This is a genomic window from Prevotella sp. TCVGH, assembly GCF_023522295.1.
GTDB classification, from domain to species: domain Bacteria; phylum Bacteroidota; class Bacteroidia; order Bacteroidales; family Bacteroidaceae; genus Prevotella; species Prevotella timonensis.
This window is the reverse complement of sequence record NZ_QFFX01000010.1, coordinates 1-57,671: the sequence shown is the minus strand read 5'-3', so window position 1 is coordinate 57,671 and position 57,671 is coordinate 1. Positions and strand designations below refer to the sequence as shown.

Annotated in this window: 43 protein-coding genes and 3 tRNA genes; 20 read left to right on the top strand and 26 right to left on the bottom strand. The window is 40.8% G+C overall.

From position 1 onward, the window contains the following. Window positions 1-112: 112 nt before the first annotated feature. The 8 genes from DEM91_RS03275 to DEM91_RS03240 all read right to left on the bottom strand — a co-directional run bounded on the left by DEM91_RS03275 (window position 113) and on the right by DEM91_RS03240 (window position 9,868). The gene (locus DEM91_RS03275; RefSeq protein WP_249857977.1) at window positions 113-436 is read right to left on the bottom strand and encodes a hypothetical protein; all 324 of its coding nucleotides are present in this window, start codon (window positions 434-436) and stop codon (window positions 113-115) included. A gap of 53 nt (window positions 437-489) precedes the next feature. Then, window positions 490-1,926: a tRNA uridine-5-carboxymethylaminomethyl(34) synthesis GTPase MnmE gene (gene mnmE / locus DEM91_RS03270; protein ID WP_195253794.1), complete on the bottom strand. Its 1,437-nt coding sequence runs from the start codon at window positions 1,924-1,926 to the stop codon at window positions 490-492. Window positions 1,927-2,142: 216 nt separating this feature from the next. Continuing rightward, on the bottom strand, window positions 2,143-3,018 hold the full coding sequence (locus DEM91_RS03265; protein WP_195253792.1) for a nucleoside phosphorylase: 876 nt from the start codon (window positions 3,016-3,018) through the stop codon (window positions 2,143-2,145). Window positions 3,019-3,046: 28 nt separating this feature from the next. Continuing rightward, window positions 3,047-4,162 carry a hypothetical protein gene (locus tag DEM91_RS03260; RefSeq protein ID WP_195253791.1) on the bottom strand — a complete coding sequence of 372 codons (1,116 nt, stop codon included), beginning with the start codon at window positions 4,160-4,162 and terminating at the stop codon, window positions 3,047-3,049. A 783-nt stretch (window positions 4,163-4,945) separates the two neighbouring features. Continuing rightward, a complete protein-coding gene (locus DEM91_RS03255) occupies window positions 4,946-7,483 on the bottom strand; it encodes an ATP-dependent Clp protease ATP-binding subunit (RefSeq protein WP_195253790.1) in 2,538 nt (845 codons plus the stop codon). Window positions 7,484-7,542: 59 nt separating this feature from the next. Further along, entirely contained in the window at window positions 7,543-8,208 is a 666-nt protein-coding gene (locus DEM91_RS03250) for a tetratricopeptide repeat protein (protein WP_195253789.1), read from the bottom strand. A 16-nt stretch (window positions 8,209-8,224) separates the two neighbouring features. Next, complete coding sequence (locus tag DEM91_RS03245) at window positions 8,225-9,481, bottom strand: M64 family metallopeptidase (protein ID WP_195253788.1); 1,257 nt, start codon at window positions 9,479-9,481, stop codon at window positions 8,225-8,227. Window positions 9,482-9,490: 9 nt separating this feature from the next. Then, window positions 9,491-9,868, bottom strand: a complete 378-nt coding sequence (locus tag DEM91_RS03240; RefSeq protein ID WP_229039383.1) for a 2-amino-4-hydroxy-6-hydroxymethyldihydropteridine diphosphokinase — start codon at window positions 9,866-9,868, stop codon at window positions 9,491-9,493. Between the two features lie 90 nt (window positions 9,869-9,958). On the opposite strand from DEM91_RS03240, the gene DEM91_RS03235 reads away from it, so the two are divergent. The 4 genes from DEM91_RS03235 (at window position 9,959) to DEM91_RS03220 (ending at window position 14,981) form a co-directional block, all read left to right on the top strand. Next, window positions 9,959-10,876, top strand: coding sequence for a glucosaminidase domain-containing protein (locus DEM91_RS03235; protein WP_195253786.1), 918 nt, complete (start codon window positions 9,959-9,961; stop codon window positions 10,874-10,876). A 272-nt stretch (window positions 10,877-11,148) separates the two neighbouring features. Next, entirely contained in the window at window positions 11,149-12,114 is a 966-nt protein-coding gene (fmt, locus tag DEM91_RS03230) for a methionyl-tRNA formyltransferase (protein WP_195253785.1), read from the top strand. Between the two features lie 377 nt (window positions 12,115-12,491). Then, window positions 12,492-13,061: an L-threonylcarbamoyladenylate synthase gene (locus tag DEM91_RS03225; protein ID WP_195253784.1), complete on the top strand. Its 570-nt coding sequence runs from the start codon at window positions 12,492-12,494 to the stop codon at window positions 13,059-13,061. A gap of 144 nt (window positions 13,062-13,205) precedes the next feature. Further along, complete coding sequence (locus tag DEM91_RS03220) at window positions 13,206-14,981, top strand: chloride channel protein (protein ID WP_195253783.1); 1,776 nt, start codon at window positions 13,206-13,208, stop codon at window positions 14,979-14,981. A 78-nt stretch (window positions 14,982-15,059) separates the two neighbouring features. Here the strand turns inward: DEM91_RS03220 and DEM91_RS03215 are convergent. The 4 genes from DEM91_RS03215 to DEM91_RS03200 all read right to left on the bottom strand — a co-directional run bounded on the left by DEM91_RS03215 (window position 15,060) and on the right by DEM91_RS03200 (window position 20,184). Then, window positions 15,060-15,132, bottom strand: a tRNA-Phe gene (locus DEM91_RS03215). A 198-nt stretch (window positions 15,133-15,330) separates the two neighbouring features. Beyond that, on the bottom strand, window positions 15,331-15,933 hold the full coding sequence (locus DEM91_RS03210; protein WP_249857976.1) for an AbgT family transporter: 603 nt from the start codon (window positions 15,931-15,933) through the stop codon (window positions 15,331-15,333). Then, a complete protein-coding gene (locus DEM91_RS03205; RefSeq protein WP_008121916.1) occupies window positions 15,923-16,648 on the bottom strand; it encodes a DUF5932 domain-containing protein in 726 nt (241 codons plus the stop codon). Before DEM91_RS03205 ends, DEM91_RS03210 begins: the two co-directional genes overlap by 11 nt. Continuing rightward, a complete protein-coding gene (locus DEM91_RS03200; protein ID WP_249857975.1) occupies window positions 16,624-20,184 on the bottom strand; it encodes a DUF5112 domain-containing protein in 3,561 nt (1,186 codons plus the stop codon). The genes DEM91_RS03205 and DEM91_RS03200 overlap by 25 nt, the downstream gene beginning before the upstream one ends. 157 nt (window positions 20,185-20,341) lie before the next feature. Between DEM91_RS03200 and DEM91_RS03195 the strand changes: the two genes are divergently transcribed. The 11 genes from DEM91_RS03195 (at window position 20,342) to DEM91_RS03145 (ending at window position 33,133) form a co-directional block, all read left to right on the top strand. Beyond that, on the top strand, window positions 20,342-21,406 hold the full coding sequence (locus DEM91_RS03195; protein WP_249857974.1) for a LacI family DNA-binding transcriptional regulator: 1,065 nt from the start codon (window positions 20,342-20,344) through the stop codon (window positions 21,404-21,406). 33 nt (window positions 21,407-21,439) lie between these two features. Then, on the top strand, window positions 21,440-22,249 hold the full coding sequence (locus DEM91_RS03190) for a hypothetical protein (protein ID WP_249857973.1): 810 nt from the start codon (window positions 21,440-21,442) through the stop codon (window positions 22,247-22,249). 804 nt (window positions 22,250-23,053) lie between these two features. Next, window positions 23,054-23,248, top strand: coding sequence for a hypothetical protein (locus tag DEM91_RS03185; RefSeq protein ID WP_195252797.1), 195 nt, complete (start codon window positions 23,054-23,056; stop codon window positions 23,246-23,248). A gap of 114 nt (window positions 23,249-23,362) precedes the next feature. Beyond that, complete coding sequence (locus DEM91_RS03180) at window positions 23,363-24,205, top strand: GLPGLI family protein (RefSeq protein WP_195252798.1); 843 nt, start codon at window positions 23,363-23,365, stop codon at window positions 24,203-24,205. Window positions 24,206-24,246: 41 nt separating this feature from the next. Continuing rightward, on the top strand, window positions 24,247-26,760 hold the full coding sequence (locus DEM91_RS03175) for a carboxypeptidase regulatory-like domain-containing protein (protein ID WP_195252799.1): 2,514 nt from the start codon (window positions 24,247-24,249) through the stop codon (window positions 26,758-26,760). Window positions 26,761-26,965: 205 nt separating this feature from the next. Beyond that, window positions 26,966-27,679 (top strand): glycoside hydrolase family 25 protein, encoded by a 714-nt coding sequence (locus DEM91_RS03170; protein WP_195252800.1) that lies wholly within the window; start codon window positions 26,966-26,968, stop codon window positions 27,677-27,679. A 40-nt stretch (window positions 27,680-27,719) separates the two neighbouring features. Further along, window positions 27,720-28,865, top strand: a complete 1,146-nt coding sequence (locus DEM91_RS03165; RefSeq protein WP_195252801.1) for a zinc ribbon domain-containing protein — start codon at window positions 27,720-27,722, stop codon at window positions 28,863-28,865. A 277-nt stretch (window positions 28,866-29,142) separates the two neighbouring features. Next, window positions 29,143-31,521 carry a carboxypeptidase-like regulatory domain-containing protein gene (locus DEM91_RS03160; protein ID WP_229039213.1) on the top strand — a complete coding sequence of 793 codons (2,379 nt, stop codon included), beginning with the start codon at window positions 29,143-29,145 and terminating at the stop codon, window positions 31,519-31,521. A 24-nt stretch (window positions 31,522-31,545) separates the two neighbouring features. Further along, entirely contained in the window at window positions 31,546-32,838 is a 1,293-nt protein-coding gene (locus DEM91_RS03155; protein WP_249857972.1) for a DUF5103 domain-containing protein, read from the top strand. A 146-nt stretch (window positions 32,839-32,984) separates the two neighbouring features. Then, a tRNA-Thr gene (locus DEM91_RS03150) sits at window positions 32,985-33,057 on the top strand. A 5-nt stretch (window positions 33,058-33,062) separates the two neighbouring features. Then, a tRNA-Gly gene (locus tag DEM91_RS03145) sits at window positions 33,063-33,133 on the top strand. Window positions 33,134-33,341: 208 nt separating this feature from the next. Here DEM91_RS03145 and DEM91_RS03140 read toward each other — a convergent pair. Then, window positions 33,342-34,847: a glutamine synthetase family protein gene (locus DEM91_RS03140; protein WP_249857971.1), complete on the bottom strand. Its 1,506-nt coding sequence runs from the start codon at window positions 34,845-34,847 to the stop codon at window positions 33,342-33,344. 337 nt (window positions 34,848-35,184) lie between these two features. On the opposite strand from DEM91_RS03140, the gene DEM91_RS03135 reads away from it, so the two are divergent. From DEM91_RS03135 to DEM91_RS03125, 3 genes are read left to right on the top strand one after another with little or no spacing between them, the layout of a single operon-like run. After that, window positions 35,185-36,105, top strand: coding sequence for a glycosyltransferase family 2 protein (locus tag DEM91_RS03135; protein WP_249857970.1), 921 nt, complete (start codon window positions 35,185-35,187; stop codon window positions 36,103-36,105). Beyond that, complete coding sequence (locus DEM91_RS03130; protein WP_249857969.1) at window positions 36,057-37,034, top strand: glycosyltransferase family 2 protein; 978 nt, start codon at window positions 36,057-36,059, stop codon at window positions 37,032-37,034. The genes DEM91_RS03135 and DEM91_RS03130 overlap by 49 nt, the downstream gene beginning before the upstream one ends. Continuing rightward, window positions 37,031-38,155, top strand: coding sequence for a glycosyltransferase family 1 protein (locus DEM91_RS03125; protein ID WP_249857968.1), 1,125 nt, complete (start codon window positions 37,031-37,033; stop codon window positions 38,153-38,155). The genes DEM91_RS03130 and DEM91_RS03125 overlap by 4 nt, the downstream gene beginning before the upstream one ends. A gap of 84 nt (window positions 38,156-38,239) precedes the next feature. On the opposite strand, the gene DEM91_RS03120 is transcribed toward DEM91_RS03125, so the two are convergent. The 12 genes from DEM91_RS03120 to DEM91_RS03065 all read right to left on the bottom strand — a co-directional run bounded on the left by DEM91_RS03120 (window position 38,240) and on the right by DEM91_RS03065 (window position 54,605). After that, window positions 38,240-40,297: an NAD(+) synthase gene (locus DEM91_RS03120; RefSeq protein WP_249857985.1), complete on the bottom strand. Its 2,058-nt coding sequence runs from the start codon at window positions 40,295-40,297 to the stop codon at window positions 38,240-38,242. A gap of 43 nt (window positions 40,298-40,340) precedes the next feature. After that, entirely contained in the window at window positions 40,341-41,513 is a 1,173-nt protein-coding gene (locus DEM91_RS03115) for a DUF2027 domain-containing protein (RefSeq protein WP_249857967.1), read from the bottom strand. 50 nt (window positions 41,514-41,563) lie between these two features. Further along, window positions 41,564-42,862: an S-adenosylmethionine:tRNA ribosyltransferase-isomerase gene (locus DEM91_RS03110; RefSeq protein ID WP_249857966.1), complete on the bottom strand. Its 1,299-nt coding sequence runs from the start codon at window positions 42,860-42,862 to the stop codon at window positions 41,564-41,566. A gap of 21 nt (window positions 42,863-42,883) precedes the next feature. Beyond that, on the bottom strand, window positions 42,884-43,582 hold the full coding sequence (locus tag DEM91_RS03105) for a phosphatase PAP2 family protein (protein WP_249857965.1): 699 nt from the start codon (window positions 43,580-43,582) through the stop codon (window positions 42,884-42,886). A 24-nt stretch (window positions 43,583-43,606) separates the two neighbouring features. Continuing rightward, on the bottom strand, window positions 43,607-46,204 hold the full coding sequence (locus tag DEM91_RS03100; protein ID WP_249857964.1) for a BatD family protein: 2,598 nt from the start codon (window positions 46,202-46,204) through the stop codon (window positions 43,607-43,609). A gap of 31 nt (window positions 46,205-46,235) precedes the next feature. Beyond that, complete coding sequence (locus tag DEM91_RS03095; RefSeq protein WP_195252809.1) at window positions 46,236-46,925, bottom strand: tetratricopeptide repeat protein; 690 nt, start codon at window positions 46,923-46,925, stop codon at window positions 46,236-46,238. A gap of 7 nt (window positions 46,926-46,932) precedes the next feature. Beyond that, on the bottom strand, window positions 46,933-47,958 hold the full coding sequence (locus DEM91_RS03090) for a vWA domain-containing protein (protein WP_025072327.1): 1,026 nt from the start codon (window positions 47,956-47,958) through the stop codon (window positions 46,933-46,935). Between the two features lie 97 nt (window positions 47,959-48,055). Continuing rightward, window positions 48,056-49,054 (bottom strand): vWA domain-containing protein, encoded by a 999-nt coding sequence (locus tag DEM91_RS03085; RefSeq protein WP_008121875.1) that lies wholly within the window; start codon window positions 49,052-49,054, stop codon window positions 48,056-48,058. 35 nt (window positions 49,055-49,089) lie between these two features. Beyond that, window positions 49,090-50,172: a hypothetical protein gene (locus DEM91_RS03080; protein ID WP_249857963.1), complete on the bottom strand. Its 1,083-nt coding sequence runs from the start codon at window positions 50,170-50,172 to the stop codon at window positions 49,090-49,092. 55 nt (window positions 50,173-50,227) lie between these two features. Next, on the bottom strand, window positions 50,228-51,118 hold the full coding sequence (locus DEM91_RS03075) for a DUF58 domain-containing protein (RefSeq protein WP_025072329.1): 891 nt from the start codon (window positions 51,116-51,118) through the stop codon (window positions 50,228-50,230). An 80-nt stretch (window positions 51,119-51,198) separates the two neighbouring features. Then, the gene (locus DEM91_RS03070) at window positions 51,199-52,194 is read right to left on the bottom strand and encodes an AAA family ATPase (protein ID WP_025072330.1); all 996 of its coding nucleotides are present in this window, start codon (window positions 52,192-52,194) and stop codon (window positions 51,199-51,201) included. Window positions 52,195-53,087: 893 nt separating this feature from the next. Then, a complete protein-coding gene (locus tag DEM91_RS03065; protein WP_025072331.1) occupies window positions 53,088-54,605 on the bottom strand; it encodes a DUF4301 family protein in 1,518 nt (505 codons plus the stop codon). A gap of 140 nt (window positions 54,606-54,745) precedes the next feature. Between DEM91_RS03065 and DEM91_RS03060 the strand changes: the two genes are divergently transcribed. After that, window positions 54,746-56,956, top strand: a complete 2,211-nt coding sequence (locus tag DEM91_RS03060; protein WP_249857962.1) for a RelA/SpoT family protein — start codon at window positions 54,746-54,748, stop codon at window positions 56,954-56,956. Window positions 56,957-57,029: 73 nt separating this feature from the next. Beyond that, complete coding sequence (locus DEM91_RS03055) at window positions 57,030-57,191, top strand: hypothetical protein (RefSeq protein WP_169337615.1); 162 nt, start codon at window positions 57,030-57,032, stop codon at window positions 57,189-57,191. Window positions 57,192-57,246: 55 nt separating this feature from the next. Here the strand turns inward: DEM91_RS03055 and DEM91_RS03050 are convergent, their stop codons facing one another. Next, window positions 57,247-57,564, bottom strand: a complete 318-nt coding sequence (locus tag DEM91_RS03050; protein ID WP_249857961.1) for a hypothetical protein — start codon at window positions 57,562-57,564, stop codon at window positions 57,247-57,249. Window positions 57,565-57,671: the final 107 nt, after the last annotated feature.

The window sequence follows — 57,671 nt, the reverse complement described above, 5'->3', positions numbered from 1 at the left end:
AAGGATATTCTTTAGTTTGATTATTCTTAAAATCCTTGAAATCACTCTTTTGGAAATGTGTAGCCTACAGAGTTTGGTAGTATATTTTAAGGGATTAGCTAAAATCCCTTTGTTAAGTGACAATAAATAAAAGAACCATCAGGAACATTACCAAGAAAAAATAAAAGAATAGTCCCAATCGATATTCTTTCTTTGTGAGTAACGCCTCATGTTCTTTCATTTTTCGTTCAGGGAATAAAAACCACGCCATAAAATATAGGGGTACTGCTAAAATTGCACCTATTAGATAATCTCCTCCTTTTGAGCCTGTATGCCAAAAACTTAATATATCTTTGGCATCTATAAAAACTATTATTAGAAAGAAAATAAACGTAAGAAGTATGAGGATATTAGTTAATGTAGCAAAGTAGGGTATACCCTTATTAAATCCCCTCATGTTATAACGATATAAACTTGCTATAATTTTATACATAGGTAAATTCTGCTAATTTACTTTCCGATGCAGAAGTGTTGAAAGATATTATTCAGTACCTCGTGTGTTGTGATAAGGCCGCCAGTAATTTCTGCTAAATGCTCAAGACATAATCGAAGATCCTCGCTCAACAAGTCTCCAGATAGCTCAAGCTCAAGTCCCTCAATCACGCGTGAAATGCTTTCTTCTGACCTTAACAAGGCGTTGTAATGGCGTGTGCTGGTTACAATGACATCATTTTCGGTTACTTCAGGCACTTCCGCTACTTGACATAAAGTACTTCTTAATAAATCCATATTCGTACCGAGCTTTGCAGACAGTTGTAATGAAAACCATTTTTTTGCATTTCTCTCATTACTTTTTTGGTTGGTTATATTCTCAAAAACGGATAAGGTAGGTGTTGGTAATAGGTCCATTTTGTTTTGAATACAAATCAAACTCTTGTCCTTTATTCTCTTTAGCAAATCATCTACTTCTTGTTTCGTTGGTGCTTCGTCCATCAGCCACAAAACGATTTTTGCTTCTTCTATCTTTTGATAAGTTCGTTCAATGCCTAAGTTTTCGATTTCATCTGTTGTTTTCCGAATACCCGCCGTATCAATAAATCTAAAAGTAATGCCATGAATCTCGGTTGTGTCTTCAATCACGTCACGCGTTGTGCCATGAATATTGCTAACAATGGCTTTATCTTCCTCTAATAATTGATTTAATAGTGTGCTTTTCCCCACATTGGTTTTTCCAATAATAGCTACGGGAACCCCTTGTTTTATAGCATTTCCTGTTTCAAAAGAATGTGCCAAAGTGGTAATTCGATTTTTAATTTTATGCGCTAACGCAAGTAATTCGTCTCGATTTGCAAACTCTAAATCCTCATGGTCGCTGAAATCTAATTCCAATTCGATGAGTGAAGTCATCTTCAGAAGTTCGTTTCTGAGTGTAGCCAACTCGTTGGAGAAGTTTCCTTTCAGCTGACTCATAGCTGCATGATGCGAAGCACGATTGGTAGAAGCAATCAAGTCGGCAACAGCTTCTGCCTGACTTAAATCCAATTTTCCATTAAAGAAGGCGCGTTGTGTGTATTCACCAGGTGCAGCCTGTCGACAGCCTTCTTTGATAAATGTTTCTAAAATGGTTTTGATGATGTAACGAGAGCCATGACATGATATTTCAACAGAATCTTCACCCGTGTAAGAATGAGGCGAACGAAAAACCGACACCAAAACGTCGTCTATTGTTTCTTGCTGGCTATCAATGATACGCCCATAGAGAATAGTGTGCGATTTTGCATCATGAAGTTTTTTATGTTTTGAGGTTACGAAAACCTTATCAGCTATCTGAATGGCATCTTTGCCCGATATTCTAATGATTCCTATGGCTCCTCCTGCTGGAGTTGCTAAGGCACAAATGGTGTCTTCTGCTTGTAAATGCTGTTGGTTATCCAAATCTTTTACCATGTTCAATGCTCAATTTCTTTTGTCTACGTTCAATATCTATATTCCAGCATTTGTACTTCAAAATGCTGAAGGGGGCATAAAATCAATTAAAAACGTTCTTTGACACAAAGTGTTCTTTGATGGTTGGGCTGTTTTTTGTACACACTATTTTCAACCATTACACTTTGTGTCTAAGAACAAACTTCGATCTGCAATGATTAAAGCTGACAATTAAGCCTAAATTCTATCAAGAACTGTTTCTATCAATCCATCAATCGAATTCTTATACTCTACATTTGCCTTTAATGCTCGGCGGTTAGCAATTACCATACAACAAGTTACAGCCTTATGGCCCATTAACTTTGAAAGTCCATGTAAGGCACTGCTTTCCATTTCAAAGTTTGTAATCCGATGCCCATTATATTCAAAATTCTCGATTTTCTCATTTTGATGCGGGTCTGCCAAAGGCACACGAAGCACTCTACCTTGTGGACCGAAAAAGCCTCCGCATGAGATTGTTACGCCACGAACCATGTCATTGCCAGCAATACGGTTCAATGTTTCCTCATCAGCATCAATGACATAAGGGGCTCCTTTTTGTGGACTCCAATTCATGTGCTTGACAAATGCTTCCTCGAACGCTAAGTCACACACCTCATTCCTTCCTGCGTAGTAGTTCAAAAGCCCATCAAACCCAATGCTCTTCTCGCTGGCAATATAGGTTCCTTCTGGCGTATATTCCTGAAGTCCTCCACAAGTTCCGATACGAACTAAGGTTAGCGATTTGAGAGGTGATTTCTCATACCTCGTCTTAAAATCTATATTTGCCAAGGCATCAAGTTCATTCACAACAATATCAATGTTGTCACAACCGATACCTGTGCTTAGTACGGTGATACGTTTGTTTTTATAGAGACCTGTGATGGTGTGAAATTCGCGATTATGAATATCACACTCTTTTTCGTCAAAGTGCGATGCTACGAGCGAAACTCGCCCAGGGTCACCTACTAAAATAACTTTGTCTGCCAACTGTTCTGGTTTAACATGCAAATGGAAGACACTACCATCTTTATTGATAATTAACTCAGATTCTGCAAAATATTTTTTCTCCATCTTGTTTAAGCTTTTATTGAGTGAGTAATCAGTTTTCTTCGTTTCGAAGTTTTTTAGCAAAATCCATCATTTCAATGCGTTGTGACTGTATCGCTTTTTCTGCTTTTAATAGGTTTGGGCGCATCTGCAATTTTCCCGACATGTTAGATGACTGATATTGTGAACGCAACTGCGATAAAGTTTCTTCATTTGCTGATAGTTGCTTCTTTAACTCTAACAACTGCTGATACAGTTTTTTTGTTTTTTCACTTCTAAAATCGTTGATGCTTTGATACACCGTATGGTCATTGATAGGGAAGTAAAATTCTTGCTTTTCTGTGGTTCGTTGCCTTTCGTTCGTTAGCAATTTAAGCCGCTGCAACGCTGCTTCACGATTGCCAAACTTCCATGTTTCTTGAATACTTGTTAGCTTTGCATAAGCTTCAAGTTGCTTGTCAGTAATGTTGTCAGCAGTAAAATTCTGCCGTGGCATGGTAGGAACGAAGGTATAAATACAAACTTTCCCTTTGGGTTGATATCTATCCGATACCAACCAACCTAAGCTGTGTACATCATCAATAGCTAACAAATAATCGTTTGCTGTAGAATTAAATGGGAGTCCGTAGTTCTCTGGTTTATAATAAGTTCCACTTTCATCGTTAAAGAGAGTCATGAAGATGTCGTAACCTCCAATACTCTTGTCGCCTTTTGCAGCAAAAAAGAGGGTGACTCCATCTGATAACAAAAAAGGAAATTGCGCATCTTTTACTTCCTCATCCAATTCTTTTAATTGTTTAGGTTGACTCCAACTGTCGCCTAAATAGTCAGTAGAAAATAAATGGAAGCCGTGAATAGAATCCCCATCGGCATAGATGCGGTGGTTTTTGAGTTCGTTTGTATAAGTAAACCGTTTATCAATGAACTCGAGCGTACCTGCATCACTACTCAAAGGTATTTTAGAGAAAAAGTTGTTTTTGTCCACCACCATGCTATCTACGAATAACACTTTCGCTGTTCCAGAAAGCATTGTCTCGAAGAGGTGCTTTTGAGATAAAGCCTCTTCTTTTTGAACAGGGCGAACTCCTGCTCGCACATGGCTATTGTCAGCTATTGTGTAGGTAGGGTAGCCTGTGAATAATATGATTAAGAATAATAAATATTTCATTGATTTTTCGTTTTCACAAAGATACAAATTTTCTTTGAACTATAAAGTAAAGAATAAAAAAATGCAGTAGATATATCAAACTTCTGTTTTACAGTCATGGTATCGTGCCCTCAAAAATCTTTCACCCTGTGGATTTTGAGACTATCATTGAAGGAAGTTTACGGTTTCATGGAATCGTAATAAATGCTGAATTATTTTTACAAAGTGCCTCTCAAAACTCGCGTGAAAACAACCAACGGCAAAGTTGGTCGCAAATACGCTAAAAATGAGCAAGTTTCATAATTCGTTGATGTTAAATAAATTACGTCTATATTATTTCGCTACTTGCCGATTTTTAGCCCTTTTTGTCTGCTGAAGCATTGTTCTAAGCTTGGAATTTGCATGCTTTAATGTCGCTGAAGCATGTGAATAACACCTCTAATACATGTTTTCAAGGGCGTTAAATCGTTGTTCCAGCTGTAAGAGACGTTTATTTTGTTAAAATCAGCGCATTTTTGTCGGTTGCTTGCCTATTGATTTTTTCTATTTTGTAGATTTTCAATGGTCGTTTTTTGGTAAAATAACAGGACAAAAGCCACTTCAAACTTTTGCCAATAATGATAAAGTGTAAAAGAAACGGCTCTTTCTTCAATGAAAGAGCCGTGTTTGAGTTTGTGTGATGTCGTTGTATGTACTGTCTATTGTCAAGATGACATATGAGGGAAGCTGAACTTCGTTAAGCAGGTTATAATTGAGATTGGTGGCAGCATTGAGCTGTCCACCTGTTCTCGCTTGAGAGTCTCTTTACTTGAAAACCAGTTCCTCTTTAGCGGTACTCTTTTCGATTGAAATAGTGTCACCCAAATGGAGTTCTCCAGACAATATCAGTTCTGCTATTTTATCTTCTATATATGTTTGGATTGCTCTCTTCAAAGGTCGTGCTCCATATTGCACATCGTAACCCTTTGTAGCAACAAACTCTTTGGCTTTCTCGGTAATTTTAATCCGATAACCCAAATCCTCCATGCGCTTGAAAAGACCAGTCAACTCTATATTGATAATCTTCTTGATAGCATCTAAATCAAGTTGGTCGAAGGTGATAATCTCGTCCAAACGATTCAAAAACTCTGGTGCAAATTGCTTACTTAGGCTTTTTTGTATAATGGCACGAGCATACTCTTTGTCTTTTTCATTCTGACTTAACCCCAAACTTCCTCCAGCATTAAATCCGACACCACGTCCAAAGTCTTTTAGCTGTCGAGTTCCAGCATTGGATGTCATAATGATGACAGTATTTCTAAAGTCTACGAGTCTGCCATTCCCATCTGTCAATCTTCCCTCGTCCAAAACTTGTAGCAACATGTTGAACACGTTCCCATGTGCTTTTTCAATCTCATCTAACAGGATAATAGAGTAGGGATGTCGCCTTACTTTTTCAGTCAACTGTCCTCCTTCCTCATATCCTACGTATCCAGGAGGTGCACCAACAAGCCTTGAAACATTGAAACTTTCGGTAAATTCACTCATGTCAATTCTAATCAGGGCATCTGTGGAGCCAAACATGAACTCTGCTAATTTTTTAGCCAAGTACGTTTTACCCACTCCAGTAGGTCCCAAGAACATAAAAGCTCCAATGGGGTGGTTAGGATCTTTGAGTCCGATGCGGTTTCGTTGTATCGCCTTCACCATCTTTTCAATAGCCATATCTTGTGCTATTACCTGATGTTTTAACTCATCTGCCATTCCTTTGAGTCGAATGCCCTCTGCTTCAGCCATCTTTTGAACGGGAACCCCTGTCATCATAGATACAACATCAGCAACGTCTTTTTCTGTGATACGTGTGCGTTCTTCCGATTTCTCGTTCAACCATTTGTTATTGAGGTCTTCTAATTCTATCTCAAGTTCCGTCTGCTTATCGCGATAGCTGGCTGCCAATTCAAAGTTTTGGTTGCCTACCGCCTCTTGCTTTTTAGTCGTAACGTTGCTTAGCTCCTTTTCCTTTTCCGTGATATAGGCGGGAACCTCTGCATGTTGAAGGTGTACTTTCGAGCCAACTTCGTCCATGGCATCAATAGCCTTGTCAGGAAAGAACCGATCGGTTACATATCTTTCTGTCAATTTGACACAAGCCAAGAGGGCGTCATCGGAATACTGAACATGATGATGATCTTCATATCTATCTTTGATATTATGGAGAATCTGCAATGTTTCCTCCTGATCTGTTGGCTCTACCAATACCTTTTGGAAGCGCCGTTCTAATGCTCCATCTTTCTCAATAGAGTTTCTATATTCATCTAATGTCGTTGCTCCAATACATTGGATAGTACCTCGTGCCAGCGCTGGTTTCATGATATTTGCAGCGTCCATGCTACCGGGCGTACTGCCTGCACCAATCAACGTATGTATCTCATCTATAAAAATGATGATATCAGGGTTTTGTTCCAGCTCTTTTAATAATGCACGCACTCTCTCTTCGAACTGTCCTCTGTATTTAGTGCCTGCCACAATCGCAGTCATGTCAAGGCTAACCAATCTTTTGTTGAACAGCACGGGAGAAGTTTTGCGCATGGCTATGAGTTGTGCCAACCCTTCCACAATCGCACTCTTACCAACACCAGGTTCTCCGATAAGTATCGGATTGTTTTTCTTGCGCCGCCCTAAGATTTCGACAACACGAAGAATCTCTTTCTCTCTACCAATGACAGGGTCGAGCTTAGAAGATAGTGCTGCGGCTGTAAGGTCTGTAGAAAAATTATCAAGAATAGGCGTCTTGCCGTTTCCTCGTTTATTTTGGAGCGTCGTTTTTGCCCCAGAACTCGCTCCCATATTGGTTGAATCTCCATGGTTGCTAAATGATGTATCTTCCTCTTCATCAGGCAAATCCAGTCCACTCTTGGTGGGCTTTGCCATCCGTTGAAGGTAAGTAAATGTATCTTCGTAATTCATATTGTTTAATTCTAAAACCTGTTTGGCACCATTATCTACTTGATCATGCAGAATTGCCAGTAGTAAATGGTGTACATCTACAGTTTCTGAGTGTTGTATTCTTGCTTCTAAAACAGCTAACTTCAGAATGTTGCTTGCTTTTTCATTGAGGACCAACTCTGATGTATTGAGGGGTTGGTGCACTTCTTCTTCCCGTAATCTGTTTTCAAGTTCTGCCTTAACCGTAGATAGATGAATTTTCAACCGTGCAAATACGTCTTGAACAGGGCTGTTTTTTTCTCTCAACATTCCTAATAATAGGTGTTCAGGTCCAACAGACCGACTGGCAAGTCGTGTAGCTTCCTCTCTGCTAAAAGCCAGCACTTCAGATACTTTTGGTGAAAACTGACTTGTCATATATCTTTTACCTTTCTTTTCTTGTTATATTGTTATTGTTGAACAAAATTCGTGCCAATTTATAAAATACGTTGAATGCTAATATGAGAGCTATCGCTTAGTTGGACTGTTTCGGTGACAATTTCCAGATGTTTTCTACATCCTTTTAGCATTTTGGGTAGTTGCACCAGTCGTTGTCTTTTTTGTTGCGTCACTCCAAATTGCCGATAATAGGAGAGGGCGCTTGAGAAATATTCGTATGCAGTTAGCCAATGATCTTGATAAAGATAACAAAAGCCCAACCTATAATACGCATCAGCTTTTTCGTTGGCATGGCATACATTGAGAAACATCTCAAAGTATGTGATGGATTCTTGATACTCTTTCAGCAGGAAATGACTTTCAGCATTGGCATAGTAATAAACAGCCTGCTCAGCAGGAGCCAATACGTGGAGTGCTGAGCTTACCGAGTCAAGATAGTTGCACGCTTCTACATAGTTCCATAGTTGATAATGGCACAAACCAATATATGCTCGATACCTCGGATTCAGTTGATATTCTTTATCAAGTTGATGAAAGAGATTGAGCGCTTCCTGATATTTTTCGCTTTGAAAATAAGCCAATGCCATTTTCAAACGTTCTGTGTCGTCAAGAGTTGGACTGGGAGAAGGAACAATTCCTCTCATTTGATGAGGAAAAGCCCCAAACACGATGAGCCATAAGAGGATGAAGAACTTTTGCTTCATGGACGATTTACACTTTTTATTGCGTATAAAAATCAATGACACGTTGAATGGCTCGTTGACATACTGGGCAAAAATCTGGCGTCTCATTATCACGCATTCTACAATGTAATGCGGGTCTATAGACACCTTTCAGAGCGTAACCAGCACCTTCGAATAGTCCTATTGCTGAATTTTTACCTATGAGGTCTTTCCATTTTTCATCAAACTTTACCTTTGTTGTGATATTAGGCTCCCAAGGTTCTACATCCGTAGGATACATATCAATGCTTTCAAAATCGTAAGCATATTCATCGGCAAGTCCAGCAAAGCTATGCCCAAACTCATGAACAACAACGGGTTTGAAAGAAGGATGGTGTGTCATCGCTAAATTATATGAGTTCAAAATTCCCCCTCCACCATATTCGGGTGTGTTTACTAATATAATAATGTGTTCATAAGGAGTGCCTGCCAACCAGTCGTGAACCGTTTTTAGCCGTAGGGTAGTGAGGTATCTTGCACTATAAAACGTGTCAAAATGAGATTGGAGTGCTGTATTTTTCCAAATGCCACGTGAAGGAATACTGGTTCCACTCTCTTCAGAGGGCGCTTCAACAGCAATGATGTTAAATTTATCTTTCATCGAACGATAGGGTTCATGAGAAAAAATTGCATCCGTTGCTTTTTGTGCATCACGCAAAAAAACGTCCATTTCATCGCTTTTATAACCCTCGGAAAGGTAGGCGATGTGAATACATCGAGTTGAATCTTTGGCTTTTAGAATCGTTTGATACGGTGTGATATGTTTCTCTCCAATGTGCTTTATCAAGATGTCTGACGGTGCAACGGTATGCGTCAGCTCCACAAAAGGGTTACGTCGATTGTTGTTCAGCCGTATTGTAATATCAACAGTATCTTTGGGCAGAGGTATTAAAAATACATTTTCGAACGATTTCATCGAAGATTTTGCTTCATCGTAGGTGAGCCATTCTTGAAAGAGAGTAGAAAAAGAGTTGCGATAGATGACCGTTTTCGATTGACGATCACGAACGATAATCTGACCATTTCCTTCCATGGGAACTTGGGATAGCCGCTGTCTTTTGCCATACCAATGGGGTAGGGAATGAAGTTGATCGACTGCGATTTGTTGATGAACCGCATTACCCGAAAAAATGTAGTCAATTCTTAATGTACTGTCGCAAAAGTAAGTCGCAAAGTTTTGTCCACAAGCATTACGAGGGATTACTGTTCCAATAACAGAAAGAATAAAAAGATAAAAACACTGAAAATATCTCATACTAAGTATTTAATAATCAATTTCTTGAATCAATTCCTGAATGTAACTTCTTTGCCAATCTTGCTCATGGAGCTTATGTGTACCAAACATTAAAATGTCAATATCCATCTGTATTTTTTGATGAGCACGATCTATCTCTGTATTCCCACAAGTTTTTTCTATATTCTTCAATATTTGTTGTACTTGTGATAAATCTTCATCTACCTTCGTATAAGCTAAACAATTGTAGAACAAATCAGTATCCATACCAATTGGCTTTGTCCATTTCGATTTGGTAAACAGTATATCATGCCATGTCTTATGTAGTAAATCCATGGCTTTCTGTATGTTCTGCTTCTGATTGACGTTTGTGCCAAGAGCTATCAGCAATTTTTGTTTGTCACTCATATTGGCAAAAATACTAATAATTATTAAACACATTCCTTTTTATTGTGCTTTTTTATGATTTTATGTAACTTTGTGGCAATGAGTAGTGACATGAAGAAAATTATAATGCTCACACTTCTATTTGTTGTGTCCGTCCATTCATGGGCGCAAATGAAGTGGAACCAAGCTTACCAGCTCTATATCAATCAGTATAAAGATTTGGCTATCAAAGAGATGTTGAAGTATAAAATTCCTGCCAGCATCACTTTAGCACAGGCTGTCTTTGAAAGTGGAGCTGGAAGAAGTCGCTTGGCTCGATTGGGAAATAATCATTTTGGTATTAAATGTCACGACTGGCTTGGTAACACGATAAATGAAGATGACGATGAATTTGGCGAATGCTTCAGGGCATACGACAACCCCTTGCATAGTTTTGAAGATCATAGCAAATTTTTGGTTAACAGTCCTCGCTACCGAAGTCTCTTTAGCTTAAAACAAACAGATTACAAAGGATGGGCGCATGGCTTGAAAGCCTGTGGATATGCCACTAATCCTCAATATGCATACAAATTAATTGAGCTGATAGAGCTTTACAAGCTATACGTGTATGACCATGCAAAGGGTTATGATAATTTTATGGCAGATGAGGCCAGCATCCGAACCAATGTCAATAATTCCCAGCCTTTGCATCCCATAGCAATGTTCAATGATAATTATTATCTACGAGCTCGTCAGGGAGATACTTTTAAGCTCATAGGCAAAGAAGTTGGTATATCATATCGAAAAATTGCAAAGTATAACGAACGCCATAAAAACGACCCCTTACAAGAAGGTGAAATTATATTCTTAAAGAAGAAACGCAAGAAAGCTCCAAAAGTATTTAAGAATCATCCACATATAGTAAAGCCTGGAGAAAGTTTGTACATCATCGCACAAATTTATGGCATGCGACTTTCAAGTCTTTATAAACTCAATAACTTTGACGTGGATCATACTATTAAGGTTGGCGACAGCATCCGTGTTTACTAACACCTTTATCACATATGTGATTCGTTGAATAGTGGAAATAAAAAATAATCAGTACATCCAAAAATGGCGCATCATCAAGAAATCCTTGAACATGAGTGACTTCACAATGTAGTAATAATCGTAATTTCACTTTATGATGAAGTGAAAACATCAATTCAAAAGCGCTTAGTTAATCAAGATAATCGTTATTATGATAAATATAATAAATAAAATAGCTTTTTGACATCAAACTAAAGAACTAAAAAAGAACGAGAAAATTAAAAAAGAACGAGATGACAAAAGAAGACTTGCGAATTATATTTATGGGTACGCCAGAGTTTGCTGTTGCATCGTTACAGGCACTTGTGCAAGGCGGATATCATGTAGTAGCCGTAGTTACTCAACCAGATAAGCCTGTTGGTAGACATCAACAAACCTTACAAGCTTCAGAAGTAAAGAAATACGCGCTATCCCAAAACCTTCCTGTACTACAACCTGCGAAACTCAAGGACCCTGAGTTCTTAGAACAGCTTGCTGATTACAAGGCAGATTTACAGGTAGTAGTAGCTTTCAGGATGTTGCCAGAAGTTGTCTGGAGTATGCCACGATTTGGGACATTCAATGTGCATGCCGCCCTTCTTCCTCAATATCGAGGCGCAGCACCCATTAACTGGGCGATTATCAATGGTGAAACAAAAACAGGAGTGACCACGTTTTTCATAGACCACAATATTGATACAGGACACATTATCATGCAGAAACAGCTTCCTATCCCTGAGGATGCCGACGTAGAATATGTATATGATAAACTCATGGTGTTAGGAGCTGAAATATGTTTGGACACGATAGATCAATTATTGGCTAATGACGGAAAGATTACAACGACGCCACAGAATCAATTTGTCCAATCGGAACATCATTTGCGTCCCGCTCCTAAAATTTTCAAAGAAACATGTGAAATCAATTGGAATCAATCCGCCAAGGACATTTATAACTTTGTGCGTGGGCTAAGTCCTTACCCTGCGGCATGGACTACTTGGAATGTCAGCAAAGACGATCCAACGAGCAAACAGGTGATGATCAAGATTTACAAGACACGATTAACAGGTGAAGCGACCACAGAGAAGCCCGGTTCGATCAATACAGACCAAAGAAGAATATATGTAGCAACCATCACCGAATGGCTTGAAATTACAGAATTACAGATGGCTGGCAAAAAGCGAATGAATGCTAAGGATTTCCTCAATGGCTGGAGATAAAGTTGTGACGCCTTAAAGATTTAAATAACCTTTAAATTGTTGGAATAATGGAAGAAAGCAAGTTTTGCTCTATCAATTGTCGCCATATATATGTTGGTTAGAAAATATAAAAATATTTTTTATCTTCAAGTAGAATTAAAAAAACTTATTATCTTTGCATGATATTTTTATTGTATGTCGAACTACGATAGACAATGAAGCTTTCATAAGGCGTAATGGCTGGTTCAAAGCTTGCAATGTGTACAAGTCATATACCAACGTATAGGACATAAATGATTATCATTCATAGAGATACAATGCTAATCACTTCGCTATAAAAAGCTCCACAGCGAAACAACTCGAATAAAAATATAAGAGAGTTGGGAGAAAAGAAAACGATGAATCAACAAGAAGATATAAAAAACGCAATTGAAGTAATGAAGCAAGGGGGAGTAATCCTCTACCCTACTGATACCGTTTGGGGAATTGGTTGCGATGCAACGAATGCGGAAGCAGTCGCAAAAGTGTACAAAATCAAGAAGCGAGATGACTCTAAGGCACTCATCTGTTTGGTAGATTCGGATGCCCGACTACAACGATATGTCAGAAATGTTCCCAATGTAGCATGGGACATCTTGGACATTGCCACTAAGCCCACCACAATTATCCTCGATGGTGCTAAAAACTTAGCCCCTAACTTAATAGCAGAAGATGGAAGCATCGCACTACGCATTACCAAAGAACCATTTTCTCATGAACTATGCTACCGATTCCAAAAAGCATTGGTAAGCACCAGTGCGAACATTAGTGGCGAACCTCCTGCTGCTAACTATAATGATATTAGCCAAGAACTCCTTGATACGGTGGACTACGTCTGTTTCTCACGCAGGCAGGAACACAAACCTCATACGCCCAGTAGCATCATCAAACTGAAAGAAGACGGCGAGGTAACGATTATTAGGAAATAGAAAGCTAACTATTCTTCCTGATGTTTAGATACTATTTCAATTAGCAAAAGAAACATAGATAGCGGAAGTTAATCGCATAGAACATTTGTAAAAAGAAACAGGAAGGGTCACTCACCTATTCTGGCTATCCTTAAAAGAACGTACATGCTCATTAATGAGATAAACAATTGGCGCAAAGAGCATCTGACCACTCGTCAGATAACAGTTGTCTTATCTTTCTTTATTGGCATCTTCGCTTCTGTAGCGGCTTACGTGCTGCATTTCATCATTCGACAGATACAGTACCTTCTTACTGCACGATTTGACACAGACACCTTCAACTGGCTTTATTTGGTATTTCCCGCTATCGGTATTTATATCACTACCCTCTTTGTGCGTTATATCGTGAAAGACAACATTTCACACGGTATCACGCAAGTGCTCTATGCCATATCTACAAAGAAATCACGCTTGAAAGTGCATAACTGCTGGTCATCAGTTATTGCATCTGCTATCACCATTGGGTTTGGAGGTTCGGTAGGAGCCGAGGCCCCTATCGTACTGACTGGTTCTGCGATAGGCAGCAACTTAGGGCGATTGTTTAAGATGGACAACAAGACCCTCATGCTGTTAGTGGGATGCGGTGCTGCCGCTGCCATTGCAGGCATCTTTAAGGCTCCCATAGCTGGTTTAGTATTCACGCTTGAAGTACTGATGGTAGACCTGAGTATGGCTTCTTTGCTGCCTATTCTCACCTCATGCGTAACTGCAACTGTCTTTACCTATATCTTCACGGGCAACAGGGCTTTGTTCGATTTTACCTTAGATAGTGCCTGGAACATTGAGCGCATTCCAGCCAGTATCTTGTTGGGACTTTTCTGCGGGATAGCAAGCTTATATTTTATTCGCATGATGACTAAATGTGAAGGAGTATTTGCGCGACTTCAGCATCACCCTTATGCCAAACTGATGTTAGGTGGAGTCTTACTTAGCTCGCTTATCTTTTTATTTCCTTCTCTTTATGGTGAAGGCTACGATTCGCTGAATATTCTTTTAAATGGAAGAACGGAAGCCGACTGGGATGCTGTCATGAACAATTCACTGTTTTCAGGGCATGCCGAGTTATTGGTACTCTATATCAGTTTGGTATTGCTCACCAAGATTTTTGCCACGTCGGCAACCAATGGTGCGGGCGGTGTAGGTGGAACTTTTGCACCTTCCTTGTTTGTGGGAGGCTTCGGAGGATTCTTATTTGCACGAGTTTGGAACATGAACCAAATTGGCGTGTATATTCCAGAAAAGAATTTTACCTTGCTTGGTATGGCAGGTGTCATGGCAGGTGTCATGCACGCTCCCTTGACGGGTGTCTTCTTAATTGCAGAACTTACAGGCGGTTATGACTTGTTTTTACCATTGATTATGGTCAGCATCGTTTCGGTGATGGCTATCAGTATTTTTGAACCGCACAGCATATATGCCATGCGACTGGCGAGACAAGGTCGCTTGGTGACTCACCACACAGACCGCTCCGTGCTAACATTAATGAGTTTGGATAGTGTTATTGATAAAAACTTTACCGCAGTAGAACCAGAAATGCCATTAGGCGAGTTGGTCAATGCGATTAGTAAAAGCCACACAAGTTTTATACCAGTGGTAGATACCGCAGGCGTCTTGGTGGGAATCATCGACATCAACAAGATTAGACATGTGATGTTCCGCACTGAGCTTTATCATCGATTTACGGTGAGTCAAATTTTAATTCCCCCTCAGGCTACTTTAGGTATTCATGACTCTATGGAAGAAGTAATGGAGAAATTTGACAAAACCAATGCCAACTACCTCCCCATTGTAGATGTCAATGACCATTTAACGGGATTTGTAGACCGCACACGTCTTTATTCTATGTATCGGAAGACCGTTGCAGACTTCTCTGCAGAATAAAGAGTTCCCCATCCTTATCCTATTGGCACAAAAAAAATCCTGAACAACTTGTCAGGATTTCTATTTTTTGCTTTTAAGTGGTACCACCAGGAATCGAACCGGGGACACAAGGATTTTCAGTCCTTTGCTCTACCAACTGAGCTATGGCACCATTTCTTTTTTGCGATTGCAAAGGTAAGTATAAAATATAAAACGACAAAATATTACTTATAAAAAAATGTGCATTTAGATTTCGTTAACATTTTTCCAGCACTACAGTAATCATTTGCTCATACAATAAATGAGTGTAAGAAACTCATGACTCAAGAGTCTCTCCCCTTTTCCAACTCTCTTGCACCATGAAAAGCTGTCAAGTAACGACTACAAACAAAATGGAATAATAAAGTTGTATCACGAAGACGTAAATAACTAACCATGGTGAAATGGCGATGATGCCTGATGTCAAAGAGTTGAATATATCAGTTAGCGAACTAAAAGATGCATTGATTAATCCATAGGTAATTGAAAATAGCGTCAACAGAAAACAGACAAAAGGGATAAGACTCCTCGAAAAACTGCTTGGGAAAAGTTCGCCCGTGACGCTTAACAAAATGGCTTGCGGCAAGAAAGTCATCAAAAATAAGACGATAGCAAAGAAAATAAGTTCTGCCACTACCACCTTCAAAGCAAATCGCTGACGATAAGAAATATTTGAGAAATACATAATAGCCCTTGACAATCCACTTGACTGCAAAGCACCATAAGTCATTCCTGCTAAGACAAGCCATACCAAGAGAGGAGAGGCTAAATTCGAAGTATATTGACCCAAAAACCATCTTATCCCCTCGCTACTTAACATGGAACGTACGGGTAATGTTGGAAACATGACCGTGACAAACCAAGAGCCAAGTATGACTAATATTTGTAATATGATGAAGATAAAGATGGAGCTGGCAAAAGTCTTATGTTTCATCTGGTTGCAAGTTATCTATGTCGAGTATTCTTAGTTCAATGGCTCTCACTACCAATCGTGTAGCATTGATGCCAACCCCTTGATTTCCGTCAGGGAACAGTTTTTGTATTAATTCACTTTGCCGTTTTTCCAAACTCTTTACACCAAAAGGCATACCCCGAAGATTAGTGATTTGCTCCTTGGTGTAGCCCAAAGCCAAATGTCTTAAGAAGCGTTCATCATATTCATCAATCTCGTAATTGATGAAAGCTTCTTGTTTCATAAGTTCGTTATTAACGGTATGCTTAAATCTGTCAACTATTTTTTCTAATATCGGCTGATTGAAAACCATCCGTTTACCGCTCATCACACTTGCCACATCACCGCGCGTAAGCAGTTCGCCGCTTTTTAGAATAATACCGTCACAGCCTGCATCCAACACATCTACCCATAACTTTTCATTCAAAATCTCGCCCGTAAAAATTAGCACTTTCACCTGTGGATACATGGCTTTCGTTTGACGGCAAATCTCTACGCCAACCGTAGTAGAACCAGCCAAACCGAGATCAAGCAGCACCAACTCGGGAATTTCCTTCTTGATGAGTTGCCAATATGCTTGCTCGTTAGCAGCTGTGCCTATAATTTCGGCTTCCGGGATTTCATTCTTGAAAATACCTTCTGTACCCTTTAGTTCCAAGGGTACATCTTCCACTATGATAATTTTAAATTTTTCCATGTTTGGTTTGTTATTGTTATTAATATGTGTACATATCCATCTGCAAGTCTCCGAGCTTCAATCCCACAGGCACGTGCATTGGTTGCCTCTCCTAACTCTCTGATAATTTGTCGACACAACCAAAACTGCATATCGTGAGTGTCTGGCGTAAACAAAGCTGAAAGGGCTTCATCGGAGAGCTGAAGATTTTGCATCGTCAAATCAATGAAGGTGTAGGTTTCATCTCGTTGATGAATTTGCATGATAGGCTTTGCTTTATTCTGTTGTTGAAGCATATCAAAGAGATATTGCAGAAGATCATCATCCACCCTTGAAGTGTTATCAACTTGGCGCATGGCTTGTGCGCTTAGTATTTTGAACAAATCTCTATAATAGGTAGAAATCTCTTTTAATGGTGCCAAATTTTCATCCTTTTTTTCTACTAACAATTTTATTTTCGAAGGATAATACATTGTTTCGTGCTTGAGGGTCGACAAACAATTATCCAACACGCTGTTACTGATGTACAACTGTGAATTTTCGTAATCGTTGCGATGCAAGTCGTCTTCCAATATTTCCATTTGATGAACTTGCACCTCTTCTGTTTGAATGCGTTGCTTGAGTGCACTCTGAATTTGGGCGACAATGGCATTGAGACGTGAAAACTGCGGATTGAAGATTTGTTTGTTAGAAGCCCAAAGCTCATTTATCTTTGCCAACTTATTCTTTGCACTGTCTTCACCCAACAGCACTTGATTGATATTGTCAATTTTATGAACGCAGAATTGGTAATATATTCGATGTCGATAATACAAGAAATAATAAGCTGGGAAAATAAGAAGGAATATGAACGAAAGCAATGCTATGGCAATATTTTTGTTACTCTCCGACTTTTGCATCATCTTGACATAGGTACTTAACGTATTATCGGCGCTTCGTTCGCGAAACAATTGGATATAAACTTGATTGTTGTAGGAGTATAAGTTCCAATATTTTAAGCCCAATGCTGCCACTGCTACCTCATTGCGCATGGACAGAATGAGATTGTATGGCATTGAAACATGCTGGTGCAACCATTGTATCTCTGCTGGCAATGCCGTACTGCCAGTGATGAGTACCATGGTGTCTGCTTTTTGAGGATATTGTGCTAAATACATCTTATTCAGATAAGAAATGCAACTATCCGCATAAATCAGTGTTTTGTGAAATGTTCGGTTAATATTACTTTGATAAACACTGTCTGCAAAAGCACTTGCCATGCTTGCGGCATCTTTGTTTATCTTCATAGAGGCATTACCATGACTTGGCGAATGTGCAGAAGTCACCAATTGTTTTGCAAACAATGGCATCGCTAATTGGCTACCCAAAAGAGCGACTGTCAATAGGAGTCTGACCACCCCTTTGGGCAACCTAAAGAGAAACTTACTCCCCTTTTGATATTCACTTTCTGCCTGAATGGTACAAACGTCAAAGATTTTACTGATTTTCTTATATCGGTCTATAATTCCTTTACAGTTCATCAGCCCAAATCCATGACTAATACGATTACTGTGTTTCTGCAAAGATGCACTATCGGGCGCTGCACTATCAACGATAGGTTTGTGATCGAATAACTGTTGAAGTTGTTCGGAAGTCATGCCTATTCCCGTGTCTTCTACCACAATTTCCACAAAATCGCGCTCATTGTTGGCATAAACTCTCACCTTCCCTCCAGACGGAGTGAATTTACGAGCATTGTCACACAGGGTGTTCAACATAAACAGGGTAAGCGTCTTGTCTGCTTTCACCACAGCATCGGTGTCTTGAATATTAAACTCTATGCCTTTCAAGCTGAAACTCATTCGATTACGTCTCAATATATCAAGCAAATCTTGAAGTGGAAAACTTTCTATTTTCAAACTCAAATAACCTTTCCTAAGTTGAATCCAATTCGTTAAAACTGCATTATATTGATTGATTTGGTCGGTCAGCTCGGCAATATAGGTATATCGCTCTGCTCGGATTTGGGAATTTTCTTGTCTATCACACAAGCGATGCACTTCATGTAATATTCTATCAATTAACGGAAGAACAATTTGAACCAACGACAATTTGGCGCGTTGTTCTAAATTGCGTCTTTTATTTTGCGATAGACGAACCTCTGTCATCTCTTTTCTTTCCTCCATCTCTTCATACCGCTCTTGATAAGTGGATAAAAACTTTTCATTTTCAACCTTCCACTCCTCTAACGGTTCCAACAGTTTCTCAAGAACAGATGTGCGCTTCTCATTGCGTTTTCGCATCCAGTCAAACATCCATAAGAGAAAGCTAACGAAAACAATCATCAGGACAATGGCTACAATCATTTGATTGAGTATGCGCAGTGATTGGTTCAACTGTTCGGCACGTGCTTCCAACTGTCGGTCTTGTCTGGTTCCTTCTTGTATGTCAAGATATAAATTTCTGTTGTAGTCACTTTTCTGTTTGTCATTCATCGCCGAATACACCAATGATAGCTGTTCACGAATAGAAGCCACCAAATCAGGCGCTTGAAGAATGGCTTGATTTGTATTCAAGGCATTTGTCAAACAGATTAGAGCAGAGGGATAGTCGTGCAATTCCCAATAGCATTGTGCCAATGTTCGATAGGCACCCGCTGTTTGATAAACGTCATCGTATTTCTTAAATTTATCTAAGGCACGCTGTGCAAGATGTCCTGCCAAGAGAGAGTCTGGCATGTGATAGGGATTGAGATATTGGAACGACGGCAGATTATCATGTATGAGCTTGTCGCGGTATTTTTTACGTTGCAATCGTTCACTAATAGCTTGAAGAGAATTGGCTTCCCAATAGGGATAGTGAAATTGTTTTGATAATTGATAGCATCTGATTAAATAATCGAACTCGGCTTGGTTAATTTCTTCACGAGTACCATTCAGAATGACACCTCCTGCACCAACATTATACAAATAGTTCAACAGTTGGGTCGTATCTCGCGTGATATCCCCATTGACATCAATGACGTTGATTGCTTCCACAGATTCATTTTCCAACCCCACATAATAGAAATAGGTGGAATTGGTAATATTAAATTCACTTTCAGCGTAAATCATTCTCAGCTCTTGATGGTCTGACAGATTTGCACTCTCTTCTTTTATACGCTTAAATCGTCTTATTGCTCTTTCCCGATAAACGTAAAAGTTCTTATTTTCTGAACATCTTTGACACAATCGCATCATTTGTACATCGGCAATCAATTGCTCTATTTGATTGTTTGTGTTCTGAAAGATAAGCGACAAGAGCGAATCGGCTTGCTGGTATTGCATTTTTGCGAGACTGACAAAGGCTAAATTGTTCAGCGCTTCTGCATAATCTCCACTTCGGGTCTTTGAAAGTTTCAAGGCTTTCTGTGCATAAAACGTGGTACTATCGAGATTTCTATACCTGAAGGCGTAAGCCTTTTCATTCAGCGCCACCACCTCAGTATGGTTAGGAGCCGAACATGATACTACAGTTACACAGCACCAAAAGAACAATAGTATCAAGGCAGGATATGTCGGTAGTTTTTTTATGAACATAGATAGGTTACAGAAATTCAGTCAGACAAAGATAACTAAATTCATTTTGAAAACACACAAATAGGTATTAAAAAAGTCTGTTCTCAATAAAATAACAGGCTGTGTCTTCTAACAATATAAGTTTTATTTGTATTTTTGCAGCATATATAAGCGTATTATGGCAGCAAAGATTAGAATTAAGGATATTGCGTTAAGGGCAGCTGTATCAGTAGGCACTGTTGATAGAGTGTTGCACAATCGGCCGAATGTGTCCAAGGTGGCAAGGGAAAAGGTAGAGCAGGCGTTGAAGGAAATGGACTATCAACCCAACATGTACGCAAGTGCTTTGGCTTACAACAAGTCGTACACTTTTTTTCTCCTCATACCTCAGCATGAATTTGAAGCCTATTGGGAAGAAATAGAAGAAGGTGCAAAAAGGGCAATTGAAATTAGACGTGATTTTTATTTAGAACTAAAGATATTCAATTACGAACGTTCAGATGAGCAATCTTTTCTTCAAGTAGCTGCAAAATGTATTGAGCAACAACCCGATGGCGTCATTGTGGTGCCGTCAACATTGGAGGTCACTCGACAGTTCACAGACCAATTACACGATCAAAAAATTCCGTTTGTGATGTTAGACTCCTATATGCCCGACCTCAATCCGTTATCTTTCTTTGGGCAAGATTCTTTCCGAAGTGGATATTTTTCCGCCAGAGTCTTGATGCTCATTGCCACTAAGGAGAAAGAGATAGCGATTATGAAACGTATAAAAGGCGGCAAAGTGAGTACTAAACAGCAAGCCAATCGTGAAGTTGGTTTTAGACATTATATGTATGATCATTTCCCCGAAATCAATATCCTCGAAATGGAACTACCTATGGCCGCCACACGCAAGGAGTATGATGAAATAATAGAACACTTTTTTGAGCTACATCCTGAAGTGCACCATTGCATCACATTTGGTTCAAAAGCCCACATTGTCGGTGATTACTTGTTAAGGAAGAATAGGCGTGACATTCAAATCATGGGCTATGACATGGTAGAAAAGAATGCAAAATGTTTACAACAAGGAAGTATCTCGTTCTTGATAGCACAACATGCTTATCAACAGGGTTATAGCTGTATTGAAACACTTTTCAGGGCTATCGTACTCAAAAAGAAAGTTGAACCCGTTAATTACATGCCCATCGAACTGTTGACTAAAGAGAACATGGATTTCTATCGTCGAACACAGTTGTAAATCATCAGTACACTCCTACTTGAATCATTCTTTATGGATATTATCAAACGTAATTTCTTTCGACTTTTAAGGTCTGGCGCATTGAATGAATACGTTACGTTAGAACCAATGTCCAACTTTAAGTGGAGACGCCTCTTTCAGCTTTTAGAATCACAAAAAGTCGAATCCATCGCACTGAAAGGTATTAAGAATCACCAATACGACACAAATATTCACATACCCGAACAGCTGATTCAAGCCTTAGCAGCGAATACCGTCAAGGAGGAAACCTTAACAAAAGACACCCCACCTACCCTATCCAATCGCTTTTTGAATCGCAAGCTAAATAAGATTCGGCATGACGAGTACCATAGTATTGACACCTCTACGGATACACTCGCATTGTTAGACATTATCTTGTTTAATATCAATCACATTCTGAACTACGGTATCTCTTTAAGAGGTATTTTGGAATTAGGAAAATTTCTACGTACCAGGGGCGACAAAGTAGATTTCGTTAAATTGGAGACATGGCTTAACGCACTTCATATTCAACGCATTGCCCAACTGCAAGGAAGTATTCTGATAGAGGTATTTAATTTCGAGCAAGACGAAATTCCATTTGTTCAAGAGGTGGAACGAAATTCATACGCATTGGCTTTGCGCACGCTAACCCATACTGAAATAGATACCAGTAAAGAATGGCATTTTAGACAATCAAAGGCAGGATTTGTGCAGAATAATAATGTGGTGCTGAAAAGAAATCTCAAGCGCAGCATACGTTATATCAATTATGCTCCCATTGAAACTACCAGTAGCTTTCTCGCAAATTTAGGACGTAGCTTGTCGGAGATAGAAGAATAACAGTTAGGCGAATGAATCGAGAGTAAAATAACTGTCAAAAATCTTAACAAACACCCCTTCATAACTTTAATATTTCTGAACAGGTCTGCCTTCGGCTGTAAATTCGTGAGTTTTGAGCGAGTTTTATAACTCAATATCAGTGAATGCGTTATGGAAATATGCCGAATATGGAAGCGCTTTTTATCACTATTTTTGTCTCAAAAACAGCAAAAAATGCGTGTTGGAACAATGACTTTGTACTTCTATTATAGCTTAGTAGTGCGACAATCTACATACTTTTGTTGCCTTAACTCAATGTTATAACGCAAAAACTGTCTTATTTTGATGAACAAAACGCAAAATCCATCTGCGATTTACTGATTTTCTTTTCTATTTCACAACTTTTCATCGTACGTTTTTTGGTTAATTATATTTACAAAAAGAGTAATTTTGGTGGAGTAACTATTCAACAATAAGGATTAGAGTTTATAGAGAATGAGCGAAATGCAAGAATGAATATATGAAAATTTTGGCAAGTAATATCATTTTGAGCAGTCTACTATAGTAGTAAGCCTGCAAGTTTCTAATATTCAATGTCTATGATTGCTGAATAGTTACGCAAACAGACTAATCGTCCTTAAAATTCTTTAATTTCGAAAATAATATTTAATGTAGGGTTTGGAAAAATCAAAAAATATTTGTATATTTGTCAGCGAACGTCAACAGGCTTTGCCTAATGGCATATTAAAAATTTAAAAACTCCAAGCGATTTAATATTGCTTTGGATAGGTATATTTATTAATTTACATTTAAACCTCAGTAAAAATGAAGAAATTTTTAACTGCCCTTTGTTTGATGATTGGAATAGTTTCAACATCATTTGCTGCTAATTCGGTTCTTTCAACCCCTGTGAATTCTGAAGTTGATAGTGCTCAGAGAAATGACAATCCTGACGCAATTATCCTTATTTTAGATGATAACGGAGTTATTGTTGACATCATTGTAATCAAACAACGCTAATCGTTGTGGAAAATCATGTTCACTCCTAACTTGACATACTCCAAGTTATGAGTGAGCATTTTTATATTTTAGATGGTCTCTTGTAGAGTTGTTCATTTTATTATAATTGATGATATGGCTTATAAAAACATATATATTATTATTTTTGTACTATACAGTTTTACTGTCAATGCGCAAGAACAAGCCAAATATCGTGTTATTTACGATTGTGATGCGCAAATTGTCACAGGGAAAACTAACACTTACAGATGGACGCTCGATATTGGAGATACAACAGCTGTATTCTACAATAAGAACTACAGGCTGTTTGATAGTGAGTTGGCTAAGGTAAAAGCCCAAGGAGGAGCCAATGCAATGATTGCCCAACTCCCTGTTATCGGAGGAAAATACTCACCGAAAAATGACCTTCAGATAATTTTTGGTATGCCTAAAAGGGGAAAATACACTTATTATAAGCAAGTTCTCTCATCTGGTTTGAAATACGAAGACCAAATTCCTTCCATAAAATGGCAATTGATTGACAGTACAAAGATCATCTGCGAATACGAGTGTAGACAAGCGATAGGCAATGTATATGGGCGAACATGGACTGTTTGGTATTCTACAGAATTGCCTCTCAATTATGGACCTTATGTCCTCTGCGGTTTACCTGGGCTTATAATGGCAGCGAAAGATTCTGATGGGTTGTTTGATTTCAACGTCGTTGGTGTAGAAAATGCTCCAGAAAATACTTTGGTTTCAATTTACGAAGAAGGTAAACATCAAAAGTGTTCAAGAAAACGTTTTTTGGAACTGCGCTCAGATTCAGAAGGAATCAACAAAAACCAACTTGTTGATAGAATTCTGAGTCAAAGGGCATCGGGAGAAAAAGTTATAGTCTATACGTTATCTGGTACTGATGCTAAAGACCATGCAGAAATAGAAGTGCCAAAATACAACCATCTTGATAAAGAATAATGTTTAGTTTTTGAGTGAGACAAGCCATACTTTTTATACTTTTGATAACAAGTCTTTCTTTGTTTGCTCAAACCTTTACAGGTAAGGTGACGGACAGAAAAGGTGAACCCTTGGTTGGTGCATCCGTTGTGGTGACAACCGAGAGTAGCTCGACCGCTGCCTATTGTTTGACGAATGCCAAAGGGTTCTACAAACTGAATGTGCCCGAAAAAAAAACTCTCAAGAATGTTTCGATAAGCTACATAGGGTTTCAGAAAAAGACAATGCCTTTCTCGGATTTGAAGGATGGCATGACCATTGTGCTCGTTGAGGGTGATTTCAAGTTGAAAGAGGTGAAGGTAAAAGCCGAGCGTATTCAGAGCACAGGTGATACTCTCACATATTCAGTAGCTGGATTCCGCCAAGGTCAAGACAGAAGTATTGCAGATGTAATAGCAAAGATGCCGGGACTTGAAGTAAAAACGGACGGAAAGGTAGAATATCAAGGAAAACCTATCAGTAAATTCTATATTGAGGGACTTGACTTGATGGGGAGTCAATATGGCGTTGCAAACCAAAATATCTCTGCCGATAAAATAAAGAGTGTGCAAGTCTTGGAGAATCACCAGTCTGTGAAGTCGTTGCGTGGTGTCTCATTTAGTGAGCAAGCAGCTCTCAATCTTGTATTGATGGATGATGCCAAAGCTGTTTGGACGGGCACCACTGACATAGGACTTGGTTATGGTGATGATTTTCTTTACGATTGCCGATTGATGGGGATGCGTTTCAATAAGAAATATCAGACGCTGATGATGTATAAGAACAACAATATTGGCAAACTGCTTGATAACGAAGTAGTCGACCTTGCAGCATTATTAAAAGGAAGAACGGGAACAGAGTCGGGCATACTCTCTATGATGTCAGTCAAGACACCAGCCCTTGTAGAGAATCGCTATACCTTCAATCAGAGCCATCTTATTGCATGCAATTGGCTTTGGAAGACTGGCAAAGAGTCTGAGCTTCGTGTACAAGGTAATGGATTTATTGATAAAACCGATATACAGGACTACAAATCTTCTACCTATCTCACTCTTGCAGACCTGCCTGTCATTGTAGAGGAGCAGAACGTAAGAAATACCAGAAGTGAATGGAAAGGCGAAGTAAACTATCAGTACAATGGTGATAAGAGTTTTATCAAGAATAACCTTAAAGGCTATATTGATTTCAACAAGAGTGTCGGTACAATGATATACAATGGTCAGCAAACCAACATGATGGTCAAGCCGCACAAGCGTAACATTACAGAGGATTTTCAGATGTCGCACACAACAGCAAAGGGCAACGTGTATAATGTTGATAGCTATTGGAGTTATAGTTATCTGCCAGGGCAGTTGCTTACCATTGCAGGAATGACAGAGCGTCTTAACCTTGGCTTTTTCTCTACCCAGAATGACTTTCGTTACAATCTCAAAATAGGTCGTCAATATCTTAATAATGAATTGGGATTCAATTACGACCGTCAAAGTATCGGTGTGTTTATGGGAGACGCAGCGGAGCAGACAAATGTTTATGGCTTTCTACGCATGTATTGGACACCTTCAATGTCGTTCATTTTTGGAAAGCACAAAATGGACATAAAATCAATGATAAGTTATGCTAATCAGTCTTATCGTGATTCGAGAAGTAATCATTTATGGATAGACCCTTTAATTAGCTGGAACTGGAAAGCAACTGTTGTCTCTGAGTTTTCGGCAAGTATTGGCTACAAAAACACGCCACTTATGGGGAAGGGCATCTATGATACTCCCATTTTTACAAGTTACCGCACACAGAGAATAAACCGAGGCGAAACGACTGCCACCTGTTCATATTATGCCACTGCTGCATACAAATATTCCAATCCTGTACTTGGTTTGTTCTTAAATATCCGCCCAACATATAATTGTATATTTGGGAACATCCTTTACGAAAGCACGCTCAATGGAAATGTCTATACAATGACAGCCACAAACAAAGAGTATTCGATGCAGACTGTCGGTGTATCAGGACGCATCAGCAAGACTTTCGGGTGGGCTAAAACACTTATTGGTTTGGGAGCTTCACATAACAGAACGGATTACAGTCTTCTTGTTTCTGATAAGGTGAACGATGCACGAATGAGTATAACAACCGCCACACTTGACTATTCGTTGCGACCAGCAAGAGTTCTTTCTGTTGAGGGAAAATCTGATGTTCACTTCTACAACCAGAAGAATCGAACCAATCCGAGCCTATCATTGGGGAATACTACAGATTGGAAACATCACCTAAATCTGCATGTCTTTCCGGCAAGCAGATGGATGTTGAGCATCAAGAACGAACTCTTTCATACGAACGACAAGAGCATCGGCACAAACTATTTTCTTGACTTTGCCATAAGTTACAAGGTTAAGCAATGGGAATTGTCGCTTACTGCAAACAACATCATAGGCACTTCCGAATTTGAACGCCGTATTCTCGGTAACACGATAGAGTCGTACAGCATTACACGCTTACGCCCAAGGGAAATACTTGTAAAATGGAGCGTGGATTTGTAAACTAAAGAGGTTTTCAAATGTCGTAAAAGTTATATGCAACGGATGTCTTTTTTTTTGTTGATGTTACCATAAACTCTAAAAGATTGATTCATATTTTGCAAAACTACATATCTATGGTACTTTTGGTTGAGTGTTAAATTATAAATATATGCAAAAATCATGATATGACCTAACGCATTGAATTCTTTTTATTAACTTTGCAAGTATGAAAAGAATCGCCACATTATTATTGTTTATCTCTACGGTCATTGTAGCTAACGCTCAATATTCCGATGTACAGTGTGAAGATACGTGTACACACGTACATGGGATTGATTTAAGCCATTATCAAGGCGAAGTGTTTTGGGAGGCTGTTGGAGAAAACACGAAAAATGCGTATGTATATTTGAAGGCAACTGAAGGAGGCGACAACATCGACCCTACCTATCAACTAAATATCCAACTCGCCAATAAGTACGGTCTTAAAGTCGGCTCTTATCACTTCTTTCGTCCCAAAACGAATCTTACATTGCAACTCCAAAATTTTATGACACAATGTAGGCCTAAAGATCAAGACTTGATTCCAATGATTGATATAGAAACGAAAAGCGGACTGTCTACGGAAGCCTTTTGTGACTCTCTTCACAAATTTTTAGGCATGGTAGAAGAGGCTTATCACCAAAAGCCACTTATCTACACGGGAGCAAACTTCTATGATCATTATTTGGTGGGACAGCTTGATAACTATAAAATCATGATTGCTCAATACACAAGTCGCGAACCTGTGCTAAAGGATGGACGAGACATTACCATGTGGCAATACACAGGTAAAGGGCGCATCAATGGCATTAACACATTCGTAGATAAAAGCAGAATGATGGGACGACACGGTTTAAGAGAAATTAGATTTCGTCGTGACACAGGAAGTAAAAGACCTTGAAACGGAAACATTAACTAAAGTATAGTAATACATTGATAACATGGCGATTATAAAATGTCCTGAGTGCGGTCATCAAATTAGTGACCGTGCACCCATTTGCCCTTCTTGCGGGGTAAAGATTGCAAATCAAATAACCACCTGTCCACAGTGTGGTGAAGTGTTTTTTAAGGATTTGAGACGCTGCCCTCGTTGTCAGCATCTCAACATGGATTATCAAAGCGTTATTCCTCAAAACGAGGAGGAAGAAACAACACCCACAGACAATCCTACACCCTTACCTGAGAATGGTGAGCAACCCTTACCTACACAGCCTAACAAAAAGAAAAAAACGACCAGCTTATGGATTGGATTCATCATAGCGATAGTTATTTGCTGCGGTGGTTATTATTTCTATTCTCAAGCTCAACATAATCAAGAGAAAGAAGCCTACGCCTTTGCATTGGCAAGTTCAGACCCCATAGTGTTGCAAGACTATTTGGATCGCTTTAAGAATGCACCCACCGCTCATAGAGATTCCATTCTCTCCCACCTTTCAGCCCTTCAGTCAATGGATCGAGAATGGACAGATGCATTGGTAAGCAACTCTAAAACCGCCTTGCAGAATTATATAGATCAGCATCCTGATTCACCACATAAAGCCGAAGCGCTTCGAAAAATAGATTCTATTGACTGGGTTTCAGTCAGTATGGCTCACACCTTGGATGCTTATCAAGTTTATTTGGAAGACCACCCCAATGGTGCGTATGTGGATATGGCAAAAGATGGCATTAAACGAATCAATGCTGCAACAGTACAACCTGAAGAACGAGCTATGATTAGTAATCTGTTCAGGCAATATTTTCAATACATTGACCAAAAGGATGCCGAAGGTTTGTCAAGCTTGATGAATCCGATAATTTCTTCCTTTTTAGGTAAGCCAGATGCCAATAAAAATGATGTGGTGCTGTTTCTACACAAACTCTATCGTGAGGATGTAGCAAGTATGAATTGGCATCTGCTCAATGATTTCAAGATAGAAAAGAAAGAAATAGGTGACGAGGAGTATGAGTATTCTGTCAACTTCTCTGTCAACCAAGATATTGAGAAGGTGGATAACACTCAAACAAGTAACCACTATCGGGTCAAAGCTAAGGTGAATCCAGACGATAAAATCACAGAATTTAATATGACCAGGATTATACAATAGTTCAGGAGATAATCCTTTTCTATGACGATGTTGGCACTCTGTTTCACTCATCATCATGATTGCCGATTCTATCCGAATGACATAAAGAAGGTCAATACCGCCTTTATGTCATTCGGCTTGAATAAGGACTTACTATGAAAGTGAAAGAAAAATAAGACAAGACTGAGATAGACAACAAACATCGTCTACTTTTGATGCTCAAGCCTAATACCATGCGCTTTCCTTACCTTTTCAAGTTTTGGCACAATATTTCGTGTCAGAATACGTTAAGATGACAATGATTAAATTGAGATTACTGCTCTTACCATTATTCGTACTTTGTGTCCTTTGTGCACAAAGTCAAACATTTATTCTACAAGGCAAAGTGGTTGATGAGCAACTCAATCCCATTGAATTGGCATCTGTCTCTTGCCTTGCACAAGGGAAGGCGACCGTTACCTCCTTAAAGGGCGAATTTAGCATGCGGTTACACACTGCCGATTCGGTTGTTGTCAAATTCTCAATGATAGGTTATCGTACCAAGAAACGTGTTCTACGCTCTCCAAAAGGAAAACAAACACTACAGATAGTTCTTTTTACCGATGAAACGACACTGAGTGAAGTGCACGTAAAAGGCGAACAGATACAGACAGGACAGACGCAAAATATAAAAGCAGAACATGCAAAAAACACACCTTCTGCGACAGGAAATGCCATAGAAGACCTTATCAAGACACAAGCTGGCGTCTCTTCTCATCACGAATTGTCCTCTCAATACAATGTGCGAGGTGGAGCCTTCGATGAGAATAGCGTTTATATCAACAACATAGAAGTTTATCGACCTTTCTTGGTTCGGTCGGGACAACAAGAAGGACTGTCTATTATCCACCCCGATATGGTAGAAAAGGTAGGCTTTTCTACAGGAGGATTTGCCGCAAAGTATGGCGACAAAATGTCGTCGGCATTGGATATCACCTACAGACAACCGAAACCATTTGAAGCCAATCTGTCTGCCAGCATGTTAGGTGCCAGTGCGTTTGTTGGGTTCAGAACAAAAAAGTTTTCATGGAGCAATGGTATTAGATACAAAACAAATCAGTATTTATTAGGAAGTCTGCAAACAAAGGGAGAATACAAACCTGCATTTTTAGATTATCAAACCTTTTGGGTCTATACCCCTAACCAACGTTGGAAAGTATCAATGATTGGAAACATATCTGATAATCATTATCAGTTTACACCCCAAAATAGAGAAACCTCCTTTGGAACACTCAAAAACGTAAAATCCTTCAAAGTGTACTTCGACGGACATGAAAAGGATCGCTTCACTACTTACTTTGGTGCCATGGATATTACTCGTAACTTTGGTGACTCTACTTCCATATCTCTTCTGGCTTCTGCCTTTTATACCAATGAGCGCGAGAAGTATGACATACAAGGGCAATACTGGCTTACACAGACAGAGACAAGTGAGAACTTAGGAGTTGGTACCTATTTTCAACACGCACGCAACTATCTTCAAGCACATGTAGAAAACGTAAAATTGATGGCTCGCCATACCACCAAGCGACATCGTATTGAAGCTGGCATCACCTACAAGTTTGAACGCATCAATGAGTACGCAGCGGAATACGAAATGAGAGACTCAAGTGGATATAGTATTCCGCACACGGGGAAAGACTTATACATGATTTATGCCTTACGAGCCAACAATCAACTAAAGTCCAATCGTATTGAGACCTACTTTCAAGATACTTATCGATTCGCCAATAAAGGCGGAAACACCCATTATACACTCAATTACGGAATCCGTATGAGCCATTGGAGTTTTAATAAGGAATTGGTGGTTAGTCCACGACTCTCATTGGGTATTATTCCAGCATTCAATGAAAACATGACTTTTAGGATAGCCACAGGTCTATATTATCAAACTCCTTTCTATAAAGAGATAAGAGACACTACCACCGTTAATGGCATCACTTACGCCCGACTAAACGAAAAAGCAAAGAGTCAGCGTTCTATCCACTTTATTACTGGTATGGATTACAGATTTCGTGTAAACAACAGACCTTTTAAGTTGACCACAGAAATATATTATAAAGCTCTCTCTAACCTTATTCCCTATAGTATCAACAATGTGAAAGTGGTGTACTATGGAGACAACAAGAGTTCTGGACATGCCATGGGTATTGACTTCAAATTATATGGTGAGTTTGTGCCAGATAGAGACTCATGGATTAGTTTTTCGTTGATGGATGCACGTATGAAGCTGAATGGAAAAACAATACCCATGCCTACCGACCAGAAATATGCGGTTAATCTGTTCTTCACGGACTTCTTTCCTGGCACGAATCGTTGGAAAATGTCTTTGAAACTTGCCTATGCAGACGGATTGCCCTTTGCTGCTCCGCATAAAGAGTTAGAAAGAAATTCTTTTCGTGCCCCTGCTTATAAACGGGTGGATATAGGTATGAGCTATAGACTGTTCAATAACGAGGAGAGAAGAACAAAGTCCATCTTTAAAAACATTTGGTTAGGCGTGGATGGTCTCAATCTGTTTGGCATCAATAATGTCAATTCCTATTATTGGATTACAGATGTTACCAACCAACAATATGCTGTTCCCAATTATCTCACGGGAAGACTTATCAATGGTCGCATCTTGTTTGAATTCTAAATAATAGAGTAATATTTAGGGCTTATGTTTCAGATAAAAAACATCTATACGTCAATTCTTAGGTTGAGTATATTCTTCATTTCTTGTGCAATCCCAGCAACTACCTTTGGTCAAAACGCTCAAATTTATAAAGAATCGATAGCTTCTTTACAAGTGGTAGCAGGTGATGATTGGCTCTCCCCTCCAGTCACTACTCTTGGAGGTCTGCCAATCAACATTTCCTTTGACGACCTTACACATGAATATCATCGATACACCTACTCTATTGAACATTGTGAAGCTAATTGGATGCCAAGCACACAACTCTTTGAAAGTGATTTCCTGAGTGGATTTGCAGAGGATAACATTATCAAGAGTTTTCAAAAGTCAGTGAACACAAAAGTGCAATATACGCACTACAGTCTTCAAATTCCCAATGCAGAATGTCAATTAAAAATGAGTGGGAACTATCGGTTGACAGTCTACGATGCGAATAATGACAATGAAAAAATACTGACCGTTTGCTTCATGGTTGTTGAGCCTTTAGCGCAAATTGGCTTAGATGTAACGGATAACACAGACTGGGATATTCGAGGAAATAATCAACAAGTCAACATGACTGTGAGATATGGCAACCTGTCTGTCACCGATCCACAAAAACAACTCCAAACAGTAGTACTTCAAAATGGGATATGGACGCAGCAACGATTCAACATTAAGCCGCAGTACATCACACCAGAGGGACTTCGTTGGGAACATAATGAGACACTTATATTCGATGGTGGCAACGAATATCGCAAATTTGAAACCTTAGATGTCAACCATCCCACAATGGGAATAGAAACAGTTGGCTGGGATGGTACCGACTATCATGCCTATGTTTGGACAGACGAGCCTCGACCCAGCTATGTTTACGACGAGGATGCGAATGGCAGTTTTTATATTAGGAATAGTGACAACATCGAAAACAACACCACTTCAGAATATCAGATAGTCCACTTTCGCTTACGAGCTCCGCAGCAAACTGGCGAGGTTTACCTGCACGGCAATTGGACTCATCATCAGCTTGCGCCCGAATATCGAATGACTTATCATCGAGATACGAAGTGTTACGAGAGTTCTGTACTTCTCAAACAAGGATATTACTCCTATCAATATGTCGTTGTCAATAACCAAAACGAACTAAAACCTGTATCATCAGAGGGCAATTTTTATCAAACAGAAAACAAATATCAAGCACTTCTCTACTTTAGAGGATCAGGCGAACGCACTGACCGACTTGTTGGTTATCAACAGGTAAGCTTCAAAATAGGGGCTACGACATCACTAAATAGATGAAAAAGAAAACAGTCGCAAGCATTCCTGCCATCCAAAACCAATTCGATAAAAGTGTTAATAAACTCTAATCTCGTTGATATGTGTCCTTGAACTATTGGTATATATCAAGCAAATTGCTTACCTTTGCATTCGCCTAAATAAGAAACGCCGATATGGCTCAGTTGGTAGAGCAACTCATTCGTAATGAGTAGGTCCCCGGTTCGAGTCCGGGTATCGGCTCTCTTGCGGAATTAGCACATCGGTAGTGCGTGGGCTTCCCAAGCCTGAGAGGCGGGTTCGATTCCCGTATTCCGCTCTATTTCTTTTATTAAAACATTCTACACTCCCCTATTTAAAGAATTAAGAGATGTTAAGGAACTCGGGTGGCAACTATGCCCCTTTATCCTTCATTGTTTAATACCGCAGTTTTTAAAATATCAGGAGTTAAGGGATTGTGCAGCCGAGGTTGTCTCTTTGGCTCCGCAACTCCTTAACTCCTGAATATCTATTTTGCCGTTGCAGGCTTATCCACAGTGGAAGTATTCCTGCACGAGCTTCTTCGTGGCATCGTGGTTCTTCTCGATGTCGTGGCGGAGCGTGCGGTCATTGAATGAGCGGAGCTGCTTGATGATGCCGTCGATCATGGCCTTGCTGAACACGCCCTTCTCCTCATACACCGCGCGCTGGCGCTCGAGGCAGTCGGCGGATGCGCAGCAGCTGTCAGGCAACTGAGCCAGTTTACTGAGTTTGTCGGCGTTTGCTGCATCGTGTATGTTGACGTTGACGTATGTGCTGTCTGCCACTTCGAGCGCGTTGTCCATCTCGAAGCCATGGCGGCATGCCACGCAGAGGCCGGCGATGAGTTGGTACAGGTCGGCGCTGCCGTCCGGTGAGCGCATCTCCACCGTCTGCTTTGCCGATGTGTCGACGATGGCCTCCGGCTCCTGCGGGTTTGCTGCGTGGCAGAGGTCGATGCCTGCTGTCCACCCGAGCGGCACTCTGACGAGCACGCTGCGGTTGCGGTCGCCCCAGCAAACGTTTGTTGGCGCTTCCTGATGCGGCACGAGGCGGAAATATGACGTTGGGTTCTTGTTGCCAAAGGCGGTGATGCTCTCTGCCAGGTCCATCATTCCGGCGATGGCCTTGCGCGCTGCGGCGCTCAGTTTCCCGCCATCGAGCATCTGGTTCTTGCCGTCCTTCACCATGCGCATGTGTATGTGCAGCCCGCTTCCTGCCTTGCCCACGGTGATCTTCGGGGCGAACGTCACGTTGAGCCCCATCTCGTATGCCAGGTTCCTAATAGCCCATTTCGCCAGCATGAGCTGGTCGGCGGCTTTCTCGGCGTACACCGGCAGGAACTCAATCTCGTTCTGTTCGAAGAGCAGGCCGTCCTCTGTGAAGTTGCCCACTTCCGAGTGCCCGTATTTTATCTCCCCTCCGGTCTGTGCCACATAGAGCATGCACTGCTGGCGGAAGTCGTTCATCTTGGCATACGGGGCAGACTCGTGGTATCCGTGCTGGTCGATTGCCGGGAACACCTCCGGGTCTTCGTCTATGACGTAGTATTCGAGCTCGCCCATCGCATAGAACTCCATTCCCGTTGTCTCGCGGAATGCGCGGCACGCCTTGCGCAGCGTGTTCTCGGGAGAAGATGCGAGCGGATTGCCGTCTTTGTCGAAGTAACTGCACAACATGCAGAGCGTCGGGATTTCTGCGAATGGGTCGAGGAACGCCGTGCTGAAACGCGGCAGCACATACAGGTCACTGCTTCCCGCCTCGATGAATGAGAACAGGCTCGAGCCGTCGACACGCTCACCGCATGTCAGTATGGTCTCAAGGTAATCCCTGTTCGTGATGACAAAGTTGAGGGTCTTCAACTTGCCGTCGTCCGCAGGATACATGAAATTGACCATCTTCACTTCATTGGCCTCGATGAAGCGGATGATGTCTGCCTTCGTAAATTCTTCCGTAGGCTTCTGCAGGAATGCCACCACGGGGTTGGCATTCATTGCCAGTTCTGCTTTTGTCATAATTGTATTAAATTTTACAGGTTAGTAATGTAATTTTGCGTGCAAAATTAGTTATTTGTTTTCACACCGCCAAATAAAAACATGGAAATAATGCGGGGGGGGGGGGAGATTATAGACATAAAGTTTTGGATTATTTGATAAAGACAACGGGAATAGATCCTATAAAAAGATTTTTTCCTAACAAATTACGGAATTATCTTGCTCGAAGCCACTTATAACTACCAACAACCTTCCTTCCATGAAAGAGGGGTGAGAGTTTGCTTAACAAAACATGAAACCTATTTGTGTTTATGCGTAGAAACAGTTATCTTTGCAGATACGTTATAACAGTCAAGACATGCAATTAAGTATCATCATACCTGTCTATCTTGCCGAGGAAACATTGCAACGATGTGTGAAGAGTATTTTGCAACAAACCTTTACCAACTGGGAACTTATCTTGGTAGATGATGGTTCCCCTGACGGTTGTCCTGCGCTGTGCGATGAGTATTGCCAGCAAGATGCCCGCATCAAAGTGGTACATCAAGTCAATGGCGGACTAAGTGCTGCTCGCAATTCGGGTTTGTTACAGGCACAAGGTAGCTACGTCACGTTTGTGGATAGTGACGACTATGTGCGCAAAGACACCTACCAACAAGTGATGCAACAATTGGTGGAGAAACCAGAGATAGATATTATTGAATATCCTATCACCCTTCACGCTGGCAACAAACAACGAGAAAAGATATTGTCCTTTCCTGTAAAGAGTTACAACAATATGCTCACCTATTGGTTTGAGAGCAAAGCCTACCTACACACCTACGCTTGGAACAAGGTGTACAAACGCAGGCTTTTCAACCAAGTACGCTATCCTGCGAATAAGGTGTTTGAAGATGTGTACACCCTACCATTGCTATTACGACAAAGCAAGGTGGTAGCTACCACCGATAAAGGTATGTATTTCTACGTTGACAATCCGCAGGGCATCACCGCAACGGCTGGTGGTGAACAACTCAAGGATTTGCTGCATGCTCATCTTGCGGTGTTACAAGATTCTCAATTAACAGAACATGAGGGATTTGCCAATTACTACGAACACATATTAAACATACAAATGGATGTCTGCGAGATGACGGGAGCACAACCCACTCTACCCTCATTCAACTTTCGCGGTCAGCAAGGCATCCCATTCAAGACGAGGCTTTCCAGTCTCATAGGAATACAACGCTTATGTCAACTGAACCAATTTATACACAAGGTGTATCGAAGAAGTCGTTAGTGAGCTTCATCATACCCGTTTACAATTTGCCATCATCAATGGTCATCGAGTGCTTAGACAGCATTCTAATGCTATCGCTTGACGCACAAAACTGCGAGATAATTGTGGTAGATGACGGCTCCGACACGTCTCTCCTTGGCGCATTGAACGCTTATCTCGATAAAATTGTCTATATACGACAGCCCAATCAAGGGGCTGCAAGTGCTCGCAATATGGGGTTGTGTGTCGCCAAAGGCGAATATATCCAGTTTGTCGATGGCGACGATGCACTCATCCCCTTTGTCTATGAACATTGTTTGGATCTTGTGCGATGTCAGGATGCCGAGATGGTGAAGTTCGATTTGACACGCAACAAAATGCAAAAGAATACCTATAGTGTTGAGGGTCCCATGACTGGTAGCCAATATATGAGTACACACAACCTTAAAGTCGCTGTTTGCAGCATGCTCTTCAAGCGTGATTTGTTGTGCGGATTAAGATTTACACCAGGCTTGCTGAACGAAGATGAGGAATTCACACCCCTACTCATCTTGCGCACCGAACGATTGTACATCACCGATGCCAAGGCGTATTACTATCGAAAGAGAGACAACTCGTGTACCACAAGCAGAAATAAGAAAACCCAATTGCAACGCCTGCAAGATACTCTTCGGATATTGGGACAATTTCAGCAACGCATTGACACGCTGCCTCCTATGGAGCGAAACGCCATGCAGCGACGCATCGCACAGCTCTCTATGGACTATATATATAATGTGGCACGCTATACGCACAGTCTTCACCGACTTGAAACAGCCTTGCAAGAGATGAGGCGACATGGGCTATACCCGCTACCCGATAAGAAATATACCCGTAAGTACAGCCTTTTCAGACGCCTAATACGCACCAAAGCAGGCAGATATTTACTCATTTTACTGACACTGAGATGAAGATTTTGCTTTTAGGAGAATACAGCAATGTGCACTGGACATTGGCAGAAGGACTGCGACAGTTGGGACACACGGTAACCGTAGTATCGAATGGTGACTTCTGGAAGAACTATCAGCGCAACATCGATTTGTCGAGAACACTTGGAAAATTAGACGGTATGCGCTACATGGCAAAATTATACCGCTTACTCCCCTTGTTATGTGGCTATGATGTCGTGCAGGTGATTAACCCGATGTTCTTGGAAATCAAAGCACACCGCATCATGCCCATTTACAAATACTTGCGCAAACACAACAAAAAAATATTTATGGACGCCTTTGGAATGGACTACTACTGGGTTCATACCTGTTGCACCGACATGCCGCTGGGGTATAGCGATTTCAATATGGGCAAAGAATTGCGCCAAACAGTCGATGCACTAAAAGAGCAAAGGGACTGGTTGGGGACGGATAAACAATGGCTCAATGAATATATTGCAAACGATTGTGATGGCATCATTGCAGGACTTTACGAATATTGGGTATGCTACCACGCTCACTTTCCCGACAAAACAACGTTCATCCCCTTTCCTATTCGGACAAAAGCGATGAGAGAAAGGCAGCCAATGACAAATGGTGACCATCGGCTAAAACTGTTCATAGGCATCAATCGTGAACGGTCTGTCTACAAAGGAACAGACATCATGTTGAAAGCAGCACAAGACCTCGTGTTGATATATCCTCATCAAGTGAGTTTGCAAATAGCCGAAAGTGTGCCTTTTGAGCAATACCAACGCATGATGAACGGAGCAGATGTCATTCTGGATCAGCTTTACAGTTATACTCCTGCCATGAATGCGCTTGAAGCAATGAGCAAGGGAATTGTGTGTGTAGGGGGTGGCGAACCTGAAAACTACCAGATATTGCACGAGGACACGTTGAGACCAATTATGAATGTAAAACCCTGTTATGAAAGTGTTTACCACGAATTGGAGAGCCTGATATTGCATCCAGAAAGACTCAGTATTCTTCAACAGCAAAGCATCGCATACATTCAAAAGCACCATGATTACGTAAAAGTGGCGCAGCAGTATATTGACTTTTATAATAGCAGCGAACCAGTCACAAAGAAAAAAGAGTAAAAAGAAAATCAGCGCACAACGGTTGATTTCCTTTTTACTCTTTTTCATCTAATGTTTTTTCGATTAGCGAACTAATAGTACGCTTTACAGAGTATCGCACTCTTCAAGCCACAACCTGCTGATTGCATCGCTTGGCATGCGCCAATCGCCACGAGGACTCAGGCTGACACTCGTCACCTTAGGTCCATCGGGCAAGCAAGAACGCTTGAACTGTTGTGAGAAGAAACGCTTGAAAAATACCTTGAGCCATTTTTTGATAGTCTCCTCGTCATATTGTCCTTTCATTTGAAGAGCATCGTTTGGTTGATGTTGCCCCTCTTGTGCCATGCTTTCAGCAAAGGCTTTCTTTGCCAAAAGGAATATTTTACGAGGTCGGAACCCAAAGCGCAGCACGTAATACAAGAAGAAATCGTGCAACTCGTAAGGTCCTACCAAATCTTCTGTCTTTTGTTCTATCTTCCCTTGTTCGTTGGCAGGGGTTAACTCTGGAGAAATAGGGGTATTGACGACGTCTAAAAGTATCGTCGCAATGTCTTGATTTTCGGCAAGGTGTTGAGCGTAATAGCTAACCAAATGGCGCAGCAAAGTCTTGGGTACGCCAGCATTGACCGCATACATAGACATGTGGTCTCCGTTGTAGGTTGCCCATCCCAAAGCCAATTCGGACATATCGCCCGTGCCAACAACAAGTCCATTGAGCTGGTTACTTAAATCCATGAGAATTTGCGTGCGTTCACGAGCTTGACTGTTTTCGTAGGTCACATCTTGCACTTGTGGGTCGTGTCCAATATCTTCAAAGTGTTGCAGTACACTCTTTTCGATATTGATTTCTTTGACCGTGACACCCAGTTTGTGCATCAGGTCCATGGCATTGTGGTAAGTACGTCCAGTAGTTCCGAACCCTGGCATCGTAACACCTATAATTCCCTTTCTATCCAGTCCCAACTTATCAAAGGTCAAGACGCAGACGAGCAAAGCCAAAGTTGAATCCAATCCGCCACTAACTCCAAGTACAGCCGTCTTGGCTTGTATATGTGACAATCGTGTAGCAAGTGCCATGGTTTGTATGTTGAGCACTTCAACACAGCTATCTGGCAAGAGATTGGTAGCGGGGACAAAAGGATGTGGATTTATCTTCCGCTCAAGTGTGAAGGTTGTTTCATTCTCTGGAGCTATACACGAAATATAATGGATAGCCGAGGTGTTGTTGAAAATAGCAAACTGGTTAGGACTCAAACTGCTTGAAAATCCTCTTTGACTGGCAAAGGTGTTGACTTGTCGCTGCGCATTTACGTAAGTAGAGTTGGTACGACGCTCCGCTCTCAGCATTTCAATATCTATCTGTGCACAATGGATTTGGCTTTCCATCGTGAAACGCTTTCCTTCTGCCAACAATACGCCATTCTCATAAATAAGTCCATTGCCTGCATAAACCAAGTCTTGTGTGCTTTCGCCATAACCACTGGCTGCATAGATGTAACCTGTGATGGTGCGCGAACTCTGCTGTGACAAGAGACTCTTGAGGTAGTCGAACTTGCCAATGACGACATCACTGGCAGAGAGGTTGAAAATCAGGTCAGCTCCAGCCAATGCCAACGTGTTGCTGGGAGGAACGGGCGCCCAAACATCTTCACAAATCTCTACGCCAAACTGCACCCCATCGTCAGTAGTATATATCTGAGGATCAGGAGTTACCACGATGTTTTGACCCGCATAACGAATGGTAGTCTCCTTCAAATCCTGCGAAGAAGCAAACCATCTCTTTTCATAAAACTCACTGTAGTCGGGCAAGTAGGTCTTCGGAATGACGCCTAAGATTTGCCCTCGCTGGATGACCATCGCACAGTTGAGTAACAAGTCACCCACCACAATGGGTAAGCCTACGATGCTAATCACATCCAACTGGCGTGTGAAGTCGAGCAAATGGAGAATGGAAACCTCGGAAGCCTCGAGTAGAAGCTTCTGTTGGAATAAGTCTTGGCAGGTGTAGGATGTAATTCCTAACTCTGGAAATACAATAATTTCAACTCCTTGCTCTTCAGCTTGCTGAATTTGGGCCTTTGTTTGTTCTACATTGTATATGCAGTCAGCCACTTTCACTAATGGCACTGCACAGGCCACTTTAACAAATCCGCTGTTCATCATAAAAGATTATAAGTTAATAAAATAAAGTCTATTGAAACCATTAACGAATTGTCACTTGGGTTGCCCCATAGCCATATTCTTGAAAACTCGCATCTTGGTATTGGTATTTCTTGTATCGATAATTCAAATCATTAATCAACGCTCTACGTAGTACGCCCTCCCCTTTACCATGGATGAAGACAATGCGTTGCCCCTTCTTATCTTTATATTGTTGAAGGGTGTCGCGAAACTTTTGCAATTGGAAATTGAGAATGTCTATGGCACTCATACCTGTAGTGGTATCTAATAGCTCGTGGGCATGCAAATCCACGACAACAATGTCTTCATCTCCACGATGTTTCAGTTGGAATGGGTTTCCTGTTTGTTTGCGAGCATTATATCGGCGGACATAAGTGTCGCTTTTTTTCTCGTCAGCTTTAGTCACCTCGATATGATCTTTTGGCTCTTTCTGATACATTTCTTCCTTCAATTGCTTGGAGTCTACGACTAAAGGACGGGTCACTTTGTCGTTTTCAACAATCGTATATAGCAAGGCAGGAAGTTCAAAGAAATCATTTTCTTGAAAGGTATGAAGCTTATAGAACTTTACAGTATCTATTCTGAATTGCACATCTATTGTGGCCTTCAGCATAAAAGACTTGTCACGCTTGTACGAAAGCAATTGAATAGCCACATGTCCTAAATCGTTCAGATCTTCTTTTCCAAACTCTTCGATAAATTCTTTCGTGTTTGGTTCTACCTCCATGCTACTCTTCAGCTTCCAACTGTTACCCTCTGCCGATAAATATGTAAACCTAACGTAGTAGTTGCTATCGTTGACAAAGTAACTTTCAAAACGAGTATGCGTCATATCCTTCATGTCCATGGGGACAAAAGCCAGATAACAACTCAGCAGGTTGCCACCTTTTCTTTCCTCAGCAGGTGTACGAAAAGTGATTTCCTTGGTGGAAGGGTCATCGTCAATCGGTTCTTCTTCGTCATCGGTTGCCGATGAAGTAAGCGCATTTTTTACCGATGTGGGCTTAGGAAGTGTAGACCCAACAACTTTTCCAGTGCTATAATCGTCATCTATTACTTGTATCACATCATTGATGGGAGTTGGGATTTGAAAGCCGTCTTCATCTTCCACCAATACAATATTCTTTCCTTGGAATCCAGCAATGACACCACCACCCGACTCGCTAAGAAATCTTACTTTATCTCCTATTTTCATATTGTCGTTTCTTTCTTTGGTTAAATAACTGTTGACTCATTGAAACCTGCTTAAGGAATCAACAAGCTGCTGTCACCATAGCTTAGGAATCGGAACTGGTGTGCCAGTGCATAATCATAGATGGTACGCCAATCACCGTTTACGAACGCACTTACAAGAAGCAACAAAGTGCTTTGTGGTTGGTGAAAGTTGGTAATTAGCATCTTGACAATTTTATACTGATAACCAGGTGCTATGATGATTTGTGTAGAGCTATGTAAGCTCTCAAGCTCATTTCTTACTAAATAGTCCAACACGTTTTGTATGGCTTGTTTCGGTGAAATGTTATCTATCAAGCCTCCATCCAAATGTTCAACTTGTCCATTTGTGTGCAGTCGTTCATAAGGAGCCCACTGTTGAACATGCAATTCGTCTTCCGTACCGTCTGGATGAGTCTCAAGAAACACGCCCATGTAGTACAGACTTTCCAAAGTTCGTACACTCGTTGTACCAACAGCAATCGCTTCAACATTGTGTCTTAGCAGTTTTTCAAGTGTTTGACGATGCACACAGATATATTCGGTATGCATAGCGTGTCCTTTTATTTCTTCACTTTTTACAGGTTTGAAGGTGCCTGCTCCCACATGTAAGGTCAACTCTTCTCTGTCAATACCATGCTCATCTAAGCTTTGAAGCACGGAATCGGTGAAGTGTAGACCAGCAGTAGGAGCTGCAACAGAACCCTTAATTTTAGAATATACCGTCTGGTAGGTCGTTTTATCACTTTCTTGTGTCTCTCTATTCAGATAGGGAGGTATCGGTAATTCGCCGATTGATTCAAGAATCTCGGCAAAAGAAACATCCTCTGCATCCCAATTAAAATCTATCCAATGATGAGTTGAAGGCGTGGCATGAAGTCCCTGAGCAGGCTGATGCTCATCTGTTGCTGGTTCTCTTCGAGTGACTTTTAATGTTACCGATTTCTGGTTAATGTGATAAACTCGTGTTAAACTTCCACTCTTCCATTTCTTTAAGTTGCCAATCATACAGTACCATGCGCAATGTCTCTTGCTTTGGAATATCTGTTCATAATCGGCTGGCATGGCTGGTTCCATCAAGAAAACCTCTATCAGTGCACCCGTATCTTTCTTAAAGTGCATGCGTGCCTGTATCACCTTCGTATTGTTGAAAATCATCAACGCTCCCTGTGGCAGGTGTTCGTATAAGTTATAAAAGACATCCTCACCCACTTTGCCATGATTGTAAATGAGAAGTTTGCTATGGTCGCGCTGCGCTATTGGGAATTTTGCAATTCTCTCGTCGGGCAGTTCGTACTGATAATCACTGATGTGTATATGTTTTGTTTCCACTGGAAAATATGTTTATTTTTTTTATGTGTACAAAATTAACGCTTTTAATGTTGAATAGAGCAAGGTTGACACAAAAATAAGGATTACCATATCAATATCTTGAAAGCTATAGCCTGTATTGGTATATTGACTTGAAATAAAGTTTCCTTTCGCTATCACACGGTGGGATAACCTTTGAAATAGATAATAAGTGAAAAATCCCACACCAGTTCCCCAAAGAAGTCCTGCAAAAATATCGCTGGGATAATGCACCCCTAAATACAATCGCGTATAGGCATTGAGTAGAGACCATGAAATAAGGAAACCACTTAGCAGTCTACTTCGTACTAAAAGACAAATGAATATGGCTATGGAAAGCGTGTTTGAAGCGTGTCCAGAGAAGAAACTGAATGTTCGTGGTCGGTAATTATTAACCACCTCTATTTGATATTTCAACATTGGGTCGTTACATGGACGCATGCGTTCTATCCAAGGCTTGATAGAAATATCAGCAACACCTGTAGATAACAACAAGCATAAGCAGGCAAATCCGAAGATTAAAAGGATTTGAGACATCGTTTCATTATTCTTAATGATGAGATAAAGGAGTGACAAGTACAAGGGTATCCACGTGATACTCGATGTAATGGTCATCATCATTCCATCCCAGAATAATGAGTTTGAGCCATTCAAGCTTTGCAATACTTGCTGGTCAAGTTCTATGAGTGCTTGTATATCCAAATCCTTAAACGGTTTCTTTAGTGATTAAATTTCCTCTATCTCTGTCGTCTTTAGCCATCCTTCTCGTCCGTCTGATAAGCGAATGCCTCTCCAGTCCTTAAGTCCTTTGTCCGTGATGTAGACCTTTGTTCCTTCGTGAATAACAAACTCGTCGGTACTGCTATTGGAGGGAGTCTTCTTCACCTGCGTGGCAGGAGCAATGACGATAGCTCCTGTTCTGTTCACGAGTAAACGCTTCTGTTGATAAGCAAAGAAGTTACTCATTACAAAAAGGATAAGGAAGCAGCAACCTCCATAGAATCCTACCTTTCGGAGCAAAAGGTTTGGGACAAACAAGTATAAGAGCGCTAAGACAAGTACCAATACAATAGAAACAATTGCCATGTTAGCCCAATTGTCAACACTGGTGTAATTCACCAAAGAGTGATACCATGTCACAAAGAACATCTCACTCTCAGGTGTAATTTTATCTATTGTTTTGGCTGACGCAAACTGTAGATTAAACTTGATGTCATCATCTCCGGGCGACAATAAGAATGCACGTTCATAAGCAAGAATCGCTTTTGTAAGGTCGTCTGTGCGGTAATACGCATTTCCAAGATTATAATAAAGCTCAGCACTGACACCTTGTTTCAACAATTCCTCGTACATTTTAATTGCCTCTTGATAGCTACCATGCTTGTAAGCCATATCAGCTTCTTGTTTGGTAGTTGCCGAAATTGCCGTTGACCATAGCAACATTGCGAACAGAAGTAATGTGAGGTTGGTACGATGATGCGCGTTTTTGTTCATTTTTGCGACCGATTTCAATACATTCTCTATGTTCATAATGGCTGTGATAGCCGAGTCCATTGTCTTATTCATATTTCCAGAGGCGTCACCAGGGGCATATCGTTCAAACTCACATTCATCCAAAGCCGATAAGAATGTATTGACCGTTTCATCATCTACCGCTTGGTGATGTAAATTATCAGCGATGTTTTCACGAGACAGTTGTTCTACTGGCATGTTCAACTTATCGCTGACATATCCCCATAAGGCTCGCAAAACTTCATCATAAAATTCATTTTGCTTGTTTTGCTCCATGAGTTGACGTGCTTTCTTTAATCGTCTCGTAGCCACTTTGTTTGCTTTCTTTCCTCTCATCTTCACCACATCGGCATGCTCTATAGCACGCTTTCTAAAGACAATCAATAATACGACAAAAGCGACAAGTGGAATTAGCAGACTTATCCAATAAGCTGTGGAGCCAAAGAAGAATTTATCAATGGCATGTTGTTTTGTTGTTCCCTCTTTTATATGACGAATATCATTTTCTTGTGTCTGACTATAATCTGCTACATTATCAGCGTTTGCCTTTCCTTTCTTCACATTGATTTGAAAAGATTGCGTCTGAATGGTTTTGTAACTGTTAGACCCCGTATCATAATAGGTGAACTTGATAGCTGGCAATTGATATTTTCCTTGATTTCGAGGAACAGCCAAAATGTCATAAACCATGCTACCTTCTACCCCATTGGCGGTCACTTTGGTCTTGTCTGTCACCTTTGCATCATACTTATCAAAATCTTTTGGAAACTCGACAGTAGGTTGCTTCATTAGCTTCAAATTGCCAATTCCACTCACCACTACACGTAATGACAAAGGTTCTCCAGCCTTTACTTCCGAATGATTGATAGAGGCAGAGATGTTAAACTTACCTACTCCTCCAGAAAAATCATTGGGGCGTTTGGGCAAGGGGTCTACTTGAATGTTGATTTCTGGTGCCTTGATATTTCGTTTCATTTCGACATAACCAGACCCTCCGTTAAAGAATGCTTCGAAAGGATCCACTGCTCGGTCCTGTTGCACTACAATTCCCTTGAACGTAATGCTTGGAATCTTCAATTTACCCGTCATTTGAGGATACATCACATATTGACTCCAAGTTACACATCGGTAGTTTTTGCCATTGACTTTTTCAATGTGGAAGTTCTTTTGTTGTGGCAGTTTAATCTCCTGTGTATGAAATCCAGTAAGATCAGGCATTTTACCTTCCAACTGTGTGAGGTCTACTAACGTGTACACCTTGTATGTGAGCAATATAGGTTCTTGTTCATGTACCCGTCGTTTGTTGGCACTCACCTTTATAAAGAGGTCGTTTCCAGAGATTCTACTGCCAACTGATCTCATTGGCATGTCTGCTCCTTCGTCATCACGCATGGATGGTGTACCATGTCCTTTGCGTGCAGATCCAGAGACAGTTACTTTGACAGATTTTGAGCTAATGACCTTTCCATTAACACGAGCACGAGCTGCTGGAATGGTAAAGGTGCCATTCTTTGAAGCATAGAGCGTGTACGTATAGGTGATAGAGGACGAACTACTCGTTTTTCCATTCACCATTTGGTAGCTTGACTGACTGGAAGTATAAGGGCCTGCGATGATTTCAATAGCTGAAGGAATATTCCCTGCCCTAAAATCTTCCACGTTTTGGGTATTGATGGTGTACGAGAGTCTGAAGTTTTCGCCTACAGCTACCTGACTTGGTACAGATACCGAAATGCTTTGTGCATAAGTATTCAGAGCGCATAGAACACTGAAAATGAACAGTATGGATGTATATTTTATATATCGATTCATAGATATAGTTATAAAATAGGAAGAGACCAACTTACCAATTTCGTTTTAACTTTCGTGAGCGAGGCTGTTGTTCAGCCTTCTTCATTCTTTGCTGAGTAGCTTTCTCTTGTTGCATGGCAGCATTTAACAGTTGCTCTGCATTTTCTTTACTCATGCGGTCTTTTGGCTTGTTTTGTTGCTTCTGCTGATTGTCCTTTTGTTTTTGTTGCTGATTGTCTTTCTTCTCTTTATCCTTACCTTTTTTATCATCCTTTTTCTTCTGCTCGTTGTCCTTCTTTTGTTGCTTTTGAAGACGCTTGCAAAGTGCAAGGTTATAACGAGTTTCGTTGTCTTGTGGATTATTTCTTAAGCTTTCTTTGTAGGCTTCAATGGCTTCACCATACATCTGATGCGTTTGACAAATGACACCTATGTTATGATAGACCTTGGCTTTCCTACTCTTGCTGGTTTCTATTTTCCCTGCATTTTCGTACTGTACGATAGCTGCTGAATCTTTTTGCTGCATCATCAGCGCGCAACCAAGATTATACAATGCTTGTGGATTCTGTGCATTTTGCGCAATCGCCTTGCGGTATTCCGCCTCGGCTTTCGCATAGTTTTGCGCCCTAAATAGCTTATTTCCTGACCGTATGAATTGTCTGTCGCTTTGGGCAAACATAGAGGTAAAGCCCAAAGTGAGCAGTAATAAACTGAAGATATGTCTTTTTTTCTTTATGCTCATCGTACTTCTACTGTTTCTTCTTGAATAATCGAACGTTTTTAAGTAATGGATTTTTACTTTCCAAGATACAAACTTCTATGATCAATAGCAATAAGGCTAAGATACCAAAAGCTTGAAATTGTTCGTCATATTCGCTATAAATAACACTATTCGTTTCTCCACGCTGAAGTTTTGCTAATTCTTCATTAAGCTTTTTTTGGGCATCATTCGTATTATCCACATGGATATAAGTCCCTTTGCCAGCCCGTGCAATGTCTTGACACATCTTTTCATTGAGGGCTGTCATAACCGTCTGTCCGTTCTCATCTTTCATATAGCCACCTTCAGCTACTGGTATGGGCGCTCCTTGTGTGTTGCCCACCCCTAAGATAAAGACGTTGATGCCTTTCTTATTTGCATCTGCTGCTGCCTCAAGCGCACCACCCTCGTGGTCTTCTCCATCCGTAATCAGGATAATGGCTCGCCCCACTTTGTCCTGCTGTGTAAAGCTACTCATTGACAAACGAATGGCTCTCGCAATGTCAGTACCCTGCGTTGTAATCAGGGAAGGGTCAGTATTTTGCAAGAACATTTTAGCACTTACATAATCGCTGGTAATGGGTAGCTGAATAAAGGCATCGCCTGCGAAGACTACCAAACCAATTTTATCGTTGGTAAAGTTATCTACTAGATTTTCAACCAACAGCTTACTCTTGGCTAAACGTGAAGGTACAACATCTTCAGCCAGCATGGAGTTTGAAATATCCAAAGCGATAATTGTTTCTATGCCATTCCGTTTTTCGTTAGAAATCTTTGACCCCATCTGTGGACGGGCTAACATCACGATTAACAGTGCTAATGCACTTTGCAACAACCAAAACTTAACAGTTGGACGATATTTCGAGATGTCAGCCATTTGTTGCTGTACCAGCTCCATATCTCCAAACTTCTTGAGCTTCACAAGTCGTCTTCGATATCCTATCAAGCGAATCAATGCAAGGATTGGGATAACGATTAAAAGCCAAAGGTATATAGGATCATCAAATCTTATCATCTTGTTCGTATTCATCTGCAGCAAGCTGCAATCTGTTTATAACCATATTTTTTAGCATTGAATATCGTAGGTCACTGTCATTATCGACTACTATTCATTAAGGAATCCTACGCAGAACCGTGTTTCGTAGAAGCAACTCGAGCAACAAACTAAGCACTGCCAACAAGGCAAATGGCTGGAATGCTTCGTAACGCTTTGAGAATTTCTTGACATTCATCTTTGTCTTTTCCAGTTTGTCAATATCTTTATAGATTTGTTTCAACTGTTGATTATTCGTTGCCCTATAGAAGTTTCCTTCAGTCACTGCTGCAATATCACTGAGCGTCTTGGAGTCTATCTCCACAGGAATATTGATATATTGAGTTCCTCCTCCTACACTCATTGGGTAAGGAGCTACTTTATTGGTTCCAACCCCAATCGTATAGACGCGGATGTCCAAGCTTTTTGCAATTTGAGCACTGGTCATGGGTGAGATATCGCCCATGTTATTACTACCATCCGTCAGCAAGATGACGACCTTACTTTTAGTCTTCGAGTCTTTCAGGCGTGATACAGCGTTTGCCAATCCCATTCCTACGGCAGTGCCGTCAGATATCAATCCTCGTGCCGCAATGTCTGTTCGAACGTTTCTCAATAAGTTGAGAAGTGAGGTATGATCTGTGGTCATGGGACATTGGGTAAAGGCTTCTCCTGCAAAAATGGTCAAGCCAATGTTATCATTCGGTCTCCCGGATATAAATTCTGCTGCCACATTTTTAGCAGCTTCCAAGCGATTGGGCTTTAAGTCCTCTGCAAGCATAGAGGTAGACACATCCATTGCCAACATGATATCGATGCCTTCCACCGAACGTTCATCCCAAGCATTGTGGGTTTGGGGGCGTGCCAAGACACAAATGATAAAGATGAAAGCAAGACATCTTAACACCATCGGTGCGTGCACCAAGCGTGTACGCCAACTTTTCGGTGCAAACAGATAGGCGTGTGTATCGCTCATCTTCATGGTAGGTTCACTCTTCTTACGATACAGGAAATACCATATCACATACGGAATGAGCAATAATAGCAGTAAGAAATATTCTTTATTTACAAATTCCACGTTATTTCATTTTACGATTTAGTAGTCTCCAGATGTTAAACCATGAGCAAATAAACCTGATAGACAATATAGATAAGCAAAGCAAACACGCTGATGCCAATGGCAGTTAAGAGCATTTTGATGGTCTTTCTGGTCTTTTGAGTTCGCCTGTCTTTTTCATCTAATTTCGGAACAATGCGCTCTTCGGTGGGTTCACCCTCCATCTTTGTTTGATCAATAAAGTTGATAGCGTTCACCAAGTTCTTATCATTCTCATTGATAAGCGTTTCGTACTTCGCAAATTTCACCAAGTCGGCTGTTTCAAAGAGACTTTTCAGCTCATCAATCATCTTCTTGTCTCCTTTCTCATGCAGCGTATAAATAATCTCTGAGGTTGTCATCTCCATGGCATTAAAGCCAAATCGCTCTTCTATATACTGTCTCAACGTGTCGGTGAGCTCAGTGTAATAAGTCTTTTGGTCGGGAGATGACACCATTCTCTCACTTTTCAGCTTGTCTATTGCGGTGAGTGCTTTTTGATGAGGCGGTATCTTCTTGATAATTCTGATACGTGTGATGATGGGTTTGTTATTGTAAATTCTAAGGAATAGGTAAAAGCCTAATACACAAAGTAATAACATCAATACACTCAACCAAAAGATAGGACTCCATTCTTTCCATGAAAAAGGATTGTCTTGAACGTCCTTGGGTGGAAAGAATTGGTTGGGATGCAATGTATCAACATCCACCGTAACCACTTTTAGTGCCAAGGTATTTCCCACATAGTCTTTGCCGTTTACCTGTACTTTCTGTCCGGGAATGGCGTACAAGTGTTCATCAAACGAAGTGAGCGTATATTGCTTCGATACCTTCACGAACCCATTGTCCAGTGCTGTCGTGTCTCTATTAGAAATCTCAAGAATTTCGACACCAGGCACCAGATAGTGCGACGGTTTCAAAGCGGGAAAATGAATCGTGGCATTCTTAGGTGCTGTGACGTCAATCGTCATATTAATCTGTTGTCCTATGAAGATACCAACAGAGTCTAACCTTTGCTGTACACCTATTTGGGCATGAAGTCCTAAGCACCACACTGTGCTTATCAGCAGAATTATAAAGTTCTTTTTTATCAAATTCATTCTTTCTTGACAATTACATACCGTTCCTTTTTCAGTAGCGTGACCATTCTAATGTTTACACACCTCTTTGTGCAAAGAGGCGCATCATGGCTTTCACATAGTCTTCATCGGTGGCTACACTGGTCCAGTCTACCCCACCTTTTGCAAATATCTGTTTGAGTTTTGCAGCACGCTCCAACCAGTAAGCTGTGTGGGTACGACGAAGTTTAGCCGATGAGGTATCTATCAGCATCTCATGTCCTGTTTCGGCATCCCTGATTTTCAGCAATCCGATATTGGGCAAGCTTTTAGCTCGTTGGTCATATACCTGCACTGCTACGATGTCGTGTTTGTGGTTGGCGATGGTCAGCGCATGCTCGAAGTGTTCGTACTCGGCAGTTTCATGTTTGATATAGAAGTCACTCAAAATACAAGCTGTACACCTTCTCTTCATCATTCGGGTAAGATACTCTATCGCCATACCGACATCTGTCTTTCTGCTCTGTGGTTCAAAGTCGAGCATCTCACGAATAATGTACAAAATATGCTTGCGTCCCTTTTTGGGTGGGATATATTTTTCTATCCTATCTGAAAAGAAAATCACTCCTATCTTATCATTATTCTGAATGGCACTGAATGCCAGTGTGGCAGCTATCTCGGCCACCATTTCTCGTTTGGTTTGTTTCTTGGTACCAAAATCCAAAGAGCCTGAGACATCAATGAGTAGCATGACCGTCAGTTCGCGTTCCTCTTCAAACACTTTGACATAGGGGTGATTGAAACGTGCGGTGACATTCCAATCGATATCTCGAACATCATCTCCAAATTGATATTCTCTCACCTCCGAGAAAGCCATACCCCGACCTTTGAACGCCGTATGATACTGTCCTGCAAAGATGTTTTGGCTCAATCCACGAGTTTTGATTTCAATCTTCCTGACCTTTTTTAGAATTTCACTTGTTTCCATTGTCATCTCACCTCAAGTTGTCCTACTCCTGCTGTCATGCCTTGTCTACTTCTTTCAAGCCTGTCCTGTGTTACCCAGCCTTAAGGAACTTCTACTTTATTGATAATTTTCGATACAATTTCCTCGGATGTCAGATTGCTGGCTTCTGCCTCATAAGATAATCCTATGCGATGCCTCAACACATCGTGAACCACAGCTCTCACGTCTTCAGGAATCACATATCCGCGATGCTTGATGAAAGCATAAGTGCGCGCTGCTTTTGCCAAATTGATAGAAGCACGTGGCGAGCCGCCGAAAGTAATCATATTCTTCAATTCAGGTAGTTCATATCGTTCAGGGTATCGGGTGGCGAAAACAATATCCGCAATATATTGGGCTATTTTTTCGTCGATATATACCTCGTTGACGATGGTTCTTGCTTTTAATATTTCTTCAGCGGTAGTTACTGGCATTACCTGGGGCAGACAGCCTTGAATATTCTCCTTAACAATGAGCTTCTCCTCTTCCAATGTAGGATAGTCCAGCACCACTTTCAACATGAAACGGTCCACCTGAGCCTCTGGAAGTTGGTAAGTACCCTCTTGCTCTATGGGGTTTTGTGTCGCCATAACCATAAATGGATGGGGCAATTTGTACGTGTTTTCTCCAATCGTGACTTGGTGCTCTTGCATTGCCTCTAAGAGTGCGCTTTGAACTTTGGCTGGGGCACGGTTAATTTCGTCTGCCAAAACAAAGTTGGCGAACACGGGGCCTTTCTTTACTTGGAATTTTTCTTCTTTTTGCGAGTAAATCAAAGTTCCGATAACATCGGCAGGCAACAGGTCTGGCGTGAACTGAATACGACGGTAGTCAGCATCAATGAGCTGAGCCAGCGTTTTGATTGCCAGCGTTTTTGCCAAACCCGGCACACCTTCTAAAAGTATATGACCATCACTCAACAAAGCGATGAGCAATGAGTCTACTAAATGTTTTTGACCTATAATTACTTGATCCATTCCTTGAACCAAGTTGGTGACGAACCCACTCTGTTGTTCGATTCGGATATTTAACTCACGAATATCAATAGCTTCTGCCATAATAGTGTTGTTATTCAATTTATAAAACCAAGCACAAAAATACAATAATAATGAGATAGAAGCGAAAGATATGAGTTTATTTATAATAATTTTATGACTGTCTCCATTGATTTTAAGAACTTTTATACGCAACTATCTTCCATATTCTCAAAGAAACGCTCTATTAGTGGATGTTTCGCAACGATGCGGGGGATGCTATAAGAAATGTGGCGCGTGTAAAATAAGTGTGCTGGAGAAACTTTGAGCTGCTTTTTTTTTACTTGTTTTCAAGAGGCTAAAATTGCGTTTTAAGTATCAATAAAATTGACAAAATGCGACAAAAATAAGGAGGATTTGTCAATATAATTACTATTTCAAAAAGTTGAAAATAGCAACTCGACGACACATCGAAACATGGTAAAAGTACAAAATCATGGAAAGGAGTGCATTGAAGCATTGAGATAAGCCTTCTAAAACATGTAGACAAGCATGGAAAACACATACTTCAGCACTCTTAACTCCATGAGTTAAGGTGGTTAACTCAATGAGTTAAAGTAAAACATCGTTGCTCATTTGAATAAAAGTACTTGTGAATGAGGAAAATATAAAAATCACAAATTCGTGACCATATTCACGTTTGTATGGAAATATGCGCAAAATGAACGGCTTGTTAAATATTTTACAAGTATGCGTTTTCTGAAAAATAATAACAATTGACACTTCTCTGTAGGGCTGTGAACATGTGAAAATAACAAGAAAAGAAATGAAGAAAAAGTGCTTAGCTGAACTTTGGGCTACCAAATGAAGAGTAGAGATAAAGAAAAAGTGGGTAGTCCATGTTATTCATTCACTCCCACTTTTCTGTTCATTCCCTCCAATTTGCATGAAGAGAACAGCGCTTTTTCTTTTCTGCTTTAGGCTTGATGTTGCTCTCTAAGAAGGTCGTTGACGGTCTTTACAGGATTGAAAGTTGTTAGTGGCACCTCTACAAAGACGGTATTCCAGTTGCTCATGGCACCGTTCCATAAACCCGGTAGTTCCAATGCTTTCAAGTCCTTACCATCCTTACTCTTATAAGAAACGAAACCTGTTTCAGGGTCTACATAGTCGGGAAGGTTAAAAGGCTGCCCTTTGCTATCTTTCACAGCACAAACCAAATCAACGGGATTGAAGTGTGTACTATGCTCAAACATCCGAACATACTCTTTGTTAGACTTGTCAATTTGGCTCGATTCCAAAATTTGAGGACTGGTTGCTTTATCTTTACCTATTGCAATAAAAGGACCTCCTCCAGGCTCGCCCACATTTCTAACCACTCCACAAACGCGCAAGGGGCGATTGAGTTTGGCTTTCAAGTAAGGAATTAACTCTTCGTCTTCCATATACTTCAGTCGAGGATTTCTACACGTAAGGTCACGCTGAACAAATCGGATTGCATCTTCCAGTTGATCGTGCGTGTATTTTCCCTTTTCCAACATATTAAGATAATGGAAACATTGTTCTTGAACCTCTATCAAAATACCTCCCAAGAGTTGCTTGTTGGTCACCGTATCCGTCTTTAATCGATCGGGCACTACGTTATCTATGTTTTTAATAAAGATGACATCTGCCTCAATGTCATTGAGGTTCTGAATCAATGCGCCATGCCCACCAGGTCTGAATAGCAGCGAACCGTCTTCATTTCTAAATGGCGTATTGTCCATATTGGTGGCAATGGTGTCGGTACTTGGCTTTTGTTCTGAAAATGAAATGTGATATTGAACTTTATATCGCTTTGAAAATCTATTCACTACTTCAGCCACACGTTTCTTAAAGAGTTCGAGGTGCTGATGCGATACGGTAAAGTGAATGTAAGCCTCTCCATGACAACTCGTATATAGCGCAGCCTCTACCAAATGTTCCTCCATCGGGGTGCGGGCGGCGTCCTCGTAATAATGAAACAGCAAAAGCCCCTTTGGCAACTGTCCGTAATTGAGTCCTTTTGGCTCCACCAAATTCTCAACCACCTTTTTATATTTGCCTTCAGCCATTAGCTTGGTCATCTTCTGCCCTTCGTTCTCTTCACATTTTTCGGTTAACTCTTCACTAAACGCAAATTTCTTGATGTTGCCAAAGAACTCTTTTTCAAAGTCGGTAGTGGGAACGTCATAACTGGCATGTAAAAAAGCATACAAATCCTTGAACATGCGACTGGCAGCACCAGAGGCAGGAACAAACTTGACAATCCTGTGATTGCCCTGTTTGTATTGGTTCCACAACTCTACATAATGCTTTTTCTGAAGCTCATCGGCAACCATGATGCCATGTTCTGTACTTGCCGCTGCTTGTAATTCCAAGAAGGGGAACCCATTTTTAATATTTTCCAACTGCTGGTTGACTTGTTCTTCCGTCATACCACGTTGAGAGATTTGTTGTAAATCTTGCTGTGTCATAAGAACTTGAATTAAAAAGACTTGCTCATCGCACGAGTTTACGTTCGTTGAATATTGAGACAAAGATAGCTACTTTTTGTGAAAAACAGAGTTGTTTGGAAGAAAAAATATTATCTTTGTGGCAACAGAAAGATTGGGATATGAGCAAGAAATTCGAGTTTACGGATACGGAACGACAAGAATATTTGGATATTTTCAAACGTATTCATCAGTCTATTGGTGAATCGTTGCAGGATAATGATGAGGAAAATATCAGAGAACACCTCAAGGCATGTGTTGAAAACGGACAAGTAGACCGTGATGTTTTTGGGCTTAACCCCCTTTTGAATGCCTTACAGACAGCCGAAATCGCTGTTCAAGAAATAGGATTGAAACGCGATGGCGTGATTGCTATTTTACTTCACCAGAGTGTTGTCAATGGTATTTTGATCATAGAAGAGGTGGGAGCGAAATACGGAGACACGGTTGCGCACATCATTCACGGGTTGGTTAAAATAGATGAGCTATACCGCAAGAACCCTGTGATTGAAAGCGAGAACTTCAGAAATTTGTTGTTGTCCTTTGCCGAGGACATGCGTGTCATCTTGATAATGATTGCCGACCGTGTGAACCTCATGCGTCAAATACGAGATGTGTCAAACATAGATGCCAAACATCAGGTGAGTGAGGAGGCAAGCTATCTGTATGCGCCTTTGGCTCATAAGCTGGGACTGTACCAACTGAAGAGTGAGTTAGAGGATTTGAGTTTGAAGTATTTGGAGCATGACGCTTACTACCTTATTAAGGAGAAGCTCAATGCCACAAAACAGGCACGTGACAAATACATCGCCACCTTCATTGAACCCATTGAGAAGAAGCTAACGAGTGCGGGACTGAAATTCCACATGAAGGGACGCACCAAGAGTATTCACTCGATTTGGCAGAAGATGAAAAAACAGAAGTGTGGCTTTGAAGGTATCTATGACCTGTTTGCTATTCGCATCATCTTGGATTCTCCTTTAGAAAAAGAGAAGATGCAATGTTGGCAAACTTACTCCATCATTACAGACATGTACCAACCCAACCCCAAACGCTTGCGCGATTGGCTCTCTGTGCCAAAGTCAAATGGCTATGAAAGTCTGCATATCACCGTGCTGGGACCACAAAACAAATGGGTAGAGGTTCAGATTAGAACAGAAAGGATGGACGAAATTGCCGAACGAGGATTGGCAGCACACTGGCGGTATAAAGGAATAAAGAGCCAAGGGAATGTGGACGAATGGCTTGCAGGGATTCGTACAGCTTTAGAAGCTGGCGACGACTTGCAGGTGATGGATCAGTTTAAGTTGGATTTATACGAAGACGAAGTGTATGTCTTTACCCCCAAAGGCGAAATCAAGAAGTTTCCCAAAGGGGCTACGGTGTTAGACTTTGCTTATTATATCCACTCAAGAATAGGCAGCACCTGCGTGGGTGCGAGGATTAACGACAAGAACGTGTCTATCCGAGAACAGTTGAAATCGGGCGATACAGTGGAGATTATTACCCAAAACAACCAAAAGCCTAATCCCAACTGGCTCCATATTGTTAAGACAAGTAGGGCTAAATCGAAGATTCGGTTGGCTTTGAAGGAGACGCAAGCCAAAGACGGACTCTATGCAAAAGAACTGTTAGAGCGTCGATTTAAGAATAAGAAGGTGGATTTAGACGAAGCCATCATGAGCCATTTGGTAAAGAAAATGGGGTTCAAGGAGGTGTCCGAGTTTTACAAGCAAATTGCAGACGAAAAACTGGATGTTAACGATATCATCGACCAATATATTGATCTTAGAGACAAAGAACTCAACAGCATCTCAACAAGACCCGCACAAAGTGCTGAAGATTTCAATCTTGAAAAACCTGATGTTCAATCACATTCATCAAATGATGATGTCTTGGTGATTGACAGAAACTTGAAAGGTGTGGAATATTCATTGGCGCCATGCTGCCATCCTATTTACGGTGATGCCGTTTTTGGCTTTGTCACGGTAAGTGGTGGTATAAAGATTCATCGCAAAGACTGCCCCAATGCCCCTGAACTTCGGAAGCGTTTTGGCTATCGCATAGTAAAAGCACGTTGGAGCGGACAAGGAAGTTCGTTGTACACCATTACATTAAAGATTATTGGCAACGACGATATTGGAATTGTAAACAACATTACCAGTATCATTGCCAAGGAAGAGAAGATCATGATGCGCTCTATCAATATTGACTCACATGATGGATTGTTTAGTGGAAATCTGTCCATTCAGGTGGACGATGTTTCCAAGTTGGACGCCTTGGTAAAGAAACTGGAGACGGTGAAGGGTGTCAAACAGATTCAACGACTATAAATCTTGATATAAAAGAAAGAGCTTGGGCATAAATAAAAAACTTGCACTAACTTCCTATAATCAATCCTTAAAAATGACAAAGTTTCAACGATTTGAAAAAGATCAAGAACTCCGAAGAGAAGAACTGATTAGAAACATCGAATATAGCATTTCGCAACTCAGCGTTGCAGAATTAGAATCATTGTATTATGATATGATGACGAAGCAGTACATGGGAAAGAACCAAGAGGGTTGAGGACTATGCACCGAAGTACTGAGCATTTACGGTATGCGCCGTGAACAACAGGAGTTTAAGACAAATCTTCTAACCTCTGCAGCCCTTTCAATGTGCAAATGCCTCTGATGAACAGCAAGATAATGTTACTAAACACTTCTTGAATGGAGTGCTCCTTGTACAGTTGATTCATCATGGCATAATGCACAGATTCACGAGCAATCTGTGTTACTATCGAATAGTTGATGTCTGCTCTGAAAAATCCCTCTTGAATACCTTTTTTGATAAATAGAGAGGCATTTTTATCTCTTTCGCTCTGTTTGGAATGCAGATACTCCGTAATCAATGAATACTTGTGGAGATCTTCAGGGTCAGTCGTAAAACCCAGTTGCATCCCTCTCTCCTCATGCACATAATTTCATAGGTATTTGTTATCTTTGCATCATGAAGACCGAGCAATTGTTGCGTTGTATCTTTCCAGAGATACTCGCAGATTATTTT

What these genes read in the sequence shown, in the direction of transcription:
- DEM91_RS03275 (WP_249857977.1), bottom strand. Translation starts at nt 436, where the DNA reads ATGAGGGGATTTAATAAGGGTATACCCTACTTTGCTACATTAACTAAT.
- mnmE (WP_195253794.1), bottom strand. Translation starts at nt 1,926, where the DNA reads ATGGTAAAAGATTTGGATAACCAACAGCATTTACAAGCAGAAGACACC.
- DEM91_RS03265 (WP_195253792.1), bottom strand. Translation starts at nt 3,018, where the DNA reads ATGGAGAAAAAATATTTTGCAGAATCTGAGTTAATTATCAATAAAGAT.
- DEM91_RS03260 (WP_195253791.1), bottom strand. Translation starts at nt 4,162, where the DNA reads ATGAAATATTTATTATTCTTAATCATATTATTCACAGGCTACCCTACC.
- DEM91_RS03255 (WP_195253790.1), bottom strand. Translation starts at nt 7,483, where the DNA reads ATGACAAGTCAGTTTTCACCAAAAGTATCTGAAGTGCTGGCTTTTAGC.
- DEM91_RS03250 (WP_195253789.1), bottom strand. Translation starts at nt 8,208, where the DNA reads ATGAAGCAAAAGTTCTTCATCCTCTTATGGCTCATCGTGTTTGGGGCT.
- DEM91_RS03245 (WP_195253788.1), bottom strand. Translation starts at nt 9,481, where the DNA reads ATGAGATATTTTCAGTGTTTTTATCTTTTTATTCTTTCTGTTATTGGA.
- DEM91_RS03240 (WP_229039383.1), bottom strand. Translation starts at nt 9,868, where the DNA reads ATGAGTGACAAACAAAAATTGCTGATAGCTCTTGGCACAAACGTCAAT.
- DEM91_RS03235 (WP_195253786.1), top strand. Translation starts at nt 9,959, where the DNA reads ATGAAGAAAATTATAATGCTCACACTTCTATTTGTTGTGTCCGTCCAT.
- fmt (WP_195253785.1), top strand. Translation starts at nt 11,149, where the DNA reads ATGACAAAAGAAGACTTGCGAATTATATTTATGGGTACGCCAGAGTTT.
- DEM91_RS03225 (WP_195253784.1), top strand. Translation starts at nt 12,492, where the DNA reads ATGAATCAACAAGAAGATATAAAAAACGCAATTGAAGTAATGAAGCAA.
- DEM91_RS03220 (WP_195253783.1), top strand. Translation starts at nt 13,206, where the DNA reads ATGCTCATTAATGAGATAAACAATTGGCGCAAAGAGCATCTGACCACT.
- DEM91_RS03210 (WP_249857976.1), bottom strand. Translation starts at nt 15,933, where the DNA reads ATGAAACATAAGACTTTTGCCAGCTCCATCTTTATCTTCATCATATTA.
- DEM91_RS03205 (WP_008121916.1), bottom strand. Translation starts at nt 16,648, where the DNA reads ATGGAAAAATTTAAAATTATCATAGTGGAAGATGTACCCTTGGAACTA.
- DEM91_RS03200 (WP_249857975.1), bottom strand. Translation starts at nt 20,184, where the DNA reads ATGTTCATAAAAAAACTACCGACATATCCTGCCTTGATACTATTGTTC.
- DEM91_RS03195 (WP_249857974.1), top strand. Translation starts at nt 20,342, where the DNA reads ATGGCAGCAAAGATTAGAATTAAGGATATTGCGTTAAGGGCAGCTGTA.
- DEM91_RS03190 (WP_249857973.1), top strand. Translation starts at nt 21,440, where the DNA reads ATGGATATTATCAAACGTAATTTCTTTCGACTTTTAAGGTCTGGCGCA.
- DEM91_RS03185 (WP_195252797.1), top strand. Translation starts at nt 23,054, where the DNA reads ATGAAGAAATTTTTAACTGCCCTTTGTTTGATGATTGGAATAGTTTCA.
- DEM91_RS03180 (WP_195252798.1), top strand. Translation starts at nt 23,363, where the DNA reads ATGGCTTATAAAAACATATATATTATTATTTTTGTACTATACAGTTTT.
- DEM91_RS03170 (WP_195252800.1), top strand. Translation starts at nt 26,966, where the DNA reads ATGAAAAGAATCGCCACATTATTATTGTTTATCTCTACGGTCATTGTA.
- DEM91_RS03165 (WP_195252801.1), top strand. Translation starts at nt 27,720, where the DNA reads ATGGCGATTATAAAATGTCCTGAGTGCGGTCATCAAATTAGTGACCGT.
- DEM91_RS03160 (WP_229039213.1), top strand. Translation starts at nt 29,143, where the DNA reads ATGATTAAATTGAGATTACTGCTCTTACCATTATTCGTACTTTGTGTC.
- DEM91_RS03155 (WP_249857972.1), top strand. Translation starts at nt 31,546, where the DNA reads ATGTTTCAGATAAAAAACATCTATACGTCAATTCTTAGGTTGAGTATA.
- DEM91_RS03140 (WP_249857971.1), bottom strand. Translation starts at nt 34,847, where the DNA reads ATGACAAAAGCAGAACTGGCAATGAATGCCAACCCCGTGGTGGCATTC.
- DEM91_RS03135 (WP_249857970.1), top strand. Translation starts at nt 35,185, where the DNA reads ATGCAATTAAGTATCATCATACCTGTCTATCTTGCCGAGGAAACATTG.
- DEM91_RS03130 (WP_249857969.1), top strand. Translation starts at nt 36,057, where the DNA reads ATGTCAACTGAACCAATTTATACACAAGGTGTATCGAAGAAGTCGTTA.
- DEM91_RS03125 (WP_249857968.1), top strand. Translation starts at nt 37,031, where the DNA reads ATGAAGATTTTGCTTTTAGGAGAATACAGCAATGTGCACTGGACATTG.
- DEM91_RS03120 (WP_249857985.1), bottom strand. Translation starts at nt 40,297, where the DNA reads ATGAACAGCGGATTTGTTAAAGTGGCCTGTGCAGTGCCATTAGTGAAA.
- DEM91_RS03115 (WP_249857967.1), bottom strand. Translation starts at nt 41,513, where the DNA reads ATGAAAATAGGAGATAAAGTAAGATTTCTTAGCGAGTCGGGTGGTGGT.
- DEM91_RS03100 (WP_249857964.1), bottom strand. Translation starts at nt 46,204, where the DNA reads ATGAATCGATATATAAAATATACATCCATACTGTTCATTTTCAGTGTT.
- DEM91_RS03095 (WP_195252809.1), bottom strand. Translation starts at nt 46,925, where the DNA reads ATGAGCATAAAGAAAAAAAGACATATCTTCAGTTTATTACTGCTCACT.
- DEM91_RS03090 (WP_025072327.1), bottom strand. Translation starts at nt 47,958, where the DNA reads ATGATAAGATTTGATGATCCTATATACCTTTGGCTTTTAATCGTTATC.
- DEM91_RS03080 (WP_249857963.1), bottom strand. Translation starts at nt 50,172, where the DNA reads ATGAATTTGATAAAAAAGAACTTTATAATTCTGCTGATAAGCACAGTG.
- DEM91_RS03075 (WP_025072329.1), bottom strand. Translation starts at nt 51,118, where the DNA reads ATGGAAACAAGTGAAATTCTAAAAAAGGTCAGGAAGATTGAAATCAAA.
- DEM91_RS03070 (WP_025072330.1), bottom strand. Translation starts at nt 52,194, where the DNA reads ATGGCAGAAGCTATTGATATTCGTGAGTTAAATATCCGAATCGAACAA.
- DEM91_RS03065 (WP_025072331.1), bottom strand. Translation starts at nt 54,605, where the DNA reads ATGACACAGCAAGATTTACAACAAATCTCTCAACGTGGTATGACGGAA.
- DEM91_RS03060 (WP_249857962.1), top strand. Translation starts at nt 54,746, where the DNA reads ATGAGCAAGAAATTCGAGTTTACGGATACGGAACGACAAGAATATTTG.
- DEM91_RS03055 (WP_169337615.1), top strand. Translation starts at nt 57,030, where the DNA reads ATGACAAAGTTTCAACGATTTGAAAAAGATCAAGAACTCCGAAGAGAA.
- DEM91_RS03050 (WP_249857961.1), bottom strand. Translation starts at nt 57,564, where the DNA reads ATGCAACTGGGTTTTACGACTGACCCTGAAGATCTCCACAAGTATTCA.